The sequence below is a fragment of the Streptosporangium sp. NPDC001681 genome (genome assembly GCF_040298085.1).
GTDB lineage: Bacteria > Actinomycetota > Actinomycetes > Streptosporangiales > Streptosporangiaceae > Streptosporangium.
Genome location: NZ_JBEOZN010000010.1, coordinates 56732 through 114402 on the forward strand (window position 1 = coordinate 56732; position 57671 = coordinate 114402).

54 protein-coding genes, 1 pseudogene and 1 riboswitch (2 of these 56 running past the window's edge) are annotated in these 57671 nt (G+C 70.5%); of the genes and pseudogenes, 37 read left to right on the forward strand and 18 right to left on the reverse strand.

The features are described from left to right. Together thiS and thiO are read right to left on the reverse strand one after the other, a co-directional pair. Window positions 1-145: the 5' portion of a sulfur carrier protein ThiS gene (thiS, locus tag ABT130_RS06775; RefSeq protein ID WP_350924401.1), read on the reverse strand. The gene continues 56 nt to the left of window position 1, outside the view; the window shows 145 of its 201 coding nt (coding positions 1-145); its start codon is at window positions 143-145; its stop codon lies beyond the left edge, outside the window. Then, complete coding sequence (gene thiO / locus ABT130_RS06780) at window positions 142-1278, reverse strand: glycine oxidase ThiO (RefSeq protein WP_350953491.1); 1137 nt, start codon at window positions 1276-1278, stop codon at window positions 142-144. Before thiO ends, thiS begins: the two co-directional genes overlap by 4 nt. A gap of 314 nt (window positions 1279-1592) precedes the next feature. On the opposite strand from thiO, the gene ABT130_RS06785 reads away from it, so the two are divergent. The 3 genes from ABT130_RS06785 to thiE are packed head-to-tail and all read left to right on the forward strand — an operon-like array spanning window position 1593 to window position 3815. Next, window positions 1593-2771, forward strand: a complete 1179-nt coding sequence (locus ABT130_RS06785; protein ID WP_350953493.1) for an NAD(P)/FAD-dependent oxidoreductase — start codon at window positions 1593-1595, stop codon at window positions 2769-2771. A gap of 50 nt (window positions 2772-2821) precedes the next feature. Continuing rightward, window positions 2822-3196 carry an Rv2175c family DNA-binding protein gene (locus ABT130_RS06790; protein WP_326638209.1) on the forward strand — a complete coding sequence of 125 codons (375 nt, stop codon included), beginning with the start codon at window positions 2822-2824 and terminating at the stop codon, window positions 3194-3196. Then, entirely contained in the window at window positions 3174-3815 is a 642-nt protein-coding gene (gene thiE, locus ABT130_RS06795) for a thiamine phosphate synthase (RefSeq protein ID WP_350924408.1), read from the forward strand. Before ABT130_RS06790 ends, thiE begins: the two co-directional genes overlap by 23 nt. 116 nt (window positions 3816-3931) lie before the next feature. Here thiE and ABT130_RS06800 read toward each other — a convergent pair whose 3' ends face one another. Next, window positions 3932-4999 carry a polyprenyl synthetase family protein gene (locus ABT130_RS06800; protein ID WP_350924410.1) on the reverse strand — a complete coding sequence of 356 codons (1068 nt, stop codon included), beginning with the start codon at window positions 4997-4999 and terminating at the stop codon, window positions 3932-3934. 409 nt (window positions 5000-5408) lie between these two features. Here ABT130_RS06800 and metF point away from each other — a divergent pair, with 409 nt between their 5' ends. After that, window positions 5409-6341, forward strand: a complete 933-nt coding sequence (gene metF / locus ABT130_RS06805; RefSeq protein ID WP_350924412.1) for a methylenetetrahydrofolate reductase [NAD(P)H] — start codon at window positions 5409-5411, stop codon at window positions 6339-6341. Window positions 6342-6365: 24 nt separating this feature from the next. On the opposite strand, the gene ABT130_RS06810 is transcribed toward metF, so the two are convergent. Beyond that, window positions 6366-6914 (reverse strand): GNAT family N-acetyltransferase, encoded by a 549-nt coding sequence (locus ABT130_RS06810; protein WP_350924414.1) that lies wholly within the window; start codon window positions 6912-6914, stop codon window positions 6366-6368. A gap of 83 nt (window positions 6915-6997) precedes the next feature. Beyond that, complete coding sequence (locus tag ABT130_RS06815; RefSeq protein WP_451935058.1) at window positions 6998-7474, reverse strand: YbaK/EbsC family protein; 477 nt, start codon at window positions 7472-7474, stop codon at window positions 6998-7000. Window positions 7475-7593: 119 nt separating this feature from the next. Here ABT130_RS06815 and ABT130_RS06820 point away from each other — a divergent pair, with 119 nt between their 5' ends. Next, the gene (locus tag ABT130_RS06820) at window positions 7594-8397 is read left to right on the forward strand and encodes a L,D-transpeptidase family protein (protein ID WP_350924416.1); all 804 of its coding nucleotides are present in this window, start codon (window positions 7594-7596) and stop codon (window positions 8395-8397) included. Between the two features lie 360 nt (window positions 8398-8757). Beyond that, window positions 8758-9204 carry an SAV_6107 family HEPN domain-containing protein gene (locus ABT130_RS06825; RefSeq protein ID WP_350924418.1) on the forward strand — a complete coding sequence of 149 codons (447 nt, stop codon included), beginning with the start codon at window positions 8758-8760 and terminating at the stop codon, window positions 9202-9204. A gap of 127 nt (window positions 9205-9331) precedes the next feature. Here ABT130_RS06825 and ABT130_RS06830 read toward each other — a convergent pair whose 3' ends face one another. From ABT130_RS06830 to ABT130_RS06840, 3 genes are all read right to left on the reverse strand, one after another. Continuing rightward, window positions 9332-10465, reverse strand: coding sequence for a PP2C family protein-serine/threonine phosphatase (locus ABT130_RS06830; protein ID WP_350953495.1), 1134 nt, complete (start codon window positions 10463-10465; stop codon window positions 9332-9334). 216 nt (window positions 10466-10681) lie between these two features. Further along, the gene (bldD, locus tag ABT130_RS06835) at window positions 10682-11176 is read right to left on the reverse strand and encodes a transcriptional regulator BldD (protein ID WP_030910010.1); all 495 of its coding nucleotides are present in this window, start codon (window positions 11174-11176) and stop codon (window positions 10682-10684) included. 465 nt (window positions 11177-11641) lie between these two features. Further along, on the reverse strand, window positions 11642-12886 hold the full coding sequence (locus tag ABT130_RS06840; RefSeq protein ID WP_350953497.1) for an arginine deiminase: 1245 nt from the start codon (window positions 12884-12886) through the stop codon (window positions 11642-11644). A gap of 303 nt (window positions 12887-13189) precedes the next feature. On the opposite strand from ABT130_RS06840, the gene pyrR reads away from it, so the two are divergent. From pyrR to ABT130_RS06920, 16 genes and pseudogenes are all read left to right on the forward strand, one after another. Further along, window positions 13190-13759, forward strand: coding sequence for a bifunctional pyr operon transcriptional regulator/uracil phosphoribosyltransferase PyrR (gene pyrR, locus ABT130_RS06845; RefSeq protein WP_350924424.1), 570 nt, complete (start codon window positions 13190-13192; stop codon window positions 13757-13759). Next, window positions 13756-14685, forward strand: a complete 930-nt coding sequence (locus ABT130_RS06850) for an aspartate carbamoyltransferase catalytic subunit (RefSeq protein ID WP_343979617.1) — start codon at window positions 13756-13758, stop codon at window positions 14683-14685. The genes pyrR and ABT130_RS06850 overlap by 4 nt, the downstream gene beginning before the upstream one ends. Next, window positions 14685-16013 carry a dihydroorotase gene (locus ABT130_RS06855; protein ID WP_350953499.1) on the forward strand — a complete coding sequence of 443 codons (1329 nt, stop codon included), beginning with the start codon at window positions 14685-14687 and terminating at the stop codon, window positions 16011-16013. Before ABT130_RS06850 ends, ABT130_RS06855 begins: the two co-directional genes overlap by 1 nt. 151 nt (window positions 16014-16164) lie before the next feature. Continuing rightward, window positions 16165-17268, forward strand: a pseudogene (carA, locus tag ABT130_RS06860) (glutamine-hydrolyzing carbamoyl-phosphate synthase small subunit); the annotation flags it as partial. 226 nt (window positions 17269-17494) lie between these two features. Beyond that, complete coding sequence (gene carB, locus ABT130_RS06865) at window positions 17495-20791, forward strand: carbamoyl-phosphate synthase large subunit (RefSeq protein ID WP_350924428.1); 3297 nt, start codon at window positions 17495-17497, stop codon at window positions 20789-20791. Window positions 20792-20841: 50 nt separating this feature from the next. After that, window positions 20842-21693: a dihydroorotate dehydrogenase electron transfer subunit gene (locus tag ABT130_RS06870; RefSeq protein ID WP_350924430.1), complete on the forward strand. Its 852-nt coding sequence runs from the start codon at window positions 20842-20844 to the stop codon at window positions 21691-21693. Continuing rightward, window positions 21683-22657, forward strand: a complete 975-nt coding sequence (locus ABT130_RS06875) for a dihydroorotate dehydrogenase (RefSeq protein ID WP_030909991.1) — start codon at window positions 21683-21685, stop codon at window positions 22655-22657. The genes ABT130_RS06870 and ABT130_RS06875 overlap by 11 nt, the downstream gene beginning before the upstream one ends. Next, window positions 22654-23367 (forward strand): orotidine-5'-phosphate decarboxylase, encoded by a 714-nt coding sequence (gene pyrF / locus ABT130_RS06880; RefSeq protein ID WP_350953501.1) that lies wholly within the window; start codon window positions 22654-22656, stop codon window positions 23365-23367. The genes ABT130_RS06875 and pyrF overlap by 4 nt, the downstream gene beginning before the upstream one ends. A 197-nt stretch (window positions 23368-23564) precedes the next feature. Continuing rightward, window positions 23565-23888 (forward strand): integration host factor, actinobacterial type, encoded by a 324-nt coding sequence (gene mihF / locus ABT130_RS06885; protein WP_030909986.1) that lies wholly within the window; start codon window positions 23565-23567, stop codon window positions 23886-23888. Window positions 23889-24081: 193 nt separating this feature from the next. Further along, on the forward strand, window positions 24082-24654 hold the full coding sequence (gene gmk, locus ABT130_RS06890) for a guanylate kinase (RefSeq protein WP_051752025.1): 573 nt from the start codon (window positions 24082-24084) through the stop codon (window positions 24652-24654). A gap of 12 nt (window positions 24655-24666) precedes the next feature. Then, window positions 24667-24930, forward strand: a complete 264-nt coding sequence (gene rpoZ, locus ABT130_RS06895; RefSeq protein ID WP_030909981.1) for a DNA-directed RNA polymerase subunit omega — start codon at window positions 24667-24669, stop codon at window positions 24928-24930. Window positions 24931-24939: 9 nt separating this feature from the next. Next, the gene (gene coaBC, locus ABT130_RS06900; RefSeq protein ID WP_350953503.1) at window positions 24940-26163 is read left to right on the forward strand and encodes a bifunctional phosphopantothenoylcysteine decarboxylase/phosphopantothenate--cysteine ligase CoaBC; all 1224 of its coding nucleotides are present in this window, start codon (window positions 24940-24942) and stop codon (window positions 26161-26163) included. A 78-nt stretch (window positions 26164-26241) separates the two neighbouring features. Further along, window positions 26242-26610, forward strand: coding sequence for a hypothetical protein (locus ABT130_RS06905; RefSeq protein WP_350924438.1), 369 nt, complete (start codon window positions 26242-26244; stop codon window positions 26608-26610). 376 nt (window positions 26611-26986) lie between these two features. Then, window positions 26987-28174 carry a methionine adenosyltransferase gene (gene metK, locus ABT130_RS06910; protein ID WP_350924440.1) on the forward strand — a complete coding sequence of 396 codons (1188 nt, stop codon included), beginning with the start codon at window positions 26987-26989 and terminating at the stop codon, window positions 28172-28174. 106 nt (window positions 28175-28280) lie between these two features. Then, the gene (locus ABT130_RS06915) at window positions 28281-28571 is read left to right on the forward strand and encodes a FitA-like ribbon-helix-helix domain-containing protein (protein ID WP_350953505.1); all 291 of its coding nucleotides are present in this window, start codon (window positions 28281-28283) and stop codon (window positions 28569-28571) included. 5 nt (window positions 28572-28576) lie between these two features. Further along, window positions 28577-29023, forward strand: a complete 447-nt coding sequence (locus ABT130_RS06920; RefSeq protein ID WP_350953507.1) for a type II toxin-antitoxin system VapC family toxin — start codon at window positions 28577-28579, stop codon at window positions 29021-29023. Window positions 29024-29043: 20 nt separating this feature from the next. On the opposite strand, the gene ABT130_RS06925 is transcribed toward ABT130_RS06920, so the two are convergent. Next, window positions 29044-29331, reverse strand: coding sequence for an ATP-binding protein (locus ABT130_RS06925; RefSeq protein ID WP_350953509.1), 288 nt, complete (start codon window positions 29329-29331; stop codon window positions 29044-29046). Window positions 29332-29668: 337 nt separating this feature from the next. Here ABT130_RS06925 and ABT130_RS06930 point away from each other — a divergent pair, with 337 nt between their 5' ends. Beyond that, the gene (locus ABT130_RS06930) at window positions 29669-30031 is read left to right on the forward strand and encodes a hypothetical protein (RefSeq protein WP_350953511.1); all 363 of its coding nucleotides are present in this window, start codon (window positions 29669-29671) and stop codon (window positions 30029-30031) included. A gap of 26 nt (window positions 30032-30057) precedes the next feature. Here the strand turns inward: ABT130_RS06930 and ABT130_RS06935 are convergent, their stop codons facing one another. Then, window positions 30058-31407, reverse strand: coding sequence for a M14 family zinc carboxypeptidase (locus ABT130_RS06935; protein ID WP_350953513.1), 1350 nt, complete (start codon window positions 31405-31407; stop codon window positions 30058-30060). Between the two features lie 133 nt (window positions 31408-31540). Between ABT130_RS06935 and ABT130_RS06940 the strand changes: the two genes are divergently transcribed. From ABT130_RS06940 to asnB, 8 genes are all read left to right on the forward strand, one after another. Continuing rightward, on the forward strand, window positions 31541-32995 hold the full coding sequence (locus ABT130_RS06940; protein ID WP_350953515.1) for an amidohydrolase: 1455 nt from the start codon (window positions 31541-31543) through the stop codon (window positions 32993-32995). A 224-nt stretch (window positions 32996-33219) separates the two neighbouring features. Beyond that, window positions 33220-35553, forward strand: coding sequence for a primosomal protein N' (locus ABT130_RS06945; protein WP_502992094.1), 2334 nt, complete (start codon window positions 33220-33222; stop codon window positions 35551-35553). 49 nt (window positions 35554-35602) lie between these two features. Then, complete coding sequence (locus ABT130_RS06950; protein ID WP_350953517.1) at window positions 35603-37279, forward strand: hypothetical protein; 1677 nt, start codon at window positions 35603-35605, stop codon at window positions 37277-37279. A 40-nt stretch (window positions 37280-37319) separates the two neighbouring features. Next, window positions 37320-38696: a hypothetical protein gene (locus ABT130_RS06955; protein ID WP_350953519.1), complete on the forward strand. Its 1377-nt coding sequence runs from the start codon at window positions 37320-37322 to the stop codon at window positions 38694-38696. A 77-nt stretch (window positions 38697-38773) separates the two neighbouring features. After that, complete coding sequence (gene def, locus ABT130_RS06960; protein ID WP_350924454.1) at window positions 38774-39322, forward strand: peptide deformylase; 549 nt, start codon at window positions 38774-38776, stop codon at window positions 39320-39322. A gap of 5 nt (window positions 39323-39327) precedes the next feature. Beyond that, window positions 39328-40257, forward strand: coding sequence for a methionyl-tRNA formyltransferase (fmt, locus tag ABT130_RS06965; protein WP_350924456.1), 930 nt, complete (start codon window positions 39328-39330; stop codon window positions 40255-40257). Between the two features lie 5 nt (window positions 40258-40262). Next, window positions 40263-41780, forward strand: coding sequence for an RsmB/NOP family class I SAM-dependent RNA methyltransferase (locus ABT130_RS06970; protein WP_350953520.1), 1518 nt, complete (start codon window positions 40263-40265; stop codon window positions 41778-41780). A gap of 98 nt (window positions 41781-41878) precedes the next feature. Further along, window positions 41879-43732, forward strand: coding sequence for an asparagine synthase (glutamine-hydrolyzing) (gene asnB / locus ABT130_RS06975; RefSeq protein WP_350953522.1), 1854 nt, complete (start codon window positions 41879-41881; stop codon window positions 43730-43732). Window positions 43733-43749: 17 nt separating this feature from the next. Here asnB and ABT130_RS06980 read toward each other — a convergent pair whose 3' ends face one another. Further along, a complete protein-coding gene (locus tag ABT130_RS06980; RefSeq protein WP_350953524.1) occupies window positions 43750-43932 on the reverse strand; it encodes a hypothetical protein in 183 nt (60 codons plus the stop codon). Between the two features lie 326 nt (window positions 43933-44258). Here ABT130_RS06980 and rpe point away from each other — a divergent pair, with 326 nt between their 5' ends. Then, a complete protein-coding gene (gene rpe, locus ABT130_RS06985; RefSeq protein WP_350924464.1) occupies window positions 44259-44915 on the forward strand; it encodes a ribulose-phosphate 3-epimerase in 657 nt (218 codons plus the stop codon). Window positions 44916-45056: 141 nt separating this feature from the next. Here the strand turns inward: rpe and ABT130_RS06990 are convergent, their stop codons facing one another. The 5 genes from ABT130_RS06990 to ABT130_RS07010 all read right to left on the reverse strand — a co-directional run bounded on the left by ABT130_RS06990 (window position 45057) and on the right by ABT130_RS07010 (window position 51030). Then, on the reverse strand, window positions 45057-46103 hold the full coding sequence (locus tag ABT130_RS06990; RefSeq protein ID WP_451934990.1) for an ABC transporter ATP-binding protein: 1047 nt from the start codon (window positions 46101-46103) through the stop codon (window positions 45057-45059). After that, window positions 46100-47101: an ABC transporter ATP-binding protein gene (locus tag ABT130_RS06995; RefSeq protein ID WP_350924466.1), complete on the reverse strand. Its 1002-nt coding sequence runs from the start codon at window positions 47099-47101 to the stop codon at window positions 46100-46102. Before ABT130_RS06995 ends, ABT130_RS06990 begins: the two co-directional genes overlap by 4 nt. Before the next feature lie 14 nt (window positions 47102-47115). Beyond that, window positions 47116-48096 carry an ABC transporter permease gene (locus tag ABT130_RS07000; RefSeq protein ID WP_350953526.1) on the reverse strand — a complete coding sequence of 327 codons (981 nt, stop codon included), beginning with the start codon at window positions 48094-48096 and terminating at the stop codon, window positions 47116-47118. A gap of 127 nt (window positions 48097-48223) precedes the next feature. Continuing rightward, window positions 48224-50011 (reverse strand): ABC transporter substrate-binding protein, encoded by a 1788-nt coding sequence (locus ABT130_RS07005; protein ID WP_350953528.1) that lies wholly within the window; start codon window positions 50009-50011, stop codon window positions 48224-48226. Window positions 50012-50028: 17 nt separating this feature from the next. After that, window positions 50029-51030, reverse strand: a complete 1002-nt coding sequence (locus ABT130_RS07010) for an ABC transporter permease (RefSeq protein WP_350953530.1) — start codon at window positions 51028-51030, stop codon at window positions 50029-50031. Window positions 51031-51357: 327 nt separating this feature from the next. Between ABT130_RS07010 and ABT130_RS07015 the strand changes: the two genes are divergently transcribed. The 5 genes from ABT130_RS07015 to ABT130_RS07035 all read left to right on the forward strand — a co-directional run bounded on the left by ABT130_RS07015 (window position 51358) and on the right by ABT130_RS07035 (window position 55845). Then, window positions 51358-52173 (forward strand): oxygenase MpaB family protein, encoded by an 816-nt coding sequence (locus ABT130_RS07015; RefSeq protein WP_350924475.1) that lies wholly within the window; start codon window positions 51358-51360, stop codon window positions 52171-52173. Window positions 52174-52294: 121 nt separating this feature from the next. Continuing rightward, window positions 52295-52425: riboswitch (FMN riboswitch) on the forward strand. A gap of 329 nt (window positions 52426-52754) precedes the next feature. Next, window positions 52755-53390 carry a riboflavin synthase gene (locus tag ABT130_RS07020; RefSeq protein WP_350953532.1) on the forward strand — a complete coding sequence of 212 codons (636 nt, stop codon included), beginning with the start codon at window positions 52755-52757 and terminating at the stop codon, window positions 53388-53390. Between the two features lie 106 nt (window positions 53391-53496). Further along, window positions 53497-54711 carry a bifunctional 3,4-dihydroxy-2-butanone-4-phosphate synthase/GTP cyclohydrolase II gene (locus ABT130_RS07025; RefSeq protein ID WP_350924479.1) on the forward strand — a complete coding sequence of 405 codons (1215 nt, stop codon included), beginning with the start codon at window positions 53497-53499 and terminating at the stop codon, window positions 54709-54711. Between the two features lie 73 nt (window positions 54712-54784). Beyond that, the gene (ribH, locus tag ABT130_RS07030; RefSeq protein ID WP_350924481.1) at window positions 54785-55255 is read left to right on the forward strand and encodes a 6,7-dimethyl-8-ribityllumazine synthase; all 471 of its coding nucleotides are present in this window, start codon (window positions 54785-54787) and stop codon (window positions 55253-55255) included. A 131-nt stretch (window positions 55256-55386) separates the two neighbouring features. Then, window positions 55387-55845, forward strand: a complete 459-nt coding sequence (locus ABT130_RS07035) for a PH domain-containing protein (RefSeq protein WP_350953534.1) — start codon at window positions 55387-55389, stop codon at window positions 55843-55845. Between the two features lie 103 nt (window positions 55846-55948). On the opposite strand, the gene ABT130_RS07040 is transcribed toward ABT130_RS07035, so the two are convergent. Together ABT130_RS07040 and ABT130_RS07045 are read right to left on the reverse strand one after the other, a co-directional pair. Beyond that, window positions 55949-56617 carry a potassium channel family protein gene (locus ABT130_RS07040; protein ID WP_350953536.1) on the reverse strand — a complete coding sequence of 223 codons (669 nt, stop codon included), beginning with the start codon at window positions 56615-56617 and terminating at the stop codon, window positions 55949-55951. After that, window positions 56610-57671: the 3' portion of a TrkH family potassium uptake protein gene (locus ABT130_RS07045; protein WP_350953538.1), read on the reverse strand. It continues 279 nt past the right edge of the window; the window shows 1062 of its 1341 coding nt (coding positions 280-1341); the start codon falls outside the window, past its right edge; it ends in the stop codon at window positions 56610-56612. The genes ABT130_RS07040 and ABT130_RS07045 overlap by 8 nt, the downstream gene beginning before the upstream one ends.

The following is a 57671-nucleotide window of genomic DNA, read 5'->3' on the forward strand; positions in this document are numbered from 1 at the left end:
TGGCCTCCCAGGCGCCGCGCGAGACGACCTCGTCGTTCACCGCGACGGCCACCCCGCTCCGCATGCCGGTCAGCCGCTGCACGGCCTGCGCGACGGTCGCCCCGGCGGGCAACTCGTGCGCGGCGCCGTTGATGGTCACGTTCATGACAGCTCCTGAGGTGGGTGCTCCTGGAAGCGGAGGGGTGAGCAGATCAGGGAGAGCTCCGGGTCGGTGTCGCCCGAGCAGAGGTCGGCGGTGAGCGGGGCGAGCAGCACCCCGCCCCGGTGGTGCCCGGTGGCCATGTGCAGACCGGGCACGGTCGTGGGACCGATCAGCGGCAGGTTGTCCGGGGTGCCCGGGCGCAGACCCGCGGTGACCTCGGCCACCTCCAGCTCGGTCACGCCGGGGACGAGCTCCCGCGCGTCGCGCAGCAACTCCCACAGCCCACCGGCGGTGACACGGGTGTCGAAGCCCATCTCCTCCTGCGTGGCGCCGAGGACGACCTCGCCGTCGCCGCGTGGCACCAGGTAGACGTTCGAGCCGTGCACGACCCCGCGCACGCATCGCCGCAGGATCGGCACGGGGGAGCGCAGCCGCATGATCTGGCCCTTGACCGGCCGCACCGGGGGCAGCGCCTCGGGCGGCATCCCCGGCAGGGAGCCCGACCAGGCGCCGGCGGCGAGGATCACCTGCTCGGCCCCGACACTCTCGCCGGTCGCCAGCCGTACCCCGGTGACCGCTCCGGCGGCCGTGAGCAGCCCGGCCACGCGGGCGCGCACCAGGGTGCCGCCCGCCCGCTCCAGGGCGGTGAGGAGCGCGGCGGTGACCTTCCTGGGGTCCACCCAGGCGTCGCCGCCCGCCAGCAGGCCGCCGCGGACCGCGGGGGCCAGCATGGGTTCCAGACGACGGCACTCGCGGCCGGTGAGCCGCTCGGCGGGCAACCCCAGCTTGGCGACGAAGGAGGCGAGATCGTCCAGCGCGGCCAGATCGTCCGAGCCGAAGGCGACGTCGAGGGTGCCGTCGGTGCGGTGGTCGAGGTCGTGCCCGCTCGCGTCCGCCAGTTCGGCGGCGAAGGCGGGCCAGCGTTCCAGGGAGGCCAGGCCCAGTCGCAGCAGCGGCTCCTCGGTGTAGGTGACCTCGCTGACCGGGGCCAGCATGCCCGCCGCCGCGTGCGAGGCGCCGGAGGCGGGCGCGGGGTCGGCCACCGCCACCCTCAGGCCCCGGCCGGCGGCACGCCAGGCCACCGACAGTCCGATCACCCCCCCGCCGATGACGAGGAGGTGGAAATGGTCCGCCATACGTACTCCGCTCCCTTCGCCGGCATGACCCGGATCAGGTTCGTGGCGGTCGAGGGCCCGCTCGCGGTCGCCGCCGGACCTCGCTCACCGGTGCCGTGCGGATCCGTTCCTCGCACACCACCTGGCTCGCGCCGGGTCCTTCGTCGCTCCGCGGCCCTCCTCTCAGCCCGGTGCGTTCCGGGCTCCCGCGCGTCTTCCCCCCAACCCTAAGGGGTCCGGCAACACGCTTAGAGCGTCAGATGTGAGGTAAATACCGTTTTCGTTATCAACGACCGTTGGTAGGAGTACGGTGCTGACGCTTATGGTCGGGAAGTGTGAATCATGTCGTGGTGGTAGGCGCCGGTCTGGCCGGCGTACGCAGCGTCGAGGCGTTACGGGCCCGCGGGTTCGGCGGCAGGATCACGCTGATCGGGGAGGAGCGGCACAGACCGTACGACCGTCCGCCCCTGTCCAAGGGGGTGCTGCTCGGCGAGACCGACTCCACCGTCGTCGACTCCGACCTCGACGCGCTTGAGGTCGACTTCCGCGCGGGCGTCTCCGCCAAGGGGCTCCACCCCGGCGTGGTCGAGACCACCGAGGGCGAGCTGGCCTACGAGGGCCTGGTCATCGCCACCGGCGCGCGCCCGATCCGGCTGCGCGGGGACGGCTCACAGCACGTGGTGCGCACCATCGACGACGCGCTCCGGCTGCGTTCCCTGCTCGGCAGGGGGACGAGGGTCGCCGTGATCGGCGCGGGCTGGATCGGCGCCGAGGTGGCCACCGCCGCCCGCAAGGCGGGCTGCGCCGTGACCGTGATCGAGGCCGCCGACGTCCCGCTGTCCGCCGCGCTCGGCCAGGTCGGCGCGTACACCGCCGCCTGGTACGCGGAGGCCGGCGTCGACCTGCGCCTGGGCACCATGGTCGCCTCGGTCGACCAGGGGGGGCTCACCCTGGCCGACGGCTCCGCGGTCGAGGCCGACGTGGTCGTCACGGGCGTCGGCGTGCGGCCCGCGACCGAGTGGCTGGTCGGCTCCGGCATCCGGCTCGACAACGGCGTGGTCACCGACGAGCACCTGCGCACCTCGCTGCCCGGAGTGGTCGCCGTGGGCGACTGCGCGGCCTGGTGGTCGCGCCGCTACGGCGTGCGCCTCCGCGTCGAGCACTGGGACACCGCCCTGGGCGCCCCGGACGTGGCCGCGGCCACGCTCGTCGGCGACGTCGCCGTCTACGATCCGGTCCCCTACTTCTGGTCCGAGCAGTTCGGCCACATGGTCCAGTACGCCGGGTACCACGACGGCGCCCGCCTGATCCGGCGCGGCGACCCGGAGGCCGAGGGAAACACCAGGTGGGCGGTGTGCTGGGTGACCGAGGACGACCGGCTCGCCGCGGTCCTCTCGGTCAACCGCCCCCGCGACCTCGTCCAGGGGCGCCGCCTCATCGAGGGCGGACGGCGCCTCGACGTCAATCGCCTCGCCGACCCTGCGATAGCGTTGCGCGACTGTACGGTGGCGTAACCTCGCCGCCAGGTGTTTGGCGAAGGGCTCGATGTGGTAGTGGTGGATTCGTGACGCTTTCTGTTGCGCAGATCGACCGGGAGACCGACCAGTTGGTGGGCGAGTGGCTCACCCTGACCGAGGTTGCCAGAAGGCTCAACCTGAGCGCCGGTCGCGCCAAGCAACTTCTCAAGGACCGCAAGCTCATCGGAGTGCGCAGGGGCGGTGGCGAGCCACAGGTCCCCGCGGCCTTCCTCGCCGGCGCGGACGTCGTCAAGGGGCTGCCGGGCACTCTCACGGTGCTCCTCGACGCCGGATACGACGACGTCGAGTCACTCCGCTGGCTTTTCACCCCCGACGACACGCTGCCGGGCTCGCCGGTCGACGCGATCGTGGCGGGCCGCCACACGGAAGTGAAGAGACGTGCCCAAGCCCTCGGTTTCTGACGCCCGTCTGTATCTGTGCACCGACGGACGGCGTGACCGGGGAGATCTCGCGGACTTCCTCGACGCCGCCCTGGCGGGCGGGGTCGACATCGTGCAGCTACGCGAGAAGGGTCTTGAGGCGCGCGAGGAGCTCGACCTCCTCGCCGTCTTCCGTGCGGCCTGCGACCGGCATGGCAAGCTCCTGGCCGTGAACGACAGGGCCGACATCGCCTACGCGATCCGACCCGACGTGCTCCACCTCGGCCAGGGCGATCTGCCGGTGCCGATCGTGCGCGACATGCTCGGCGACGACATCCTCATCGGGCGTTCCACTCACGCCCCCGAGGAGGCGTCCGCCGCGGCGGTCGAGCCCGGCGTCGACTACTTCTGCTGTGGCCCGATCTGGCCGACGCCCACCAAGCCCGGCCGGCACGCTCCGGGCCCCGGCCTGCTCAGGCATGCCGCGGCCCTGGAGACCGAACGGCCCTGGTTCGGCATCGGCGGCATCGACCTCACCAACCTGGACGAGGTCGTCTCCCATGGGGTGCGCCGGGTCGTGGTGGTGCGGGCGATCACCGAGGCCGACGATCCCAAGGCGGCGGCGGAGGAGTTCAAGCGGAGGCTGGCGGCCTCCGTCTGAAGTCCTTCCGCCCGGCGGGAGCGTGTCTTCGGCTGGGCGGACGGGACGCCGAGCACGGCGCCGGCCCGTGCACCGGACCGGTGCGCGCCGGCCCGTGCACGGGCCAGGTGCACGGGTCAGGTGCGTCGGGAGGTGGCGGCCACCGCGAGGTCGGCCAGGGCCGCCCGGGCGTCGGGGCGGATCGGGGCGCCCTCCAGCGAACCGAGGGCGTTCTCCAGGTACTCCTTGATCAGGTCCTCACACGCCACGAGAGCCCCCGTCTCCTCGATGATCCGGCGCAGCCGGTCCACCCCGGCCTCGTCCAGATCCGGGTCGCCGAGCGTGGCGCGTACCACCTGTGCCTGGGAGGCCGAGGCGGCGGCGAGCGTGCGGGCGATGAGCATCGTCCGCTTGCCCTCGCGAAGATCGTCGCCGGCCGGTTTACCGGTCTCGTCCGGGTCGCCGAACACGCCGAGGATGTCGTCGCGAAGCTGGAAGGCGATGCCCACGGACCGCCCGTACTCCTCGCAGAGCCGGTCGATCCAGGGCTCCCTGCCCTGGGCGGCCAGCACCAGCCCGAGCCGGAGCGGCTGTTCCACGGAGTACTTGCCGCTCTTGAAGAGGGCGACCCGCAGCGCGCTGTCGAAGGTGCCCTCGCCGTGCGCCTGCTCCAGCAGGTCGAGATACTGGCCGCACATCAGTTCGGTGCGCATGTCGTCGTGCACCTTCTGCGCCGCCGCCAGCGAGGCGGCCGGCAGACCGCTGTTGCGCCACATCTCACCGGACCAGATGAGCATCAGGTTGCCCAGCAGAATGGCCGCACCCTCGCCGAACTGCTCGGCGGAGCCGTGCCAGCCCGCCTTTCTGTGCAGTTCCTCGAACCTGCGGTGTGCCGAGGGCATGCCCCGGCGCAGGTCGCTGGCGTCCATCACGTCATCGTGCACCAGGGCGCTTGCCTGGAGCAGCTCAAGGGAGGCGGCCGCGGAGAAGAGCGCGGGGTCGTCGCCTCCGCCCGCACCATGCCAGCCCCAGTAGCAGAAGGCGGGGCGCAGCCGCTTGCCGCCCGCGAGGAAGTCCTCGGCAGCGGAGACAAGAGGGGCCAGCTCTGGAGCACTGACCTGCGGACGCTGCTGTTCGACGAACCGCCGGAGAGCATGGTCCACCTCGGACCGGATCATGTCCAGCGCGGTTGCAGAAGTGATCATCGAATACCTCCGGTATGGAGCCCCCGGGCTTCAGCTCTGGGGAGGAAACGCGGTGCGGTGCCGCACGCCCTGGCACCGTGTCCGGCGGTGATGACACCCCGACCACCGTACGCATGGTCGACACGGGCCTTCCCGCCGGGGCGGCGGAGCGGCGGAACGGTTGCGGGGCCGGTGTGAGACACGACACCTCCGGGTTTCTCGCGACTGGTCATGAGTCAGGAAACCCAATCTATGAAAGTTGGGATCCCCCGGCTTCGGCGGCAGGAGGAGGTCAAGTAATGAGATTAACGGTCCAAGGGGATATTTCGATCTAGAAGAACGGTTGTTTCGCGTGGAGATCGTCCTGTAGGCGGCCGTGATCTGATCGGGCATCCGGGCGGCCGGGCGGCCGGGCCAGTATCCTTGCCCCATGGCTCTGGGTCGCCCGTCCGTTCTTCCAGATCGTGTCGCCACCGTCCGCGAACTCCTCGCCGCCGGTGCCCACTCGTTCTCCTTCGAGTTCTCCCCTCCGAAGACCGACGAGGGAGAGCGCCACCTCTGGCGTGCCGTCCGCGAGCTGGAGGCGCTGCACCCCACCTTCGTCTCCGTCACCTACGGTGCCGGAGGCAGCACCCGCGACCGCACCGTCGACATCGTCGAGCGGATCGCCCACGAGACCACGCTGACCCCGGTCGCCCACTTCACGGCCGTCAACCACTCCATCCGCGAGCTGCGCCACCTGGTCGGCCGGTTCGCCGGGGCGGGCGTCCGCAACATCCTCGCCGTGCGGGGCGACCCGCCGGGCGACGTGACGGGCGAGTGGGTACGCCACCCCGAGGGCGTCCTGTACGCCGAGGAACTGGTCAGGCTCATCCGCCAGTCCGGCGACTTCTGCGTGGGCGTGGCCGCCTTCCCCTACAAGCACCCCAGGTCGCGCTCGATCGAGTCCGACACCGAGTACTTCGTACGCAAGTGCCGGGCGGGCGCCGACTACGCGATCACCCAGATGTTCTTCCGCGCGGACGACTACCTACGGCTCCGTGACCGGGTGGCGGCCAGTGGCTGTGACACGCCGATCATCCCCGGCATCATGCCCGTCACGCAGATGAGCACCATCGCCAGGTCGGAACAGCTCTCCGGCGCGCCGTTCCCGCCCGAGGTGGCCGAGAGGTTCGCGGCCGTCGCCGACGATCCGGCCGCCGTGCGCAGCCTGGGCATCGAGCTGGCCGCCGAGCTCTGCCAGACCCTGCTCGACGAGGGCGCGCCCGGCATCCACTTCATCACCTTCAACCGCTCCAGCGCGACCCGCGAGGTCTTCCAGGCGCTCGACCACACGCCGAGGGCCCCTTCGCTGGGGGGCTGAGCGAGAGGGTCTCCCGCCGGCGGCTCAGCCGTCCAGCGGGAGGACCGCCCCGAGGATCGCGTAGCGCTCGTGCCCGCCGGGGAAGACGAACTGCGTGAGCAGGTCCACGAAGCCGATGCTCCGGTAGAGGTGCCGGGCCGCGGTGGGCCGGTCGCGGGTGGACAGCACGGCGGTGCGCTCCAGGCGGCCCGCGCAGATGCCCATGATCATCGACCGTCCGATGCCCTTGCCCTGGTAGTCGGGGTGGACGTGGATCTCGGCGAGCTCCAGCGCGTCGCCCAGCCAGCCGCGGGCGCTGCCCTCGCCGTGCTTCTCGGCGAGGGCCCGCCGGACCACGTCGTGCCACCACTGGCCGGAAACCCCGTGGAAACCGTAGGCGATCCCCACCGGGGTGCCGTCGGAGAGTTCGGCGAACAGGCAGGTGAAGGCCGGGTTGGTGGCGTGGTTTCCCATGATCGCCTTGCGGCCGGCGATCTGGTCGGCGGGCGGGTTCATCGCCTTGGTGTAGACGTCAAGGACCGCGTCCAACCGGAGCGTGAACTCGTCGGGGCCGATCCGTCGCAGTCCGATCACGCGTCGCACCCTAGCAGGGAGGACATGACGCGGGTCAGCGCCGGTGGCGGGAGCGCCGTGCCGTGCTCACCGCCGGATCGCGGTCATTCGACCTCGACGGGGGCCCCGCCGGTGATGCGGACGAGCTCGTCGAAGGAGGTCGGGAAGACGGTGTGCGGGTGGCCGGCGGCGGCCCAGACGACGTCGTACTTGTCCAGCCAGGTGTCGACCAGCGTCCGGACCGGGGCGGGGTGGCCGATCGGGGCGACGCCGCCGATGACCTGGCCGGTGGCCGCCCGCACGAAGGCGGGATCGGCGCGCTTCACCTTCGCCACCCCGGCCGTCCTGGCGATCAGATCGGTGTCGACCCGGTGGGCACCGCTGGTCAGAACCAGGAGCGGCTCGCCGTCGGCGTCGAATATCAGGCTGTTGGCGATGGCGCCGACCTCGCAGCCGAGCTGCGCGGCGGCGCTGGCGGCGGTCGGGGTGGCCTCGGCGAAGGTGACGATCTCGCCGGGGACGGCGTGCTCACGGAGCACGGCGGCGACTTTCTCAACGTTCGGATGCAACTTTTCTGGCACCTGGCCACTCTAAACGGGTTGACCGTTGATTTCCGCTTCATAACCGGTCACTTGCACGGGGAACCCGTGCGCTATGGTCCCTTGACCTGATCCATAGTGATATGAGGAGTTGATGGAAAGTGGGGGTTGGACAGCGGCTGGGAGCGGCCGCGCTGATGACGGCGGGGGCCGTGCTCCTCTCTTCCGCGGGCGTCACCCTTTCCGCGGGCGTCGCCGAGGCCCGGGCCGCGGTCTCGGCCGCGCCGGCCGTCGCGACGAGGACCGAGGCGTCCCGGTTCGTCGCACCGGGCAAGACGCTCAGGCTCGGCGCGAAGGGCGCCACGGTGAAGGTGCTCCAGGAGAGGCTGGCCGAGCTCGGCTACGCCCCGGGCAGGATCGACGGCCGCTACGGCGGTGCGACCCTGACCGCGATCTGGGCCTTCCAGAAGGTCAACGGCATCTCGCCGACCAGCACCGTGGCGCGCAGGACCTGGCAGGCCCTGGAGAGTCCGCTGGCGCCGAAGGTGCTCGTCCCCGGGGGTAAGCCGACCCGGGTGGAGGTGAACCTCACCACCCAGGTGATGGTCCTCTACGTCAACGGCGCGGTGCGGCTGATCAGCCACACCTCCTCAGGCAGTGGGATCGCCTACTGCGAGACGGCCACCTGGGAGGGCAAGACCCAGCGGTTCTGCGGCGACGCCCGCACGCCGACGGGCGACTACAAGACCACCTGGCGCAGGGACGGCTGGCACAAGTCCTACCTGGGCCAGCTCTACAACCCGATCTTCTTCAACGGCGGCATCGCCTTCCACGGCGCGCTGTCGGTGCCGCTGGCACCCGCCTCCCACGGCTGTGTCCGGCTGCCGATGCACGTGGCGGAGGTCCTTCCCGGTCTGCTCGGCACCGGGGTGCCGGTGCATGTCCGAGGCAGGTTCGCCCGGTAGCGCGGCGGAGCGGGCGAGCCTGCGGGCGGATCGGCGCTCGGCGAGCGGAGGCCCCGGGAGACGGAGATCTCCCGGGGCCTCCGTCATATCAGAAGATCGAACTTTTGTTCGCCGTTTTACTTGACAGTATTAGTGGTCGAATTTATGTTCGATGTAATGACGCGGGGCTCGCAGCCCGTGTCCAGGGTGGCCGGCCGGATCCACGTCGTCGGAGGAGACGATCGGGCCCAGGTCGGGGCGGGCGGGGAGAGGGGAAGCTCCTCGTCCGGCCGCCCGGTGGATTTGTCGGTGGGGTCTGCGAATGTTGACACCGCCGGTGAAAACGCCGGGAGCCGCTTGCGACCAAGGAGGCTGACGCACATGACCCCTCGGCTCGGCGATTCCGGTGGGCCCCGACTGTCCCCCACGGTGCGGGCGCACCTCACAGACGCACGCGACTGTCTCGAAGAGGCCGCCGCCGCCCGGACCTCCGCCGCTCGTTACGTCGCGGCCCACCTCGCGGCGCTCAGGGCGGCCGCCGCCGTCCTGGCCGCGCGCCCCCGTCCCATGCAGGGCCGCAGGCGCAGGCTGCGCAGTGCCTGGGAGCTGCTCCCCGAGGCCGAGCCCCGGCTGGCCGAGTGGGCGCCCTACTTCGAGACGAGCGCGGCCAAGCGGGCCGCCGCCGAGGCGGGGCTGACCCGCACGGTGTCGCCGCGAGACGCCGAGGAGCTCATCTCCGAGGCGGAGCGCTTCGTCATCGAGGTCGAGAACCTGCTCGGGGTGCCGGCGCAACCCGTGCTCCCGGGCCACGTCCCGCTGGCGGGTTAGGTCCCCTCCGGCGGATCTCGCCGTGGCGAGGTCGGTCAGACGGTTGGTTCAGAGGGTGTCGCGAGGCCGGAGGAGGGCGTCGCGGCGTGCCTTGATGACCGGCCGTGGCGGGCAGGACCGAGGCGGTCTACGCCGCGGAGGAGTTCTCCTGGACGGCGCGGTGGCGCAGCAGGAGCATGGCGGCGTCGTCGCCCAGCGGTCTGCCCACGTGGTGGAGCAGGTCCGCGCGCAGAGCGTCCAGCGACCCCTGAGGGTCGTCCTCACCGTCCAGCAGGTGCGCCCGCTCCGGCAGCGGGTAGAACTCGCCGAACCCGTTGCGCGCCTCGATGACCCCGTCGGTGTAGAAGAGGACCTGGTCTCCCGGCTCGAAAGGGATGTGGTGCGGCTGCGGCTTGCTGGCCTGTAGTGCGCTCATGCCCAGCGGCAGGGCCTCGTCCGGCGGGTCGGCGAACCAGATCGTGCCCTCGGCGTCCAGCACCATGGGCGGGGGGTGGCCACAGTTGATGACGGCGATGGTGGAACCGCCGCGGATCTCGGCCAGTACGGCGGTCACGAACTGCTCGCCGGACAACTCGCGGGTCAGTGCCTTCTCCAGCCGTGCCACGACGCCCTGGAGCTTCTTCTCGTCGTGGGCCGCCTCGCGGAAGGCGCCGAGCACCACGGCCGCGGTCTCCACGGCCTCCAGGCCCTTGCCCTGCACGTCTCCCACGATGATCCGCACCCCGTGCGGGGTGGTGACGACCTCGTACAGGTCACCGCCGATCCTGGCCTCGGCCGTGGCGGAGGTGTACGAGACGGCCACGCCTATGCCGGGACCGGCGCGGCGGGGCACAGGGCGCAGCAGCACCCGTTGGGCGGCCTCGGCCACCGAGCGCACGTCGGCGAGCTGGCGCTCGTGGCGCAGCCGCCCGGCGCTGGCCAGCACGCTGGCCACGGTGACGCCGAGGATGGCGAACATGGTGATGTTGGTACGCGGCGTCCAGAGGATGTCGTTGTAGAGGCCGAGCGCGACGCACAGCACCAGGGCGACGACGCCGATCACGGTGGTGCGGGCCAGGCCGCAGGCCACACTGGCGAAGGCCGGGCCGAGGGCGAGCAGCGGGAGGAGGCCGGACGTGGGGCCCGAGCCGAAGTCGATCACGGCCACCACGGCCATGACGACGAACGGCAGCAGCTTCAGGGTGTCCTGGGTCCTGGTGGTGCCGATCGATGCCAGCAACCGCAGGAAGGTGCGCGTCCTGGTCGATCCCAGCGACACCATGACCGAGTGGAGACGGCTTTTTGAGCGCGGTCGAGAGTGATCGAGCCGATCATCTCCCGAAGTCATGTCCACCGTGTCTCGCCGATCGAATGTTTGCCTTTTCCTACCACAGTGGCCGTGGGCCGGGGCGGAATGCAGCTAACGTTCTGCTGAGAGCAAGATTTTTAGAGCGGGGTGGGCACGCCGGTTCCGGCGCACCCACGACCGGTCAGACGGTCAGAAGGACTCGACGGCGCGGCGTGCCTCGGGGTCCAGGACGCCCCAGCCGATGAGCTCCTCGGTGAGCTCGCTGGGGGACTTGTCGTAGATCACGGCAAGGGAGCGGAGGTCCTCCTGGCGGATGGACAGCACCTTGCCGTTGTAGTCGCCACGCTGGCTCTGGATGGTGGCCGCGTAGCGGGCAAGCGCGCCGGCCTTCTCCTTGGGGAGCTGGGCAAGGCGCTCAAGGTCGATCACAAGTTTCGGGGTCGGGCCCAGAGGACTGGGAGCAGCCCCTCCGGGCAGCAACTCCGAGACCGGCACCCCGTAGAAATCAGCCAGCTCGGCAAGCTTCTGCACGGTGACGGCACGGTCGCCACGCTCATAGGAGCCCACGACGACCGCCTTCCAGCGCCCGCGGGACTTCTCTTCGACTCCGTGCAGGGACAGGCCCTGCTGGGTGCGAATGGCGCGGAGTCGTGCACCCAGCGATTTGGCGTACTCAGACGGCATGGTGTGGCCCCCCGGCTCTGTATGTACTGCTCTCAACTTGATTGTGCTACCTCGCAACTTATGCCCCGGTCACCGGGTTGGCGCCCGGGGTAGGCGTCTTCGGTGACCGGTGCGTCAGGGTTCACCCGATAACGCCACGAGGTGTGGTTACGGACAGTGACGGTAAAGCTGTGGGCGCCTAAGGTCAAGCTGATTGGAAAAAAGATGTCGAATCCGGTCCGATGTGGTCCGCCTCAAACGCGGTAGTTGTCCTACCGCGCATCGCGAAACCTCTAGTTTTTACGGGTTTTTCGCCGGATGCTGGCTTCTTCTGGGGGATTCGGGGCAACATCATCTTCGGGTGCGGCGACCAGAGTATGATCTTCGACAAGGTGGCCGGGAGGAATACCCGGTGCGACGGTCCCGTCCGGCCGGAGGTGTGGATCGGCGTTTCGTGGCGGCGACCCGCCCGGCTCCCGGGAGGGCTCAGCTGCCGTCGCGTTCCAGCGGGCAGCTCATGCAGCGCGGGCCGCCCCGGCCCCTGCCGAGCTCGCTGCCCCGGATCGTGATGACCTCGATCCCGTTGCGGCGCAGGTGGTTGTTGGTGGTGGTGTTGCGCTCGTAGGCCACGACCACGCCGGGTCGCAGGGCCAGCACGTTGCAGCCGTCGTCCCACTGCTCCCGTTCGGAGGCGTACACGTCCTGTGTCGCGCTGAGGACCTTGATGTCGTCCAGGCCGATCGCCCGCGCGATGGCTCTGTGCATGTCCTCGGGGGGATGGTCGGTAATCTTGAGTTCCTTCTCGTTGTCGCCGGGCTCGACGGTGTAGGAGGGCAGCATGCCCAGCCCCGCGAACTTGGTGAACACCCCGACGTCCACGTTGGTCATGACCGTGTCCAGATGCATGAAGGCCCGCGCCTTCGGCATGTCCAGCGCGACGATCCTCGTCGCGGCGCCCTTCGCGAACAGGCTCCGCGCGAGCATCTCGACAGCCTGCGGCTGGGTGCGCTCGCTGATCCCCACCAGCACCGCGCCCTGGCCGATGACGAGCACGTCGCCGCCCTCGATGGTGGCCGGAGCCGCGGGGATGCCGGGCATCCAGACGTGGTAGCCGCCCTCCTCGGGCCGGTCGTAGCCGGAGGCGAAGGCGGGGTGGTAGCGGTAGATCGCCTCCATGTTGACCGTCTCGCGGCGGCGGGCCTTCTTTCTCATCGCGTTGATCGAGACGCCGCCGTAGATCCAGCAGGAGGTGTCGCGGGTGAACAGGTGGTTGGGCAGCGGGGGCAGGACGAAGTCGTCCGGCCTGAGCGTGTGGAAGGCGAGGCTTTTGGGGTCGGTGCCCATGTCCACCAGTTCGCGCTTGGTGATGCCGCCGGTGAGATAGCGCTGAAGCATCGTGGAGTCCATCGAGTCCAGCGCGTTGCGGATGGCGTCGACGGCCATCGGGCCGAAGTAGCGCTCGTCGGCGATGCCGTCCAGGATGTGCTTGCGCGCCTGGGGGATCTCGACGGTCTCATGGAGCAGGTCGGAGAGCATGTGGACGGTGACCCCCTGGTCGACCAGGAGTCTCTGCCACTCCTCGTGCTCCTCCACGGCGCGCTGCACCCACAGCACGTCGTCGAAGAGGAAGTCGTCCTTGTTCGACGGCGTGAGCCGTTTCAGGGCGAGTTCGGGCCGATGCAGCAGGACCTGGTGGAGCTGGCCGACCTCGGAGTCGACGTGAAAGGCCATTTCTCTTCCTTCGCGGCTGGTGACGAGAGAGTCGGGAGGGCGGCGCCCCGGACCCCGTGGGCGCGCTCGCCATACCTCGCGTTGGTACGGACCTAAAGCGCATACCCGCCAGAACCATGGGAAGTCAGCGAAGATCACGATATTTATTCACTTTTAGGAAGATCGCTGGGGCGGCTGTCCGGCGTCCGCCGAGGTGGGGCCGGTCAGGGTCCGGTCAGGGCGAGCCGTCGAGCGGCTGGTAACGTAAGAGCGCTGACTTCCTTTAAGACCCGTCCCGTGAGGCGGGAAAGGTGGTGTTACTCCTTGACCGATGCCATTTCGCATGCGCTGAGCGGTGCGCGCGCCGTTCTCGAGCAGCCCGATATCAACCGGGCCCTGGTCCGCATCTCCCACGAGATCCTTGAACGGACCAAGGGCGGCGAGAACGTCGTCCTGCTGGGCATCCCCACGCGCGGTGTCCACCTGGCCCGCCGCCTGGCCGCCCACATCAAGCAGTTCGAGGGCCGTTCCGTGCCCGTCGGCTCCCTCGACGTCACGATGTACCGAGACGACCTGCGCCTGCGTCCCGCCCGCGCGCTGGGCCGCACCGAACTGCCCGCCGACGGCATCGACGGCAGGACCGTCGTCCTCGTCGACGACGTCCTCTACTCCGGCCGCACGGTCCGTGCCGCGCTCGACGCGCTCAACGACCTGGGCCGCCCGCAGGCCGTGCAACTCGCCACCCTGGTCGACCGCGGCCACCGCGAGCTGCCCATCCGCCCCGACTACGTGGGCAAGAACCTGCCGACCTCCAAGTCCGAGAGCGTCAAGGTCTACCTGGAGGAGAACGACGGCCGCGACGCGGTCCTGCTGCTGAAGGAGGACGGCCGGTGAAGCGGCACCTGATCTCGGCGGCCGATCTGACCCGTGACGACGCCCTGCTCATCCTGGACACCGCGGACGAGCTGGCGAAGATCTCGGAACGTTCCATCAAGAAGCTCCCCACCCTGCGGGGCCGCACCGTGGTGAACCTCTTCTTCGAGGACTCCACCCGGACCAGGATCTCCTTCGAGGCCGCGGCCAAGCGCCTGTCGGCGGACGTCATCAACTTCTCCGCCAAGGGCTCCAGCGTCTCCAAGGGCGAGTCGCTCAAGGACACCGCGCTCACCCTGGAGGCGATGGGCGCCGACGCCGTCGTCATCCGGCACGGCGCCTCGGGCGCCCCGTACCGGCTGGCCGGCTGGGTGCGCGGCAGCGTCGTCAACGCCGGTGACGGCACCCACGAGCACCCCACCCAGGCCCTGCTCGACGCCTTCACCATGCGCCGCCGCCTGGGCTCGCTGGACGGCAGGAAGGTCACCATCGTCGGTGACGTGCTGCACAGCAGGGTGGCCCGCTCCAACGTGCTGCTGCTGGCCACCCTCGGCGCCGAGGTGACCCTGGTCGCCCCGCCGACCCTGTTCCCGGTCAACGTCGACTCCTGGCCGTGCGAGGTCTCCTACGACCTCGACGCGATGCTGCCCAAGTCCGACGTGGTGATGATGCTGCGCGTGCAGCGCGAGCGGATGAACGCGGCGTTCTTCCCCACCGAGCGGGAGTACAGCCGCCGCTACGGGCTCGACCGCGAGCGCGTCGCCAGGATGCCCGACCACGCCATCGTGATGCACCCCGGCCCGATGAACCGGGGGATGGAGATCGCGGCCGAGGTGGCCGACTCGCCGCGCTCGACGATCGTCGAGCAGGTCGCCAACGGGGTGACCGCACGTATGGCCGTTCTGTACCTGCTGCTTGGCGGCGCCGACCTCGGGGGAGAGATCTGATGAACGACCGCATCGGGGCCACGCGTGACGGCATCGTCATCAGGGGCGCCAGGATCCTCGGCGGAGAGCCCGTCGACATCCTGATCCGCGACGGTCTCCTGGTGGAGATCGGCCAGGGGCTGAGCGGCGGCGGGACCGTCGAGACCGTCGAGGCTGAGGGATTGATCGCCCTGCCCGGCCTGGTGGACCTGCACACCCACCTGCGCGAGCCGGGACGTGAGGACGCGGAGACCGTCACCACGGGCACCCGCGCCGCCGCCCTCGGCGGCTACACCGCCGTGCACGCCATGGCCAACACCGATCCGGTCGCCGACACCGCAGGCGTCGTCGAGCAGGTCTGGCGCCTGGGCCAGGAGGCGGGCTACTGCGACGTGCAGCCCGTCGGAGCCGTCACGGTCGGCCTGGGCGGCGAGCACCTGGCCGAACTCGGCGCGATGGCCGACTCGGCGGCCCGGGTCCGGGTCTTCTCCGACGACGGCAAGTGCGTCTCCGACGCGGTGCTCATGCGCCGCGCGCTGGAGTACGTCAAGGCCTTTGACGGCGTCGTGGCCCAGCACGCCCAGGAGCCGCGGCTGACCGAGGGCGCGCAGATGAACGAGGGCTCGGTCTCCGGCAGGCTGGGCCTGACCGGATGGCCCGCGGTCGCCGAGGAGGCGATCATCTCCCGCGACTGCCTGCTGGCCGCGCACGTCGGCTCGCGCCTGCACATCTGCCACGTCTCCACCGCGGGCTCGGTGGAGCTCATCCGCTGGGCCAAGTCCAAAGGCTGGGACGTCACCGCCGAGGTGACCCCGCACCACCTGCTGCTGACCGACGACCTCGTCGAGGACTCCCCGGTCGGCTCCTACAACCCGATCTACAAGGTGAACCCGCCGCTGCGCACCCGCGCCGACGTCGAGGCGCTGCGCGCGGCTCTGGCCGACGGCACGATCGACTGCGTGGCCACCGACCACGCCCCGCACCCGGTCGAGGACAAGGAGACCGAGTGGGCCGCCGCCGCCATGGGCATGATCGGCTTGGAGACGGCGCTCGCGGTGGTCCAGGAGGCGATGGTGGAGACGGGGCTGCTCGACTGGGCCGGTGTCGCCGAGCGCATGTCCTGCGCCCCGGCCAGGATCGGCAGGCTTCGAGGGCACGGGCAGCCGATCGAGGTCGGCGCGCCGGCCAACCTCACCCTCTACGACCCGGCGGTGCGCGCCGCGGTCGACCCGGCGGGCTACGCTTCCAAGAGCCGCAACACCCCCTACCAGGGCCTTACCCTGCCCGGCCGGGTCGTGGCGACCTTCCTGCGCGGCAGGCCGACGGTCCTGGACGGGAAGCTCACGTGAGGACTCCCCGCTTTCGCGCGCCGGGCGTCGGATACCTTCGCCTTCCCGCACCGGGACGTGGGGGCGTCCCGCTCGGTGCGGCGGCGGCGAATCGATGTGCCAGATATTTCATACTTTGCGGAGCTGGAGCCGAGATGATCGGGGTGTGTGAGTGACCGCAGTGCTAGTGCTGGAAGATGGACGTGTCTTCCACGGGACCCCCTACGGCGCCGAGGGCGAGACCTTCGGCGAGATGGTCTTCAACACGGGGATGACCGGTTACCAGGAGACGCTGACCGATCCGTCGTACCACCGCCAGATCGTCGCGATGACCGCGCCGCACATCGGGAACACCGGGGTCAACGACGAGGATCCGGAGTCCTCGCGGGTGTGGGTGGCCGGTTACGTGGTCCGCGAGCCGGCCCGGGTGGCCTCCAACTGGCGCTCCAACCGTTCCCTGGACGACTACCTCAGGGAGCAGGGCGTCGTCGGCATCGCCATTCCCGGCACCCGCGCCCTGACCCGTCACCTGCGGGAGCGGGGAGCGATGCGGGCCGGGGTCTTCTCCGGCAAGGCTCTGGCGCCGGTCGAGGAGCTGCTGGAGCGGGTGCTGGGCAGCCCCCCGATGGAGGGCGCCGACCTGGCGGGAGAGGTCTCCACCGCCAAGCCGTACGTGGTGCCCGCGATCGGCGCGCGGCGGTTCACCGTGGCCGCGGTCGACCTCGGGATCAAGGCGATGACGCCGCACCGGATGGCCGAGCGCGGCTGCGAGGTGCACGTGCTGCCGGCCTCGGCCACCACGGAGGAGATCCTCGCGCTCGGTCCGGACGGGGTGTTCTTCTCCAACGGCCCCGGCGACCCCGCCACCGCCGACGGGCCGGTCAAGGCGCTTCGCGGGGTCCTCGACGCGGGTGTCCCGTTCTTCGGCATCTGCTTCGGAAACCAGCTCTTCGGGCGTGCCCTGGGGCTGGGCACCTACAAGCTGCGTTACGGCCATCGAGGTGTCAACCAGCCGGTACAGCACCGGGGAACCGGCAAGGTGGAGATCTCCGCGCACAACCACGGTTTCGCGGTGCGGGCACCGCTGGAGGGCGTGTTCGACACGCCGTACGGCCTTGCGGAGGTCAGCCACGTCAACCTCAACGACGACTGCGTCGAGGGGCTGCGGCTGCTGGAGCGCCCGGCCTTCAGCGTCCAGTACCACCCGGAGGCCGCGGCCGGCCCGCACGACTCCGCAAGCCTGTTCGACGACTTCTGCGCGTTGATGGCGGGAGAGCGGGGAACGGTCAACGGGGCGATCACAAGTACGGAGCGGTCCGGGGAACGAGCGGGCGGAGTGGCGGACGAGGGACGAGTCCTCCGCGGAGCCGGCGAGGAGCCGGACGCGACCAAGAGCACGGAGCGGTCCGGGGAACGAGCGGGCGGAGTGGCGGACGAGGGACGAGTCCTCCGCGGAGCCGGCGAGGAGCCGGACGCGACCATGGGTACGGAGGGAAGCAAGGGTGCCTAAGCGCACGGACATCCAGTCGATCATGGTGATCGGCTCAGGACCGATCGTGATCGGCCAGGCATGCGAGTTCGACTACTCGGGTACCCAGGCCTGCCGCGTGCTGCGCGCCGAGGGCTTCCGCGTGATCCTCGTCAACAGCAACCCGGCGACCATCATGACCGACCCCGAGTTCGCCGACGCCACCTACGTCGAGCCCATCACCCCCGAGATCGTCGAGAAGATCATCGCCAAGGAGCGCCCCGACGCGCTGCTGCCCACCCTGGGCGGGCAGACCGCGCTGAACACCGCGATCTCCCTGTACGAGGCCGGTGTCCTGGAGCGCTACGAGGTCGAGCTGATCGGCGCCGACGTCGACGCCATCCAGGCGGGCGAGAACCGCGAGCTGTTCAAGGGCATCGTGGCCAAGGTCGCCGAGGAGCACGGCCTCAACGCCGAGTCGGCCCGCTCGTCCGTCTGCCACACCATGGACGAGTGCCTGGCCGCCGCCAGGGAACTGGGCTACCCGCTGGTGGTGCGGCCCTCCTTCACCATGGGCGGGGTCGGCTCCGGTTTCGCGCACGACGAGGAGGGGCTGCGCCGCATCGCCGGGGCGGGCCTCGACGCCTCGCCGACCACCGAGGTGCTCCTTGAGGAGTCCATCCTCGGCTGGAAGGAGTACGAGCTGGAGGTCATGCGCGACCGGGCGGACAACGTGGTGATCGTCTGCTCGATCGAGAACATCGATCCGATGGGCGTGCACACCGGTGACAGCGTCACCGTGGCCCCCGCGCTGACCCTGACCGACCGCGAGTACCAGAACATGCGCGACGTGGCCATCGCGGTCATCCGCGAGGTCGGCGTCGACACCGGCGGCTGCAACATCCAGTTCGCCGTCGAGCCGCGCACCGGCCGCATGGTCGTCATCGAGATGAACCCGCGCGTCTCGCGCTCCTCGGCGCTCGCTTCCAAGGCCACCGGCTTCCCGATCGCGAAGATCGCCGCGAAGCTCGCCATCGGCTACACGCTGGACGAGATCCCCAACGACATCACGAGGGAGACCCCGGCGTCGTTCGAGCCCTCGCTGGACTACATCGTGGTCAAGGTGCCCCGGTTCGCGTTCGAGAAGTTCTCCGGGGCCGACGCGACCCTGACCACTCACATGAAGTCGGTCGGCGAGGCCATGGCGATCGGCCGGTCCTTCCCCGAGGCCCTGCAGAAGGCACTGCGCTCGCTGGAGAAGAAGGGCGCCTCCTTCACCTGGGCGGGCGATCCGGGTGACAGGGACGAGCTCCTGGCCGCCTGCCGTATCCCGCACGACGGGCGCCTGTTCACCATGCAGCAGGCCATCCGCGCCGGGGCAGGCGCCGAGGAGCTGTTCGAGGCCACCCGGGTCGATCCGTGGTTCGTCGACCAGCTGATCGCGATCGACGAGATGGCCGCCGAGCTGCGCGAGGTGCCGCAGCTGACCGCCGAGGTGCTGACCAGGGTCAAGCGGTACGGCTTCAGCGACGCGCAGATCGCCGAGCTGCGCGGCATGACCGAGTCGCGGGTGCGCGACCTGCGCCACGCGCTCGGCGTCCGCCCGGTCTACAACACCGTCGACACCTGCGCCGCCGAGTTCGCCGCCCAGACCCCCTACCTGTACTCCACCTACGACGAGGAGAGCGAGGTCCCCTACGGGGAGCGCCCCAAGGTCCTCATCCTCGGTTCGGGGCCCAACAGGATCGGCCAGGGCATCGAGTTCGACTACGCGTGTGTGCACGCCTCCTTCGAGCTGTCGGCGGCCGGCTACGAGACCGTCATGGTCAACTGCAACCCCGAGACGGTCTCCACCGACTACGACACCTCCGACCGCCTCTACTTCGAGCCGCTCACCCTGGAGGACGTTCTGGAGGTCGTCCACGCCGAGCAGCAGACCGGCCCCGTCGCGGGCGTCATCGTCCAGCTCGGCGGCCAGACCCCGCTCGGCCTGGCCCAGGCGCTCAAGGACGCCGGTGTCCCGATCGTCGGCACCTCGCCCGAGTCGATCCACCTCGCCGAGGAGCGCGGCGCGTTCGGCCGGGTCCTCGCCGAGGCGGGACTGCCCGCCCCCAAGCACGGCGTGGCGGTGACCTCCGACGAGGCGCTGGCCATCGCCGCGGAGATCGGCTACCCGGTGCTGGTGCGCCCCTCCTACGTGCTGGGCGGCGCGGGCATGGCCATCGTCTACGACGACGAGACGCTGATCGCCTACATGGCCAAGGCGGGCGCGGCCAGCGACCACCCGGTGCTGGTGGACAAGTTCCTCGACGAGGCCGTGGAGATCGACGTCGACGCGCTCTTCGACGGCGAGGAGCTCTACCTCGGCGGAGTGATGGAGCACATCGAGGAGGCCGGCATCCACTCCGGCGACTCGGCGTGCTCGCTGCCGCCGATGACGCTGGGAAGCTACGACATCAAGCGCATCCGCACCGCCACCGAGGCCATCGCCAGAGGTGTGGGCGTGCGCGGCCTGCTCAACGTGCAGTACGCCATGTCGGCCAACATCCTGTACGTGCTGGAGGCCAACCCCCGCGCCAGCCGTACCATCCCGTTCGTCTCCAAGGCCACGGCGGTGCCGCTGGCCAAGGCGGCGGCCCGGGTGATGATGGGCGCCACGGTGGCCGAACTGCGCGCCGAGGGCCTGCTGCCGGAGAGCGGTGACGGCGGCACCATGCCGCTGGACGCGCCCATCGCGGTCAAGGAGGCCGTGCTGCCCTTCAACCGGTTCCGCGGCGTGGACATCGTGCTCAGCCCCGAGATGCGCTCCACCGGCGAGGTCATGGGCATCGACGAGTTCTTCGGCACCGCCTACGCCAAGTCGCAGGCCGCCGCGTACGGCTCGCTGCCCACCAAGGGACGGGCGTTCGTCTCGGTCGCCAACCGTGACAAACGCGCCATGATCTTCCCGGTCAAGGCCCTCGCCGACCTCGGCTTCGAGATCCTCGCCACCGAGGGCACTGCCGAAGTCCTGCGCCGCAACGGTGTCCGTGCCAAGATCGTGCGCAAGCACAGCGAGGGAGCCGGTCCCGCGGGTGAGCAGACCATCGTCCGGCGCATCCTGGACGGGGAGGTGGATCTCATCGTCAACACCCCCTTCGGCAGCCCCGGCCAGTCGGGACCCCGCCTGGACGGCTACGAGATCCGCACCGCCGCCGTGCTGCGCGCCATCCCCTGCATCACCACGGTTCAGGGCCTGGCCGCGGCGGTACAGGGCATCCAGGCGATCGTCCGCGGTGACATCGGCGTACGGTCCCTTCAGGAGCACGCGAAGCGGTTGCGGAGCGGTTGAGGAGTGAGGCCGGCGCCCCAGCGGAGGTGAGGAAGACGCCTGTTACTCCGGTGCAGGTGACAGGCACGGTGCTGACGACGCGCCGCGTCGACGCCTACCATGCGCTCACCGTGGTGGCGCCCGGCATCGCCGAGCGTTTCCGGCCCGGCCACTTCGTCGGGGTGGCCGTGGGCGGGGCGCAGACGTCGATGCTGACGCGCCGTGCCTTCTTCGTCCACGACGTCAAGCCCGACTACGGCGGTACCGTCGAGTTCGTCTTCTCGGTGAGCGGGCCGGGCACGGCCTGGCTGGCCGACCGGCGCGCCCGCGACACCCTCGACCTGGTGGGCCCGCTCGGCCGCCCGTTCCCGCTGCCCAGAGACCCGGTGACCTGCGTCCTGGTCGGCGCCGAGCACGGCTCGGCGACGCTGTTCACCGTGGCCGACGCCCTCCAGCGGCGTGGTTGCCGCGTCGACTTCGTGCTCGGCGCGGCCTCGGCCGACCGGGTGTTCGGCGCCCTGCGGGCCAGGAGGATGGGGGAGACGACCACGCTGACCACCGAGGACGGCTCCCTGGGCATGCGCGGCCGGGTGACCGACGTGCTGCCCGGCGTGATCGCCGACGTACGGGCCGACGCGGTCTACGCCTGCGGTCCGATGCCGATGCTGCACGGCGTCACCACGGTGGCCGTCGAGTTCGACATCCCCGTCCAGGTGGCGGTCGAGGAGCGGATGGCGTGCGGGATCGGCGTGTGCATGACGTGTGTGCTGCCGGTCATCGGGGACGACGGGGTGACCCGGATGGTGCGCTCGTGCGTCGAGGGACCGGTCTTCAGGGGTGAGCGCGTCCGCTTCGACGACGTCGGGACGATCCCGTTCGACGCGCTGGGAGCGCCCGGTGGAGGAATACGGAATGCCGGTTGACATGCGGACGTACCTGGGGCACGTGGAACTGGTCAACCCCGTCACCACGGCCGCCGGGTGCGCGGCGTCCGGCTCCGAACTCGCCCAGTTCTTCGACCTCGCCCGGATCGGCGCGCTGACCACCCGGTCGATCACGATGGCTCCCAGGGCGGGCCGTCCGACCCCCAGGATGGCCGAGACGCCCTCGGGCATGCTCAACGCCGTCGGGCTCCAGGGGCCGGGCGTGGACGCCTTCCTGGAGCGTGAGCTGCCCTGGCTGGCCCAGCGGGGCGTGCGGACCGTGGTGTCCATCGGCGGCGGCACCGTGGCCGAGTACACCGCGCTGGCCCGCAGGCTCACCGACGCGCCCGGCGTCACCGCCGTGGAGGTCAACCTGTCGTGCCCCAACATCGAGGACCGGGGCAGGGTCTTCGCCCGCGACGGCGCGGCCTCCGCCGAGGTGATCGCCTCGGTGCGCTCGGTGATGCGCTACGACGTGCCGGTGGTGGCCAAGCTCTCCCCGGACGTCATGGACATCGTGAGCGTGGCCCGCGCGTGCGTGGACGGCGGCGCCGACGCCCTGTCGATGATCAACAATCCGCTCGGCATGAGCATCGACACCGAGGCCATGCGGCCCGTGCTCGCGGCGGTCACCGGCGGCCTGTCGGGCCCCGCGGTCAGGCCACTGGCCGTACGCTGCGTATGGCAGGTCCACGCGGCCCTGCCCAGCGTGCCCATCATCGGCATGGGCGGCGTGCTGACCGGCAGGGACGCCTTCGAGTTCATCCTCGCCGGAGCCTGCGTCGTCGCCGTGGGGACCGCACTGTTCCACGACCCCTACGCCTGCCTGCGCATCCTCCGCGAGCTTGAGGAGATCCTGGCGGCCCGGGGGTTCCACCGGCTGGCCGACGCGGTCGGGCTGGCACACCGCCCGCCGGGGGCGTCCACCCGGCACCGGATAGACCTTGAGGAGAGTTCCCTGTGACGCCCGCACCCATCGCCGTCGCCCTGGACGCGCCAGACCTCGAGACCGCGGCTCACTGGGCCAGCCTGGTCACTCCACACGTCACCACGGTCAAGGTCGGGCTGGAACTCTACCTCCGCTACGGCCCCGACGTGATCGCCTCGGTCCGGGGGGCGAGCGGGGTGCGGGTCTTTCTCGACCTTAAACTCCACGACATCCCCAACACCGTCGCGGGCGCCGCCAGGGCCGTGGCCAGGCTCAAGCCCGCCATCCTGACGGTCCATGCCACCGGCGGCCCGGCGATGATCCGGGCGGCGGTGGAGGCCATGCCCAACACCCAGATCGCGGCGGTGACGTTGCTCACGTCGCTCTCGGAGGCCGATCTGGAGCAGATGGGCGTCAGGGGCCCGTCCGAGGACGCCGTGCGCCGCCTGTCGGCCATGGCCGTCGCCGCGGGCGCCCAGGCCCTCGTCTGCTCGCCGCGCGAGGTGGCCGCGGTGCGTGCCGAGGTCGGGCCCGACATCACGCTCATCACCCCCGGCGTCCGCCCCGCCGGCGCCGAGAGTCAGGACCAGGCAAGAGTAGCGACCCCCGAGCAGGCTTTCGCCGACGGGGCGGACCTTCTCGTGATCGGCCGCCCGATCACCGGCTCAGCCGACCCCGGCGCGACGGCCGCGGGCATCGCCGCGGCCCTCCGGCGCACCTCCACGGCCGCCGGACACGGCGCATGACACGGCGCATGACACAACCCCGGAAAACTCGGCGTTGAGCGTAGTTTTGTCCACACAGAGCGATGTCGCGAGCACGGAAAGTCACGAAGTAGATTTTCTAGGGGGATAAAGTGGTCTTGACGTTGCTTGAAGCGTCATGACCAGCTAGTTTCCCTTCCCGTCCGAGTACATCGACAGGAAATTCGAGGTGACCCGGCGTGGCTCTTCCTCCCCTAACCCCTGAGCAGCGCGCCGCAGCCCTAGAGAAGGCTGCCAAGGCCCGCCGAGAGCGTGCCGAGGTGAAGAACCGCCTGAAGCACGGTGCGGTCTCTCTGGCTGAGGTGCTCAAAGACGGGCAGGCCGACGACGTCATCGGCAAGATGAAGGTTTCGGCCCTTCTTGAGTCGCTCCCCGGCGTGGGTAAGGTTCGCGCCAAGCAGCTCATGGAGCGGCTTGGCATCGCCGAGTCCCGCCGCGTGCGGGGCCTGGGTACGAACCAGCGAGCTTCGCTCGAGCGTGAGTTCGGCGGGGCCGAGAGCTAATCTCGGTTCAAACGACCACGTTCACCCCATATGGGGACAGCATCACGGGGGGTTTGGAGTGACCGGAACGTCGCGGTCCGGCAAGAGCCGGGCTCCGGAGGCAACCGCCGAGGGCGGAGCCGGTCGCTCCACATCCTCGGCCGGAGGTCCGAAGGGGGCGCGAGCCCTCGCCGGACTCCCGGCCGGTAGGCGTCTGACGGTCCTGTCCGGGCCGTCCGGCGTCGGCAAGTCCACGGTCGTCGCCGAGCTTCGGCGGGCACACCCGGAGGTGTGGCTGTCGGTCTCGGTGACCACCAGGAAACCCCGTCCCGGGGAGACCCACGGGGTCGAGTACTTCTTCGCCGACGACGAGGAGTTCGACCGCCTCGCCGCCTCCGGCGAGCTGCTCGAGTGGGCCGAGTTCGCCGGGAACCGGTACGGAACGCCGCGCGGCCCGGTGCTCGAGAAACTCGCCGCCGGGGTGCCCACGCTGCTGGAGATCGACCTCCAGGGCGCCAGGCAGGTCCGGGCGACCATGCCCGAGGCCCTGCTGGTCTTCCTGGCCCCCCCGACCTGGGAGGAGCTGGAGAAGCGCCTGCGCGGCCGGGGCACCGAGCCCGAGGACGTCATCGCCCGCCGCCTGGCGGCCGGCCGGATCGAGATGGCGGCCGAGCGGGAGTTCGACCTGACGCTCGTCAACACGTCAGTCCAGGATGTATGTCATCGGCTGATAGCCTTGTTGGCTGATGCTCCCGAGGGTTCACGCCTCGGACGTTCACCTAGCTAGGGGAAATCACACGTGGCAACCAGCGCCGCCTACTCCGAAGGCATCACCAACCCGTCAATCGACGCCCTGCTCGACATCGTCGACAGCAAGTACAGTCTCGTGATCTTCGGCTCCAAGCGGGCGCGTCAGATCAACGCCTACTACTCCCAGCTCGGCGAGGGCCTGCTCGAGTACGTCGGCCCGCTCGTCGAGACCCACGCGCAGGAGAAGCCGCTCTCCATCGCGCTGCGCGAGGTCAGTGAGGGCCTGCTCACCTCCGAGCCGATCGAGGGCTGACCCACCTCGATGCCGACCTCCGTGGTTCCCCGCAAGCCGAGGGTCGTCCTCGGTGTGAGCGCGGGCATCGCCGCCTACAAGGCGTGCGAGCTGCTGCGCCTGTTCACCGAGTCCGGCCACGAGGTGCGCGTGGTCCCGACCAGGGAGGCGCTCCGCTTCGTCGGTGAGCCGACCTGGGCCGCGCTGTCCGGCAACCCGGTCACGACCGACGTCTGGGAGTCGGTGCACGAGGTGCCGCACGTCCGCATCGGGCAGGGCGCCGACCTGGTGGTCGTCGCGCCGGCCACCGCCGACGTGCTCGCCAAGGCCGCCCACGGGCTGGCCGGCGACCTGCTGACCAACACCCTGCTCACCGCGCGCTGCCCGGTGGTGTTCGCCCCCGCGATGCACACCGAGATGTGGGAGCACCCCGCGACCCGCGCGAACGTGGCCACGCTCCGCGAGCGCGGCTCGATCGTCGTCGATCCCGCGGTGGGCCGCCTGACCGGGGCCGACACCGGCCCCGGCCGCCTGCCGGACCCGAAGGAGATCTTCGAGGTCTGCCGCGGCGTCCTCTCCGGGCGCCCCGCGGACCTGGCGGGCCGTCGCCTGGTGATCTCCGCGGGCGGCACCCGCGAGGCCATCGACCCGGTCCGTTTCATCGGCAACCGTTCCTCGGGGCTGCAGGGTTACGCCCTGGCCCGCACGGCCGTCGCCCGAGGGGCGGAGGTCACCCTGGTGGCCGCCAACGTCGCCCTGCCCGACCCCGCGGGGGTCAAGGTGGTCCGGGTCACCTCGGCCCTGGAGTTGCGCGACGCCGTGCTGGAGGCGGTGGAGGGCGCCGACGCCGTGGTCATGGCCGCCGCCGTCGCCGACTTCCGGCCCTCGGCGCGGAGCGAGTCGAAGATCAAGAAGACCGCCGACGAGCCTGACGCCATTCATCTGGTGAAAAATCCAGACATTCTTGCGGAGCTGGGGGAACGGCGCCGTGCGGGGCTCAAGCCGTACCCTCAGGTGATCGCGGGATTCGCGGCCGAGACCGACGACGTCCTCGCCAACGGGCGGGCCAAGCTCACCCGCAAGGGCTGTGATCTGCTCGTCGTCAACCAGGTCGGCGACGATCTCGCCTTCGGCACCCCCGACAACGCGGCGGTGGTCCTCCTCGCGGACGGGGAGCAGGTCGACATCCCGCGCGGTCCCAAGGAGGCCCTTGCCGACGTGCTCTGGGACCTCGTCGCCGCACGCCTGGCCTGACCACTTGCCGTAGCCCGACTCCCGGCGGATACTGCCTCCCAGAGCCCTGCCACATCGCAGCCGGGAGGGGTTTGGATCATGCCTGTCGCCGCCGCGGTCAGGGCACGATGCCGAGCGCTGCTTCCTCCGGGGGAGGAGATCCACTACGTTCTGCCGGCTCTGTCGGTGGGCACCCCGGGCATGGCGACCTTCCTCATCGTGATCACCGACCGCGCCATCTACCTGCTCTCCACCAAGTTCTTCGACCGCGACGCGCCGACCTCGGTGTACGCCACCCACACCCGGCGCACCCGGCTCGGCCCGCTGGAGTTCTCCGCGGGCGCGGCCATCGAGCTCGGTGGCATGGTGTTCGAGATCGAGGAGGAGTACGCCGCGGTGATCTCCGCCGCCGACGCCGAGGTCTTCGCCCCGGAGACGTTGCCGCCCGACCCGCTGCCCGATCTGTGAACCGGACTGTGAGCCCCTGGGGATCCGGGTGGGGCGGGGCTGCGCATCCCGCCCGCGAGATGTGGGTGAGCCCGGGAGCCGGGGCCTCGAGTCCCGGGCAGGTGAGGTGAGCCGGGGATTTCGTGGGCTCCGGATCCCTGTCTGGCCGGCTTCCGGAACGTGTCCCGCCTCACGTCATGGCAGGTGGGTTTCCCCGCGATGGATTCCGGTGAACCCGCAGCCCTTCCAGTAAATGATCTGAACATTTAGGGGACACGATCTGAGACGGTTTCGCGGCCCCGCATCAGGTGGGGCTAGAATTCGCCGGAGCGCTACTGGTGTCCTGCCGATGCCAGAGCCCCAGACGCCAGCAGCCGCTGCATGAGGAGCCACTGACTTGTCCCGTCGCCTGTTCACCTCCGAGTCGGTCACAGAGGGCCACCCGGACAAGATCGCCGACCAGATCAGTGACGCGATTCTCGACGCCATGCTCAAGGGTGACCCCAAGAGCCGCGTCGCGGTCGAGACGCTGATCACCACCGGTCAGGTCCACGTCGCCGGAGAGGTGACGACGGAGACCTACGTCGACATTCCCGGTCTCATCCGGGAGAAGATCCTCGAGATCGGTTACGACGCCTCGCACAAGGGCTTCGACGGCGCCTCCTGTGGCGTGTCGGTGTCCATCGGCGCGCAGTCGCCCGACATCGCCCAGGGCGTCGACGACGCCTACGAGAACCGCGAGGGCGAGGCGGGCGACGAGCTCGACCGCCAGGGCGCCGGTGACCAGGGCCTGATGTTCGGCTACGCCTGCCGCGAGACCCCCGAGCTGATGCCGCTGCCGATCCAGCTGGCGCACCGCCTGGCCGAGCGCCTGTCGCAGGTCCGCAAGGACGGCACGGTGCCCTACCTGCGCCCCGACGGCAAGACCCAGGTCACCGTCGAGTACGACGGCGACAAGCCGGTCCGGCTCGACACCGTGGTCGTCTCCACCCAGCACGCGGCCGAGATCGACCTCAAGGAGATGCTCGCGCCCGACATCAAGGAGCACGTGGTCGACCCGGTCCTGGCCGGCCTGGAGATCGAGACCGAGGGCTACCGCCTCCTGGTCAACCCGACCGGCCGCTTCGAGATCGGCGGCCCGATGGGCGACGCCGGCCTGACCGGTCGCAAGATCATCGTTGACACCTACGGCGGCATGTCCCGCCACGGTGGCGGCGCCTTCTCCGGCAAGGACCCGTCCAAGGTCGACCGCTCGGCCGCCTACGCCATGCGCTGGGTCGCGAAGAACATCGTGGCCGCCGGTCTGGCCGACCGCGCCGAGGTCCAGGTCGCCTACGCCATCGGCAAGGCGCACCCGGTCGGCGTGTTCGTCGAGACCTTCGGCACCGAGAAGGTCGAGATCAGCAAGATCCAGGAAGCCGTGGTCAAGGTCTTCGACCTGCGCCCGGCCGCGATCATCCGCGACCTCGACCTGCTCCGCCCGATCTACTCGGGTACCTCCGCCTACGGTCACTTCGGTCGCGAGGGCTTCTCCTGGGAGTCCACCGACCGCGCCGACTCCCTGCGCGCCGCCGCCGGTCTCTGACCCGCACGCTTCAAGACGGCCCCTGTGAATTCTCATTCACGGGGGCCGTCGCGTGCCTGGCGGAAAGTGATATCACTTCTAGGGCTTCGATTGATATCGTTGGAGTATGAAGCAACTACTTCTTCGAATCGATGACGATCTGCATCGGCGGATAACCAGGAGGGCTCGCCGTACCGGCCGCTCCATCAACGCCACCGCTGGGGAGATCCTCGCCCACGGCGTGTCCGACGAGGTGCTGGATGCCCGGGCGGAGCTTCGCGCACGCGCTCGTCGGCTCGGCGTGCTCGCGGAGCGTCCCCCTGCTCCTCCGGTGACCGAAGCCGACCGTGTGCGCGCGCTTGACGCCACCAGGGGCATCGGCCCAGTCCTTGACGACCTTTGGGCCGAGGGTCGCTGACCATCGTGCTCACCTACGTCGACTCCTCGGTCCTGGCCTGCGCTTACCTCCACGACGAACCGGGTCACGGCCGAGCCAGGGAACTCCTCGAAAACCCCGAGCATCTGCTTGTCACCAGCACCTTGACGGTGGTGGAGGTGACCGGCGTGCTGGTGCGCGCCTCTCGTGCCAGGCGGCTGCTGGAACTGGACACCAGGCTTACCGTACTGGCGGCAGATCTTGGAGAGGACGGCCCCGTCACGTTGCTGACCGCTCCTCGCAACACCGTGGAGCAACGGGCCACGGAGATCGTCTACACCCATGCCCTTCGCGCGCTCGACGCGATTCACCTCGCTGTCGCGGAGTTGGCAGCCGTCCCGCTACTGGAAGATCCGGGAGACAAACTTGGCTTCGCCAGTCGTGACAACGCCCAGAGCGAGGCAGCCGCAGCGCTCGGTTTCACTCCCGTCTAGTGCTCATGACAGCCCGTTTGTCATGAGCGCTCGGGGGATGTGGGGAACTTTTCGACGGTGAACCGGGCCCAGACGGCGTGGCCGTGGGGCTGGCTGCCTCGGCGGCCGACCTGGGACGCCAGGGCGGTGACCAGGGGGAGTCCCCGGCCGCCCTCGCCGAGGAGGGCGGGGTGGGCGATGGCGGGGACGGAGCCCTGGCCGGAGTCGTAGACCGTCACCCGGGTGACCTCGGGTCTGCGGACGACCTCGACGACGAACGTGCCGTACGGCCGCCCGCCGGCGGTGTGGCGGTGATGCCTGAGAGTCATGGGATCTAAGCGATGTCGGCCGGCATGGATGGGGGGATTCGTGGCACACCTTGCTTTCGCCCGTGTCGGGTCAGCCGTGGTCGTCGCCTTGGGATGCTGTCTCTGGGCGCGTGCTCTTCTGAATCTCCGGGGCTGATGGCGGCCCAGGCCGGGGCGACACTGCAGGCGGACATCGACTGGTTGATGAATTTGCTTGCCGTGAAAGATGTCAGAGCAATGGACAAGGGCGGGAAGGACATCCCCCGTGATGAGGAGAAGGTGAGGAGAACATATGCCGCCGCCGGCGCCAAAAGGTCCGATGTAGATGATTCGATAAAAATACTCAATATGCTGGCCGGTGGCCTGGGTGGCGGGGGTACAAGATTTCATCCGTCGATCGGGAAGCGCCGAGAGACGAGCTGGTGAAGAAGGATTCGCGCGTCAAAACAGTAACCACATCCTGTTCCAGCCGGCCTTCGATCTCGCGGATCCGCAGCGCCGCGGGCCGGTCGGTGCCGCCGAGGAAAGCGCGTTCGGAATTCTCGCGGTCTCCTCACCGATCACTTTCCGTGCCTGCTCCGGCGACGCGATGAATTGCTCCATCAACTCCGGATCAATTCCTTGGTGTTCATCCGGAGACGACCCGTTTTCCGACGCCGCAGGCGGCGTCGGCCTCGTATCGAAAGCCTCCTACCGAAGGCAATCCCTGGTTTTACCTTAGGCATCCGGATCGATCGGCTGGGAGCCTCAGGCGTGGGCGGCTCCGGCGAGGATGCCGCCGTACTGGATGGCGACCAGGTGGCGGATCGGAATCGTCTCGTCGGGGGTGCCCGCCTCGGCCTCGGCGCACCATTTGGCGTAGGTGTCCGACAGCGTGCGGGCCCGCGCCCGGATGGTCGGGGTGCCGTTGCCGACGGCGAGTTCGCCCTCCAGCGCGCGCAGCAGCATGCCCCCGAACCTGAGCCGGACGCTGTGCGCGGTGTCGCGGCAGGACTGCCGCTCGGCGACGGTGGCCGGCCGGTCGCTCTCCGGCGCCCGCGCGTGGTGCTCGGCGGTGGTGGCCATCCCCTCGATGAACGGAACGAAGAACCTGCTGGCCCGGACGAACGGGGAGCGGGTCGCCAGGTCGCCGGAGACGGCGCCGAGCGTCTCGTCGAGGACGGCGAACGTCTCGCGCAGGTCCGCCGCGTGGGTCCGGATCAGATCGGCGTATCCGACCCCGGCGGGGGAGCGGTCGTCGGCGGTGAGATCCCTCCAGTAGGGCAGTTCGGCGGTCAGGCAGAGCGTGCCGTACCGGGCGGCGTAGGAGTCGCTGGACCCGCCGGTGAGCTGCGCCACCGGATCCTCGCCGAGCGCCTCGATGTAATCGTAGGTGTCCTCCATCCGCGGGGCGAGGAAGACCGACTCCTCCAGGGTCCGTACCGAGGGGTGCTCGGGCTCGCCCGCGTGCAGCGGCACGCCGTACCGGCCCGGCAGGGACTTGAGCAGGGCCTGCAGTTCGGGCACCGGGCGGTTGAGGTAGAAGAACGCCCCGCCCATCTCGCTGTTGTGCAGGGTGGTCATGAACGCCGGGCGGGTGTCGTCGATCAGTCGCATCAGCGCCAGTGTCTCGGGCATCACCCGGTCGAAGTAGGCGCGCTTGTAGGCGAAGGGGAAGGTCCACTCGACCTGCTCGTCACCGGCAGGACGGTAGAAGTGCCTGCCGTAGTGCGCTTTGGTGAACGGCCCGGCGAACCACCCCTCGTTGAGCCTGGTCCCGTCCGGGTCGAGGCAGCCCACGATGTGCCAGGTGTGACCGGTGGCCTCGCGCAGCGCGGCGCTCTCGCACAGCCGGGTGGCGAGATGGATCACGGTGAGCCCGCCGATGGGCTCGTTGGGGTGCGGCATGGCGCCGACCAGCGCGTGACGCGGCCCGTCACCGACGCTGAGGCAGAGGATCGGCTCACCCAGGGCGGAGCTGCCCACCCGCCTCAGCGAGGCGACGCCAGGATGGTCGGCGGCCAGCCGGGTGAGGGCGGCCGTGATCTCGTCCACGGTGGCGAACCGGTCATGGTCGGGAACGGAGTCGAGTTCGTCGTTCAGCAGGGGGTCTGTCACCCCCGACAGTCTGCCGAGCGCGCCCCGGTCCCGGGAGTCCGGAATGAGTGATCGGTCGGGTTTGTCGGGCGGGGGACCCGTTGCCCCGGCAGCCGAGGGGAGGGGGCGTCGGCCGTCCGCCTAGAGTCTCCTCATGTCCTCTTCTGCTCGCCTGCTGCTGCGTAACGCGCGGATCGGTCTCGGTGGGCCGCTGCGCCATGTCCTGATCGTTGACGGCCGGGTCGCGGAGGTGGCCCCGGAGCCTCCTGCCTGCGACGAGTCGGTGGACGTCGGGGGCGCCACCCTGCTGCCGGGGCTGTGGGACGCGCACGTGCACTCCGTGCAGTGGGCACAGGCCCGGCGCAGGATCGATCTGACCTCGGCGCGGTCGGCGCGGGAGGCGGTCGACCTCGTCGCCCCGCAGGCGGGTACGTCCGGGTTCACGGTCGGCTACGGCTTCCGCGACGGCCTGTGGCCGGACACGCCGGACAAGTCGCTGCTGGAGGCGGCGGCGCCGGGCTGCCCGATCGTGCTGGTGAGCAATGATCTGCACACCGCCTGGTTCAGCCCGGCCGCGCTGGCGGTGATCGGCAGGGGCGGGCATCCGACGGGGGTGCTGCGCGAGCGCGACTGCTACGACGCGATGGCCCAGATGCCTCCGCCCCCCGAGGACGAGCTGGACCGCTGGGTGGCCGAGGCCGCCACCGCCGCCGCGGCCAGGGGCGTCGTCGGCGTGCTGGACTTCGAGTTCGCCGACAACGTCACCGACTGGACCCGGCGGATCTCGCGGGGGGCGGTCGACGTCCGGGTCAGCTGCTCGATCCCGGTGAACCGGCTCGAAGAGGCGATCGATCGCGGGTTGCGCACCGGGGAGCCGGTCGCGGGCTCGGGGGGCCTGCTGGAGGTCGGGCCGGTGAAGACGTTCGTGGACGGTTCGCTGAACACCAGGACCGCCTACTGCACGGACCCGTATCCCGGTGGCGACGCGCGCGGGCTGCTGGAGACACCGCCGGAGGAGTTGTACGGGGTCATGGAGCTGGCCGCCAGGCATGGGATCGCCCCGGCGGTGCACGCCATCGGCGACCTGGCGGTAGGCATCGCGCTGGACGCCTTCGAGCGGGTCGGCTGCCCGGGGAGGATCGAGCACGCGCAACTGGTCCGCCCGGAGGACTTCGGGAGGTTCGCGAGGCCCGGTCTGGTGGCGGGTGTGCAGCCCGCCCACGCGCCCGACGACCGGGAGGTGGCCGATCTGCACTGGCGAGGGCGGACCGGGCGGGCCTTCGCCTACGCCGACCTGCTGGCCGCGGGGGCGACCCTGGAGCTGGGCTCCGACGCTCCGGTGGCGCCGCTCGACCCGTGGGACGGGATCGCCTCCGCCGTGGCCAGGACCGACGACGAGCGGCCGCCGTGGCACCCGGAACAGGCGATCTCGCTGCCGGTGGCGCTGGCGGCGGCCGGCCGGGGCCGCGCCGAGGTGCGCCCGGGCGACCCCGCGGACTTGATGATCACCGAGTACGATCCGGCGGGGCTGGACGGGGACGGTCTCCGTCATATGCCGATCCTCGGCACCCTGCTCGGTGGCCGCTGGACCCACCGCCGTGCCATCTGACCCGGCGGAACGGGGTGCGGTGGCGGTCCGCCCGGCCGGGTCCACCACCGTGCCACCCGTTCTGCCCGATTCGCCCGCCTGGACTCGCCGGCCGATCCAGCCGGTCGGGTTCGGTGGTGGTCCGTCCGGTATGCCGTTCCATGTCCGGTGCTTCTCGCACCCGGTGCCATACCGCCGACGGGCCGACCGTCTGGACGGGGGCCGGCTTCTGGTAGGACAGGCGGGTGACCCACGCCAACCCCTCGCCGGACGATGACGCCCTCCTGCCGCTCGACGCCGTACGCGAGCGGCCCGTGCCCGGCAGGGCCGCCAGGGCACGGGCGGGGGCCGTCCGAGCGGCGGGGGTGGCTCGGGCGCGAGGGGTGGCCGAGCAGGTCAGAGGGGTGCCGGAGCCGGCCGCGGAGCTGCCGGTCGCGCGGGTGGTCGTCGACACCCCGCTGCCGCACCTCGACCGGTTGTTCGACTACCTCGTCCCCGCCCCCCTGGACACCGCCGCGGTGCCGGGGTGCCGGGTCCGGATCAGGTTCGCGGGCAAGCTCGTCGACGGGTTTCTGCTGGAACGGGTGGAGACCACCGAGCACCAGGGCAAGCTGACCCGCCTGGAGCGGGTCGTCTCCGCCGAGCCCGTGCTCACCCCGGAGATCGCCGCGCTGGCCCGGGTGGTGGCCGACCACTACGCCGGGACCATGGCCGACGTGCTGCGCCTGGCCGTCCCGCCCCGCCACGCCAGGGTCGAGGCCGAGGCCGTTCCCGCGGCGGGTACGGCCCCGCCGGTGGAGATGATCGGCGTCGCGGATGAGACCCGGGGGGAGCCGGAAGCGGGTGTGCCCCAGGGAGGGGCCGAAGCGGGTGAGACCCGGGGGGAGCCGGAATCCGAGCCGGGCCGGGGAGTGGAGAGCGGACCGGGGCAGCGGACGGATCCGGAGCCGGAAGCGAGGAGCGGACCGGCTCAGGCGCCGGGATGGGGAGTGGAGAGCGGGCCGGACGCGGGGCCGGGGCCGTGGGCGGACTACCGGGAGGGGAAGGCGTTCCTGGCGGCGCTGGCGAAGGGGGGCTCCCCCCGAGCCGTGTGGACCGCCCTGCCGGGCACCGACCAGGACGGGCCCGGGTGGCCGCGGGCGGTCGCGGTTGCCGTACGGGAGACCCTGCACGGTGGCAGGGGGGCCCTCGTGGTGCTTCCCGACGGGAAGGACGTGGCCCTGGCCGACGCGGCGCTGAGCGCCGTCCTGGGGCCCGGTGCGCATGTGGCGCTGACGGCGGACCTCGGGCCCGCGGAGCGCTACCGGCGGTGGCTGCGCCTGTCCAGGGGCCAGGTCCGGGTCGCCGTCGGCACCAGGGGGGCGGCGTTCGCCCCGGTCGCCGACCTCGGGCTGGCGGTGATCTGGGACGACGGTGACGACCTGCACTCCGAGCGGCTCGCCCCCTACCCGCACGCCAGGGAGGTCCTCGCGCTGCGTGCCCACCGGGCCCGCGCGGGCCTGCTCATCGGCGGGTACGCCCGCACGGCGGAGGCCACCCAGCTCATCGCCACGGGCTGGGCGGGGCCCATCGTCGCGGCCCGCCAGGCGGTCAGGGCCAGGGCGCCGAGGGTCCGTCCGGCGGGGGAGGACTCGGAGCTGGCCAGGGACGAGGCGGCCAGGGCCGCCCGGCTGCCCAGCCTCGCCTGGCGGATCCTGCGCACGGGGTTGGAGAGCGGCCCGGTGCTGGTGCAGGTCCCCCGGCGGGGCTACCTGCCCGCGCTGGCCTGCCAGGGCTGCCGGGCGCCGGCCCGCTGCGGGCACTGCGGCGGACCCTTCGCGCTACGTGGTGGCCACGTGGCCCCGTACTGCCGCTGGTGCGGCCGGATCGCCGGCGAGTGGCGCTGTCCCTCCTGCGGCGGGGCGCGGGTGCGGGCCCAGGTGGTCGGTGCCCGCCGCACCGCCGAGGAACTGGGGCGGGCCTTCCCCTCCGTACGGGTCAAGACGTCGGGCAGGGACGGGGTGCTGGCCACGGTCGGCGCGGCCCGGGCACTGGTGGTGGCCACCCCGGGAGCCGAGCCGGTGCCCGAGGGCGGATACGCGGCGGCGGTGCTGCTGGACGGCTGGGCGCTGCTCGGCAGACCGGACCTGCGCGCCGCCGAGGAGACGCTGCGCCGGTGGATGAACGCGGCGGCGCTGCTGCGGCCCGCCGCCGAGCTGGTCGTGCTGGCCGATTCCTCGTTGCCCGCCGTGCAGGCGTTGCTGCGCTGGGATCCGGTGACACATGCCGAGAGAGAACTGGCCGACAGGACAGAACTCGGTTTCCCCCCGGCGGTGAAAATGGCGACGCTCACCGGATCTCCGGCGGGGGTCAGGGAAATGCTCGGTGAGATGGCGCTGCCCCCCGAGGCACAGGTGCTCGGCCCGGTCCCGGTGGCCTCGCCCAGGGGGGATCAAGTGCGGGAACGTGCCATGGTGCGGATCGCGCGAGGCTCCGGCTCCACGCTGGCCGCGGCCCTGAAAGGAGCCGTGGGAGTGCGCTCCGCACGCAAGGCCGCGGAGGTGGTCAAGGTATGCATTGACCCCCTAGATGTGATTTGAGTTGTTTCCCCGATTCGCGGTGCTGGCAGTAAGCCGTTAATTTTCCCCTGTGTCGATCGAATGGGTGAATCGGGCCGTAGACGACCTGCGCGCGTGGGGGCGTGCGCGCGGCCTGGACGTTGACGTGGACGAGGTGCGGCTGCTCTGCGACTACGCGAGTGACTATCTGGACGTGAACGAGCTGGGTGATTTCACTCCTGTCGCCTTCGAGGAGCTGCTGCTCAACATCTATCCACGCAAGGTCATCGCCCCGCCGGAGAGTGCCCCCGAGACCGTCGCCGCCGCCCGCACCCTGGTCGACTTCCTGCTCTCGACCGAGGAGATCGGCGGCAAGATGGCCGTCCGGATGAGGAGCGTCCTCGACCGGATCGAGCCCGAGATGCCCATCGCCCTCGCCGACACCTCCAGGTTCGGCATGGCCAAGAGCCTCTTCAGCGCGATGGGCGCCGACTCGCTGGAGCGGGCCGCCGGGAGCACTGAGAGCGCTGGGAACGCGATCCTCTCCGTCTCGGCGGTGCAGGAGGAGCCCGCCGTCGAACACTGCGACTGCCCCGGCTGCTCGCCGCTTCCCCCGGTGCGCCTGGCGCCCCGCGAGACGCTCGCCCAGAGCGCCCTGCGGGTGCCGCTGCTGACCGACGCGCGCAGGCTGGTTCAGTGGATGCTCGCGGGAGGGCGCACCCCCACCGTCAAGGGCAGGCTCAGGGTCCGTGACGCCACCGAGGCGATCGCCCAGCTCTCGGTGACCGACCCCGGTCTGCTCTGGGAACTCGCGGTCCACACCGGCCTGGTCACCGTCGAGGGCACCGCCATCTTCGACGGCGAGGACTTCGACCCGCTCGACATCTGGGCCGCGACCGTCGAGTTCGTCGTCGAGAAGGAGACCGGCGGTGCCGTGACGGGTGAGGTCTCCCTGGACGAGGAGCTCTACGGCCTGTGCGACATGCTCTACCGGCTCCAGGCACCCGTGCCGATCCCGCTGGTCAGGGAGTACCTGGACGAGATCGGCCTGGTGGAGGAGGGGGAGATCGACGTCCCCGAGGTCGCGCGGCGGCTCGCCTACTGCGGGATGGCCGAGCCGGGCGACGAACTCCTGGAGCTCACCCCGCTGGCCCTGTGGGGGCTGCACAGGCTCTACACCGACCTGGGCATCGAGGCGCCCCAGGCGGCCGACCTGGCCCTCGCCGACGCACCCGAGCTCATCGAGGGGCTGCTGTCGGGGATGCCCGCCGAGATGGCCGAGGCCGACATCGAGGGCTGGCTGCGGCACAGGAGCCCGGCGCAGGCGGTCACCGAGCTGCTCGGCTCCGTCTCGGGGGCGCCCTCGGTCGCCAGGGGCATCGCGGTGACGATCGTCGACCGCCTCGGCGCCGACGCGGAGGAGGCGGTACGGGCCTTCCTGGAGGAGCCGGAGCTGCGCCCGCACGCCATCCACTGGCTGACCGCGCGCGGTCTGGCGGCCCCCGCGCTCACCTCGGAGGAGGTGCTCTGGATGAGCGTGGACATGCTCGTCCTGGCCATGCCCTCCGCCGAGGAGGATCCGGAGACGTTCGCCGAGAACATGTCCGCCTCCGGGCCGCCGCAGAGCGTGATCGAGGAGATGTGGCGGGTCGACCACCCCGAGGTCGTCGAGGTTCTTGAGCTGCTCGGACGCTCCCTGAGGGACCACAACGCGGCCAAGGCGGCCCGCAAGGCGGCTTTCAAGGCACGTTCCCGCGCCATCGGCTGAGCCGTGTATGCGTGAGGCGCGAGTGCAGTAAGTTTCACGGGTGGCAAAGAGCGGGAACAGTGGGAACGTCTTCGACATCGGCGAGCTGCGCAGGCTTGTGGACGAGCTGGGAGCGGCACCCCGCGAGCTGCGAACAGCCGTTCTGGAGGAGTCGGTCACGGCTGCGGGCCGTGACTGCCCCCCGCGCGGCGACGCGCTGAGCTTCCCGCCGGTCGACCTCGCCCCGGACGCCGAGCTGGCCGCGTCCGTGCCGCTGGTGCCGCTGGTGCTCGACGCCCAGCGGCTGACCGCCTGGACCGGCACCCGCGCGGTGACCCCCGAGGGACTGCTGCTCGACCCGTTCGCGCCGTGCGCGGAGCTCGGCCTGCCGGGCCCGGCGCGGCTGCACCTGCTCTGGGTGGTCGCGGTCAACACCGGCATGCTGCGCATCTCCCGCGGCCGGGTGGACCCCGGCCCGCTGAAGCTCTCCGCCGACCTGCCGCACCGGGCCGTGCTGGGGTTCTGGGACGGCGTGGTCATGGACGTCCTCGACCGTGCGGACGACGACCTGACCGGGTCTCCCGTGATCGACGATCACCTGGCCGAGATGCTCGCCACGCTGTACGCCGTGCGCGAAGGACTGTCCACCGCGACCCTGGTCAAGGGCATCCTGCAGTCGCACCGGGTGGCCTGCGGGGCCGGTCCCGCCGAGATGAGGACGCTGACCGGCACGCTGCCCGCCCAGCTGGAGTCGGCCCTGTCGCTCCTGGGCTACTGCGGGCTGGTCGAGACCTCGCGGGCGGGCAGGCCCCGGCTGACCCCGCTCGGCATGTGGGCCGTCCGCCAGGACCTCATCAGGGAGGGCCACGACGCGCCGACGGGCGCCGAGGTCGCCGTCTTCACCGACCTCGGCGCGCCCGAGCTGGTCGAGGCGATCGTGAAGGGTTCCGCCGCGCCCAGCGCCGTCACCGTGTGGCTGGAGTCCCGCCACCCCGAGGCCGCCGCGCGCGAGCTGGTCAAGGTCGCGGCCTCGGGCACGGCAGGCCGGCGCGGTGTCGCGGGCGCGATCCTGGAGGAGCTCGGCCCCGAGGCCGAGGCCCCGCTCAGGGAGGCGCTCTCCGAGCCCGCCATGTGGCGCTACGCCGCCTCCTGGCTGCACATCCGCGATCTGCCCGCGCCCGCGCTCACCCCCGCGGACAACACCTGGCTCGCGGTCGACTCGCTCGCCTCGCTGCTGGAGCGGGGCGAGGCCTCCGAGGCGATCTGCGAGTTCGACGCGCTCGAACCCGGAGAGGACCTGGTACGCGTGGTCGAGGAGATGGCCCTGGTGGAGCACCCCGACACGTTCGCCGTCCTCGACCTGCTCGGCTCCAGGCACGGCACCGCCGCGGTGGCCAAGTCGGCCCGCAAGGCCGCCATGAAGGCCCGCTCCCGCTGAGGTGCGCGGGAAGGCCCGGGGGAGGCGGCCGGCGCCCTTAGACTGGGGCGATCCCCTGAAGCGTGAGGAGACCCCTGTTGGCCATTCAGCCGATCCGCCTTTTCGGCGACCCGGTGTTGCGCACTCCGGCCGATCCGGTCAAGGACTTCGACAAGGAGCTGCGCAAGCTCGTCAAGGACCTCACCGACACGATGATGGACGCACCGGGGGCCGGGCTGGCGGCACCCCAGATCGGGGTCGGGCTCCGGGTCTTCACCTACTACGTGGACGATCAGCTCGGGCACCTGATCAACCCCAACCTCGACCTGTCGGACGAGGCGGACGAGGAGGGCGAGGAGGGCTGCCTGTCCTTCCCCGGCCTCTCGTTCCCCACGCCCAGGGCGCTGCGGGCCGTGGCGACCGGTTTCAACATGCACGGCGAGCCGGTGACGCTTGAGGGCACCGATCTGATGGCCCGTTGCTTCCAGCACGAGACCGACCACCTCGACGGCGTGCTGTTCATCGACCGGATGGACGCCAAACAGCGCAAACTCGCGATGAAGGCGATCCGCGAGGCCGACTGGAACGGTCTGGCGGCCCCCGCGTTCAAGTTCTCCCCGCACGCCACCCACGGGAAGGCTCTGTAGGAACCTTGCGCCTGGTCTTCGCCGGAACCCCGGACACAGCCCTGCCCGCGCTGCGGGCTCTGATCGACTCGCCCCGCCATGACGTCGTCGCCGTCGTCACCCGGCCGGACGCCCAGTCGGGCAGGGGCCGCAGGGTCCATCCGAGCCCTGTGGCCGAGCTCGCCGAGGAGGCGGGCATCGAGGTGCTCAGGCCGCAGAAGGCGGGCGACCCGGCCTTCCTCGACCGGCTCACCGAGCTCGCCCCCGACTGCTGCCCGGTGGTCGCCTACGGTGCGCTCCTGCCCCAGGCCGCCCTGGACATTCCCCGGCACGGCTGGGTCAACCTCCACTTCTCGCTGCTGCCGGCCTGGCGCGGCGCGGCGCCGGTGCAGCACGCCGTGCTGCACGGTGACGCGATCACCGGCGCGGCCACCTTCCGGATCGTCAGGGAGCTGGACGCGGGCCCGGTCTACGGCGTGGTCACCGAGGAGATCCGCCCCGCGGACACCAGCGGGGAGCTGCTCGCCCGGCTCGCCGAGTCCGGCGCCGGGCTGCTGACGGCCACCCTCGACGGGATCGAGGACGGCAAGCTGGAGGCGGTGCCGCAGCCCGCGGAGGGGATCAGCCTCGCCCCGAAGATCAGCGTCGACGACGCCAGGGTCGACTGGTCCGCACCCGCGATGCGCGTCGACCGGCTGGTCCGTGCCTGCACCCCCGCCCCGGGCGCGTGGACCGAGTTCCGCGGCCAGCGGGTCAAGCTCGGCCCCCTGCGACCGGTTCCCGACGCCTCGGGCCTGGCCCCCGGCCAGATCGCGGCGTCCAAGAACACCGTCCTGGTCGGCACCGCCACCTACCCGGTCGAGCTGGGCGAGGTGCAGCCGCAGGGCAAGCGCCTGATGAGGGCGGGGGAGTGGGCCCGCGGTGTGCGGCCCACGGACGAGGATCGGCTGGCCTAGAGATCATGAGCAGTGCTGGTGGTGACGGCCGTAACGCCGCACGAGGCGGGCGCGGCCGGGGGGCGACCCCGCGCGGCCATGGAGCGGGCGGGAACCGAGGCAGGGGCAAGGGCACGGCCGGGGCCGGGCGTCCGCCCAAGCCGGTCCGCGACGAGGCGCGCAACACCGCGTACGACCTGATGCGTGCCGTCGACGAGCGGGACGCCTACGCCAACCTGCTGATGCCCGCGCTGCTGCGCGAGCGCCGCCTGTCGGGGCGCGACGCGGGACTGGCCACCGAACTGGCCTACGGCACCCTGCGCGGTCTCGGCACCTACGACGAGATCATCGCGGCCTGCAGCGACCGGGCGCCGGAGGACGTCGACCCGCCGCTGCTCGACGCCGTACGGCTGGGCGTGCACCAGTTGCTCAAGACGCGGGTGCCCCCGCACGCCGCCGTCGGCACCACGGTCGATCTGGTGCGGCTGCGCGTGGGCATCGGCGCCTCGAAGTACGCCAACGCCGTGCTGCGCAAGGTCTCCACCCGGTCGCTGGAGCAGTGGGTCCCGATCGTGGCGCCCGACCCCGCCGACGACCCCGTCGGCCATCTGGCGGTGGCCCACAGCCACCCGAGGTGGATCGTCGAGGCGCTGCGCGACGCCGTGGGCGGCGACTTCGACGAGACGGCCGCCCTGCTCGCCGCCGACAACGAGCGTCCCCGGGTGACCCTGGTCGCCCGTCCGGGCCGCTCGTCGGTCGCGGAGCTCCTCGACGCGGGCGCCGAGCCCGCCGGATACTCCCCGTACGCGGCCTACCTGCCCGAGGGCGACCCCGGGGCGATCCTCGCCGTGGCCGAGTCGCGGGCCGCCGTCCAGGACGAGGCCAGCCAGCTCGTCGCGCTGGCCCTGACCCGGGTCCCGGTGGAGGGCGCCGACTCGCGCTGGCTCGACCTGTGCGCGGGCCCCGGCGGCAAGGCCGGCCTGCTCGACGCCATCGCGACCCACGGTGACGAGGCGGGCCTCGCGGCGGGCGCCGGGTCGGCGGCCTTCCCCGGTGGGGCGCGCCTGCTCGCCGCCGAGCTGCAGTACCACCGGGCGCGGCTGGTGTGGCAGACGACCCGGCAGGCCGCGGTGATCACCGCGAACGGCACCGTGCCCGCCTGGCGGCCCGGAGTCTTCGACCGGGTCATGCTGGATGCCCCCTGCACCGGCCTGGGCGCGCTGCGCCGCCGCCCCGAGGCCCGCTGGCGCCGTGATCCCCGGAGCCTTCCCGAGCTGGGCAGGCTCCAGCGTGACCTGCTCGCCTCGGCGATCGAGGCGGTCCGTCCCGGCGGCGTCGTCGGGTACGTGACCTGCTCGCCGCACCTGGCCGAGACCGACGTCGTAGTCGGCGACGCCCTGCGCCGCCGCGACGACGTCGAGGCGCTGGACGCCCGTGCCTACCTCCCCGAGGTCGAGGGGTTGGGCGAGGGGCCGTACGCGCGGTTCTGGCCGCACCGGCACGGCACCGACGCCATGTTCCTGGCCCTGCTGCGCCGCCGCTGATCGGCCCCGGAGCCGTCATCGCAGGTCAGGGCATATATGGATGCCGCACGCCGTTCGACTGGGCATAACTGCTTCCAAGAGGACGCGGGGGTGGCGAAATGTGTGGAATCTGTGGATGGGTGGACTTCGAGGGCGATGTCCGGCAGTCACCGGACATCGCGAAGGCCATGATCGACACCATGGCCTGCCGCGGGCCCGACGACGCGGGGATCTGGCTCGCCCCGCACGTCGCGATAGGCCATCGGCGGCTGGCCGTCATCGACATCGAGGGCGGCCGCCAGCCGATGGTCGTCGCGGAGGAGGGGCTGCCGCTTGCGGTCCTCACCTACAGCGGCGAGATCTACAACTTCGTCGAGTTACGCGCCGAACTGGCCGCCCACGGCCATCGCTTCCAGACCCGGAGCGACACCGAGGTCGTGCTGCGGGCCTACCTCGAATGGGGGGAGGATCTCGCCGACCGGCTGAACGGCATGTTCGCCTTCGCGATCTGGGACACCCGCCGCGAGGAGCTGCTGCTCGTCCGCGACCGGATGGGTGTCAAGCCGCTGTACTACTACCCCACCGCGCACGGCGTGCTGTTCGGCTCCGAGCCCAAGGCGATCCTCGCCAACCCGCTCGCCGGGACGCCCACCGTCGACGCCGACGGGCTGCGCGAGCTGATCGCCTTCGTCAAGACCCCCGAGCACGCCGTCTACCAGGGCATGTACGAGGTTCGCCCCGGCCAGGCGATCCGGGTGACCCGCGAGTTCCTGTGCCGGCGCCGCTACTGGCAGCTGCACTCCCACGAGCACGTCGACGACCTCGCCACCACGGTCGCGGGCGTACGCGACCTGCTGGACGACATCGTCGGCCGCCAGCTCGTCGCCGACGTGCCGCTCTGCGCCCTGCTCTCCGGCGGTCTCGACTCCAGCGCCGTCACGGCACTCGCCGCGCTGGGGCTTCGGGAGCGGGGGGAGGGGAGGGTCCGGTCGTTCTCCGTCGACTTCGCCGGATACACCGAGAACTTCCAGCCCGACGAGATGCGCGACACCCCCGACACGCCGTACGCGCACGAGGTCGTGCGGCACGTCGACGCCGACCACACCGACATCGTCCTGGACTCCGCCGACCTCATGGACCCGGCGGTGCGCGGCGCGGTCCTGCGGGCGCGGGATCTGCCGATCGGCGTCGGTGACATGGACACCTCCCTCTACCTGCTGTTCCGCGCCATCCGGGAGCACTCCACCGTGGCGCTGTCCGGGGAGTCGGCCGACGAGGTCTTCGGCGGCTACCGGTGGTTCCACGATCCGGAGGCGGTCGCCGCCGACACCTTCCCCTGGCTGGTCTCCCCGGGGATGGCGCGGTTCGGCGGGCTGGGGGCGCTCCTCGACGAGGACCTGATGCGCAAGCTGGACATCCCCGCCTACCGCGCGGACAGCTACCGGCACGCGCTGGACGAGGTGCCCCGGCTACCGGGTGAGGAGGGGCTGGAACGGCGGATGCGGGAGATCTCCTACCTGAACCTCACCCGGTTCGTGCAGATCCTGCTGGACCGCAAGGACCGGATGAGCATGGCCGTCGGGCTGGAGGTCCGGGTGCCGTTCTGCGACCACCGGCTGGTGGAGTACGTCTTCAACGCCCCCTGGTCGATGAAGACCTTCGACGGACGGGAGAAGAGCCTGCTCCGCGCCGCCACGGCGGACATCCTGCCGCCCTCGGTCGTCCACCGCCACAAGAGCCCCTACCCCTCGACGCAGGACCCCTCCTACACCGAGGCCGTCCGCGCGGAGGCGGCCCGGCTGCTCGGCCGCGGGGACATCGCGGCCGAGCCGCTGATCGACAGGGAGAAGGTACGGGCGGTGATCGACCGGCCGGAGACGGACGGCGGCCCGGCGGGAGGCCGGGCGGCGCTGGAGGGGTTGCTGCAGTTCAACGCCTGGCTGGAGAGGTACCACGTCCGGGTCAACCTCTGATCCGAGATCCCGTCCCCTCAGCGCCGCCGGGGCACGTAGCAGAGCTTCACCCCGTCCTGGCCCGCTGAGGAGCTCCAGGCCAGGTTGGTCGAGATCACGCCGTAGAGGTCCATCACGCTCGCGGCGGGTACGGCGAGGAGGGCGACGATGGCGATCAGCGGGAGGAGAATCGAACGCAGGGAGCGGGGGCGAAAGGACATCGCTATCCGATTCCGATAAAGACTGAGAAGTCGGTCGGAGCGGAAGCCCCCGGACCTCGCGCACCGTCTCGTTCAGTAATCCAGATGATTCCGGAAGGAAATTACTCCGGCAATCCCTCGTGTGCCAGGAGAGTTATGAGTTCGCGTCTTTTGACATTCCCTGCCGTCTCCGAGTTCGGTGCGGGAGGCTCGGTAGTGCGAGCGGTATATCCGATATGTCATGTTTTATGTGGTGCGCGCCGTGTGTCGGATGATATGTGACGCGGGTCACGTGGTGGACGGCGGGTGACGGAGGGCAGGGCGCCGCCTCATAGAATCGGCCAATTATGGCCGTACAGATCTCGCCCAGCATCCTGTCCGCTGACTTCGCCCGCCTCGCCGAGGCGGCCGAGGCGGTCCCCAACGCCGACTGGCTGCACGTGGATGTCATGGACAACCACTTCGTCCCCAACCTGACCCTCGGGCTGCCGGTGGTCGAGTCCCTGCTCAAGGCGACCTCGATGCCGCTCGACTGCCACCTCATGATCGAGGACCCGGACCGCTGGGCCCCGTCCTACGCCGAGGCCGGAGCCCAGAGCGTGACCATCCACGTGGAGGCGGCCAAGGCCCCGGTGCGTACGCTGCGCCAGATCCGCAGCGCCGGCGCCCGCGCCGGCCTGGCGCTGAACCCCGCCACCCCCGTCGAGCCGTACGAGGACCTGCTCGACGAGCTCGACATGCTGCTGCTGATGACCGTCGATCCCGGTTTCGGCGGGCAGAAGTTCCTCGACATGGTGCTGCCCAAGATCCGCCGGGCCCGCGAGCTGATCGACCGCTGCGGCGGGCAGGTCTGGCTCCAGGTGGACGGCGGCGTCTCCGACACGACGATCGAGCGCTGCGCGGAGGCGGGCGCCGACGTCTTCGTGGCGGGCAACGCCGTCTACGGCGCCGAGGACCCGGCCCGCGCGGTCGACGGTCTGCGCGCCCTGGCCACTCGCGGCTGACCGGTCCCGTCCAGGAGGCGTCCGGGAGGACCGGACCGCCAGGCGGACAGCCGAACGGCGGAGGGCGGACCCGGGATGGGTCCGCCCTCCGCCGTTCTCTCACCGGGGATCACCGGTCGCGAGGACCGGCGACGGCCGGTGTCAGGTCTGCAGCGCCGGGTCCAGCACCACGTCCTGGCCGTGCACGGTCGGCTCCTCGGGGAAGTGGCAGGCGGTCAGGTGACCTTCCCTGTTGCCCTCCAGCCTGAGCAGCGGAGGCTCCTCGGTGGCGCACTTGTCCTGGGCCTTCCAGCAGCGGGTGCGGAAGCGGCAGCCGGACGGCGGGTTGATGGGGGAGGGCACGTCCCCCGCCAGGCGGATGCGCTCGCGCGGCTCGTCGTCCTCCTGCACCTCGGGCACCGCCGACAGCAGCGCGTGGGTGTAGGGGTGGCGGGGGCGCTCGTACAGGGAGGCGCGGTCGGCGACCTCGACGATCTTGCCGAGGTACATGACCGCGACCCGCTGGGAGAAGTGCCTGACGATCGCCAGGTCGTGCGCGATGAACAGGAACGCGATCCCCATGTCCCGCTGGAGCTGCTGGAGCAGGTTGACCACCTGCGCCTGGATGGAGACGTCGAGGGCCGAGACCGGCTCGTCCGCGATGATCAGCTTGGGGTTGAGGGAGAGCGCGCGGGCCACCCCGATCCGCTGCCGCTGGCCGCCGGAGAACTCGTGCGGGAAGCGGTTGTAGTGCTCGGGGTTGAGCCCGACGATCTCCAGGAGCTCCTGGATCCGCTTGGTCCTGCCGCCCGGCGGGTTGATCCCGTTGATCTCCATCGGGCCGCCGATGATGGTGCCCACGGTGTGCCGGGGGTTGAGCGACGAGTACGGGTCCTGGAAGATCATCTGGATCTCGGCCCGGATCGGCTTCAGCTCCTTGCGACTGGCGTGGCCGATCTCGCGTCCGGCGTAGCGGATGCCGCCCGCGGTCGGTTCGAGCAGCCGGGCCGCCAGCCGCCCGGCGGTGGACTTGCCGCAGCCGGACTCGCCGACCAGGCCGAGCGTCTCACCGGCGTGCACGGTCAGGTCGATGCCGTCCACCGCGTGGACCCGGCCGACCTGCCGTTTGAAGATGAGGCCGCCCATCACCGGGAAGTGCTTCTTCAGACCGGACAGCTCCAGCAGCGGCTCGGAGGTCGTCTCGCTCACTTGTGGATCTCCCGCTTCTGGGCCAGGGTCAGGTAGCACGCGTCGCCGTGGCCGCGGTGCGGGGACAGCTCGGGCCGCTCCGAGCGGCACAGCTCGGGCCCCGCCACCTCCATGAAGTCGCACCGCGGGTGGAAGGGGCAGCCGGACGGGACGTTGATCAGGCTCGGCGGGGTGCCGCGGACCGGCCGGAGCTGCACGTCCACCGGTGCGCTCAGCTTGGGCATGGAGGCCAGCAGGCCCCAGGTGTAGGGGTGGCGGGGTTCGCGGAGGACCTCCTTGACGGTCCCGCGCTCCACCGCGCGCCCGGCGTACATCACCAGCACCTCGTGCGCGGTGTTGGCGACCACGCCGAGATCGTGGGTGATCAGGATGATCGAGGTGCCCATCTGGTCCTGGAGCTCCTTGAGCAGGTCCAGGATCTGGGCCTGCACCGTCACGTCCAGTGCGGTGGTGGGCTCGTCGGCGATCAGCAGGTCGGGGTCGCAGACCAGCGCCATCGCGATCATCGCGCGCTGCCGCATGCCGCCGGAGAACTGGTGGGGATAGTCGTCCACCCTGGTCTTCGGCTGTGGGATGCCGACCCGGGTCAGCATCTCGATCGCACGGGCCCTGGCCTCGGCGCGGCTCGCGCCGGTGTGCTTGCGGTAGACCTCGGAGATCTGCTTGCCGATGGTGTGGTACGGGGAGAGCGAGGTCAGCGGGTCCTGGAAGATCATCGCGACCTTGTTGCCGCGCAGTTTCTCCATGGTGGACCGGGAGGCGCCGATCAGCTCCTCGCCGTCCAGCCGGATCTCCCCGTTGATCGTGGTGGTCTCCGGGTTGTGCAGGCCGAGCACCGTCAGGTTGGTCACCGACTTGCCGGACCCGGACTCGCCGACGATGCCCAGCGTGGTGCCCTTCTCCACGTCGAAGGAGAGCCCGTCCACCGCGTGGACGACGCCGTCCTCGGTGTGGAAGTCGACGGTCAGGTCACGGACCGAGAGGAAGGGAGTTGACACTTTCTTCAGAACTCCTAGCTCAGCCGGACACGAGGGTCGATGAAGGCGTACAGGATGTCGACGACGATGTTGAAGAAGACGATCGCCCCGGCCGCCACGAGCACCGTGCCCATCAGCATGGGCAGGTCGGAGGTGTCGACGGCCTTGATGGAGAGTCGCCCGAGTCCCTGCAGCCCGAAGGTGGTCTCGGTGATGATCGCACCGCCGATCAGCGTGCCGAGGTCCACGCCGAAGATCGTGATGATGGGTGTCAGGGTGCCGCGCAGGGCGAATCTCATCACCACGCTCCGCCCGGACATGCCCTTGGCCCGCGCGGTGCGGACGTAGTCCTCACTGAGCTGTTCCACCATCGTCGAGCGCGTCATACGGGTGTAGTTGGCGGTGAAGATGATCGCCAGCACCACCCAGGGCAGCGCCAGCCCGCTCGCCCAGGCGATGGGGTTCTCGGTGAACGGCAGGTACTGGGGCCGTTCGAGGATCTGGTTCTTGTAGACGAGGAAGTAGAGCGCGAGCGTGCCGATGAAGTAGATCTGCACGGAGGCGCCGATCAGGGACGACACGCTGGCGATCTTGTCCAGCGGCTTGCCCTGGCGCAGGGCCGCGACGATGCCGGTCGCCATGCCGAAGACGAGGAAGACGACCGCCGCGCCGATGGTGAGGGAGACGGTGACCGGCAGCCGGTCCAGGATCGTCTCGAACACCGGCTCGCGGTTGACGAACGAGTAGCCGAGGCAGGGGGCCGGGCAGTGGCCCAGGCTCTCGTAGTCGCGGCCGACGAAGATGCCGGCCAGCCAGGCCACGAACTGGGCGAACAGGGGCTGGTCCAGTCCCAGGTTGTGCCGCGCCTGCTCCAGGAGGTCGGGCGGGCAGACCTTGCCGCAGGCGAGCCTCGCCGGGTCGGCGGGCACGGCGAAGAAGAGGAAGAACGTGACCGCGGCGATGATCAGAAGCGTGACCGCGGCGCCGAGCGTGCGGCGAGTGATGAATGGAAGCATTGCCTGTTTCCCGAGGTGGCTGGGACCGCTGCTGGGGCCTGACGGCCCCTTGGCCGTGACCTCGCGGGGAACGGTGTCGTCCTCCGCGAGGCCACGGCCGCCGGTGTCTCCTAAGGCTTCGTGGGCGTTACTGCTTCACGAAGATTCTGTTCGGCTGGACGGTCCACGACTGCGGGTCGATCTCCGCGCCGCCGATCTTGGAGCCGTGCAGGGTGTTGGCGATCCGGTTCTCGGCGACGACCAGCGGGGTGATCGTCTCCTGGATCTCCTTGTCCAGCGCCATCCACGCGGCGTTCTGCGCGTCGATGTCGGTCATCGCGGTGATCTCGTCCATCTTCTTGGTGAGCGCCTCGTCCTTCAGGTGCGAGTAGTTCGGCGCACCGTCGGCGATCGGGCCGAAGATGACGGGCAAGACCGTCGAGCCGGACGGCCAGTCGGCGCCCCAGCCGCCCCAGTACAGGTCGAACTCGTTCTTCGTCAGGCCGATGGAGTCGTAGTAGGTCTTGCGGTCCAGCGGCTTGGCCACGACCTTGATGCCGGCCTTCTCCAGGGCGCTCTTGATCACGACGGTGACCTGCTCCTGGACCGGCGTCTGGTTGTAGGCGTAGACGATGGTCGGCGTCGGGTTGCTCGACTCGGCCAGCAGCTGCTTGGCCTTCTCGATGTCACCCTCGGGCTTGGTCGTCTTGTCGAACAGGTCGTAGGGCTGGTAGCCGACCGTGGTGTTCTCGTTGAGGATGGTGGTCGGCAGCGCCGCGGCGGCCGGACCGCCCATGGTCTGCTGGATCTGCTTGGAGGGCCACGCGTAGTTGATGGCCTGGCGGATCTTCTGGTCCTTCATCCGGTCAAGGTTGAAGTAGTAGTAGTTCCCGTACGGCGAGGGGCTCTTCATCAGGCGGGGCGCCAGCGCCGGGTCGCCGAGCACCTGCTGCAGCCGCTCCGGGGGAACGGTCGCGTAGAAGGTGAAGGCGGTCTGGTCCGGGCCCGCGTCCGCCATCAGCCGGTCGGTGATCTGCAGGGGCTCCTGGCCGAACTCCAGACGCCACTTGTCGGGGTAGGCGCCGCGGATCGGGTCGGTGGCCGCGTCCCAGTGCGGGTTGCGCTCAAGGTCGATGGACTTGTCGACCACGTGGTTCTTGATGATGTACGGGCCGCTGGAGACAGGGGCCTTGTCGTACTTCTCCTTGGTGTCCTTGGCCTTGGGCACGATGCCGTAGCCGCCCATGGCGAAGGCGTAGTTGGCGTCGGCGTGCGGCGTCTTGAACTTGTAGACGATCGTCTTGTCGTCCGGCGTCTCGATGCTGTCCAGGCGCTTGCCGTCATAGGGGCCCTGGTAGGCCTTCTTGTGGTCGACCTCGGTCAGCCACTGCTGGATGTAGGTCGGGCCCTGGGTGATGAAGGACGCGAACGTCCGCTCCATGCTCCACTTCACGTCCTCGGACGTGATGGGCGTGCCGTCCTCCCACTTCACCCCGTCCTTGAGGGTGAAGGTCCAGGTCTTGCCGCCGTCGGAGGGGGTGCCGGTGTCGGTGGCCAGGTCGCCGACCAGCTTGTACTCGCTCTTGTCGGTGCGCTTGTAGCCGGTCAGGGTACGCGCGATCAGGAGGGAGAAGTTCGTCTCGGTGTTGACGTAGAGCTGGCCCGGGTCGAGGTGGGAGAAGTCGTCCCGGTCGATCATCGTGACGGTGCCGCCCTTGACGACGCCCTCCGGCTCGATGGCGGGGCCCTTGGAGTCCTCCGCGGTGCCGACCGTGATGGTCGGCGCCTTGTAGGAGGCCTCCGCGGCGGGGGCAGAGGCGCCGGCGGAGCCGCTGGGAGCGGCGGGGGCGCCCTGGTTGCCCTCGGCGCACGCGCTGGTAAGTGCGAGCGCGCCTATGGCGAGTACGGCCATCGCTGACCGCGTACGGACTTTCATCTCTCTCCTATTCAGGTCTAACGCTTGAGCTTGGGGTCGAAGGCGTCGCGGACCGAGTCGCCGAGAAGGTTGAAGGCGATCACGAAGATCAGCAGAGCCGCGCCGGGGAAGATCAGGTAGGTGATGTCGTTCTGGTAGACCTCGGTGCCCCGCAGGAACATCCGGCCCCAGTCGGGGATGGGCTCGATCATGCCGACGCCCAGGAAGGACAGGGCCGCCTCGGCGGTCACCATCGCGGGCAGCAGCAGTGTCGACTGGATCAGGATCGGCGTCCACAGGTTGGGCAGCAGCTCCTTGAAGATGATCCGGGCGGGGGAGGCGCCGGTCACCTTGGCGGCCTCGACGAACTCCCGCTCGCGCATGGAGAGCACCTGGCCGCGCAGCAGCCGGGCGATGCCGGCCCAGCCGAAGGCCGTCAGCAGGGTGATGAGCGTCACCGCCCGCAGCCAGACCGGGGTCTCCTCGTCGGGGCTGACGAAGAGGTTCTCCACCACCGGCATGAACGCGATGATGAACAGGGTCGAGGGGAACGACAGGACGATGTCGATCAGGCGGCCGATGAAGTAGTCGGTTCTGCCGCCGGTGTATCCGGCGACGATGCCCATGACGATGCCGATCATCGTGATGAGGACCGTCGCGGTCATGGCGATCAGCAGCGAGGTCCTGATCCCGTAGACGAGCTGCATGAACACGTCCCGGCCCAGGCCCGGCTCGATGCCGAACCAGAAGTCCGAGCTCATGCCGCCGTTGGGCAGCACCGGGTAGCCGAAGTCGTTCAGCAGTCCCGGGGTGTCCTGGCCGTAGAGGGTGGAGTGGTCCTTGCCGTAGAGCCAGGAGATGACCGGCGCGAGGATCGCGACGAGGAAGAAGAAGATCACCACGCCGGCCGAGGCGATGCCGGTGGGGTCGCGGCGGAAGCGCAGCCACATCAACTGGCCGGGGGAACGGCCTACCGTCTCCGGTGTCTTCACCGCGGGGGGTTCCCCGGTGGTGGACGCGGCTGGTGCAGGGATGGTCATCGTGCGGGCGCTCCCAACGAGCATGGCTGAGCCTGATCCTTGGAACCATCGCAAAACAGTCAAGGTCAAATCAATGGTCTGCTCCTTACTCATTTTATTGTTGTGTAATTTCCACCTGTTCGTAGCTTCAATTCCGTTGACGCGGCGGGGGGGTGGGGTGAAAGAATCGAGGCACTTAAAAGCTGCTTTTCACGGATCTGTGACACTTTGATGACCTGGCCGTGACACCCTCGTCTGGATCCCGTTCCGCTTGTGTCACAGACCCGGGACATGTGTGCCCAGACCCCCTCCGGTAGCGTAATTAACCACTTACGAGGGAGGCGGCGCATGGATCACGGGTTGTTCGGACCGGATTCGGTGACCTGGAAGGTGATGGGCGAGCCGATCCTGCTCGTCGGAGGCTTCAGGGCGCTGCTCATGCAGGGCCTGCACCCCCGGGCGATGCGCGGGGTCGCGCAGAACTCGGCGCTCATGGACCCCGCGGAGGCCTGGTCCCGCTTCGCGCGCACCACCGAGTTCGTCCGGGTGCGCACCTACGGTACGACCGAGGAGGTCGCCCGCGCGGGGGCCAGGGTCAGGAAGATCCACGCGAGACTCACCGCCCTCGATCCCGACACCGGCGAGCGGTTCCGTCTCGACGACCCCGCCGCGCTGCTCTGGGTCCATGTCGGCGAGGTCGACTCCTACCTGTCGGTCGCCCGGCGGGCCGGAGTGGGGCTGAGCGGTGAGGAGGCCGACAGGTTCGTCGCGGAGTGGCGCCGTGCGGCCGAGGTCGTCGGCCTGCGCCCCGAGGACGTGCCCGGCTCGGTCGGCGAGCTGGACGACTACATCCGGGCCTGCCGTCCGGGTCTCTACTTCGCGCCCGAGGTGCCCCATCCGCTCAGGCAGTCGCTCAACGCGCCGCTCCCGGCGCGCCTGACCCCGCTCAAGCCGGTGTTCCCCATGGTCACCCTGCTCGCCTTCGCGACCCTGCCGCGCTGGGCCCGCAGGCTCTACGGGCTGCCCGCGACCCCGCTGGGGGACCTGTGGGCGACGGCCTCCCTACGGGCGCTGCACACCGGCATCGGTCTGGTGCCCGCTCCGGTGCGCTACTCCCCGGACGCGCGACGGGCTCGGAAGGTGATCGCCGAGCACGCCGCGTGATTTGACCAAGCGCTCGCTTGGTCCATATGCTGGAGGGGTGTGCGGTGCGGTTTGCCGGACATGGCACACTGGTGTACGGGAAGCGGGCCGCCTGCGGCGCGCTTTCCGAAGCAAGGCAGAGCAGCGTGCTCCGGGGTCGGTGAAATTCCGAGCCGGCGGTTACAGTCCGCGACCCGGTCGAATCCATCGACCGGTTGACCTGGTGAAACTCCAGGACCGACGGTTAGAGTCCGGATGGGAGGAAGCGCGCGAGCGGAGAGTGCCCTTTGGGGTCCTCCGCTGACCGGGTGTACGCACCCATCGAATTCCCCGGGGCCCGCCGTGGCAGACAGCTACTGGCGAGTAGGAGACCTCGGGTGACTGATCGGACGCGGACGCGCCCAGTGGCCGGGCCCGCCCCCCACGGGCATGGCGCCGCCGGCCCCCACCATTCCCTGACCGGGCACACCGGCTTATCCCGCTCTCCGAGCGCATGCCCCGCCGGCCCCCACGCGGCTTCCCGCCCTTCGGCGACGTTCCGCCTCCGGCCCCGCGACACCTCGGCCGCCCGCCTTCGCGCGATCCCCTGCAAGGAGATGTGAATGTTCACCGGAATCGTCGAAGAACTGGGTGAGATCGCCGGGATCGAGCAGCTGAGCGACGCGGCCAGGCTGTCCATCCGGGGCAGGACGGTCACCTCGGACGCCGGGCACGGCGACTCGATCGCCGTCAACGGCGTCTGCCTGACCGTGGTGGACGTGGCCGGTGAGGTGTTCACCGCCGACGTGATGAAGGAGACCCTCGACCGCAGCTCCCTCGGCGCGCTGAGGCCCGGCTCCCCGGTCAACCTGGAGCGCGCGGTCCGCGCCGACCAGCGACTGGGCGGCCACATCGTGCAGGGTCACGTGGACGGGACGGGCGTCCTGCTGTCGCGGGAGCCCGGCGAGCACTGGGAGGTCGTCCGCATCTCCCTCCCGTCCGACCTCGACCGCTACGTGGTCGAGAAGGGGTCGATCACGGTCGACGGCATCAGCCTGACCGTGGTGAGCGTCGGCTCCGGCGGCTTCGCCGTCAGCCTCATCCCCACCACTCTGCGCCTGACCACCCTCGGTGCCAAGCAGCCCGGAGACCCGGTGAACCTCGAGGTCGACGTGATCGCCAAGCACGTCGAGAAGCTCGTCGGCGCGTACGCCCCCGCGAGCACGGACGGCCAGGCCGGCAGGGGGGACAAGCGGTGAACCGGGCGGAAGCGGGATTCGAGGCCCCCGTGCCGGTCCCGGTCGGATTCGTCAACTGGCTCAAGGAGCACAGGTCGCGGACCGTGCTCGTCCCCGAGGAGGCCGTGTGATCAAGCTGGACCCGATCGAACGCGCGATCGCCGACACCCGCGAGGGCAAGGCGGTCGTGGTCGTCGACGACGAGAACCGGGAGAACGAGGGCGACATCATCTTCGCCGCGTCCAAGGCCACGCCGGAACTGCTGGCCTTCACCATCCGGCACAGCAGCGGCGTGGTCTGCGTGCCGATGCGCGGTGAGGACCTCGACCGGCTCGGCCTGCCGCTGATGGTGCACGACAACAGGGAACGCCTGCGCACCGCGTACACGATCAGCGTGGACGCCAGGGACGGGGTGAGCACCGGGATCTCCGCCGCCGACCGGGCCCGCACGATCCGTCTCCTGGCCGACTCCGCGACCGACCCGTCCGAGCTGGTACGGCCGGGTCACGTCTTCCCGCTCCGTTACCGGGAGGGCGGTGTCCTGGTCAGGCGCGGCCACACCGAGGCGGCCGTGGACCTGGCCAGGCTCGCCGGGCTGAGCGAGTCCGGCGTGCTCGCCGAGGTCGTCAACGACGACGGGACCATGATGCGACTGCCGGAGCTGCGCCGCTTCTGCGACGAGCACGACCTGGCGCTCGTCTCGATCGAGCAGCTGGTGGAGTTCCGGCGCAGGACCGAGCGGATGGTGACCAGGGTCGCCGAGACCCTGCTGCCGAACAGGTTCGGCGTGTGGCGGGCCTACGGCTTCGCGAGCTCGGTGGACGGCGGCGAGCATCTGGCCCTGGTCTTCGGCGACATCGAGGACGGCGAGAACGTCATGGTCAGGGCGCACTCCGAGTGCCTGACCGGCGACGTGCTCGGGTCGCTGCGGTGCGACTGCGGGGTGCAGCTGGAACACGCGATGTCCCGGATCGCCGCCGAGGGCCGAGGCGTGATCGTCTACCTGCGCGGGCACGAGGGACGCGGCATCGGGCTGCTGGCCAAGCTGCGGGCGTACAGCCTTCAGGACGCCGGCAGCGACACGGTCGACGCCAACCTGGAGCTCGGACTGCCGGTGGACGCGCGGGAGTTCTCCAACGCCGGGCAGATCCTCGCGGACCTGGGGGTGAAGTCGATCCGGCTGCTGACCAACAACCCGGCCAAACTGCGCGGCATGGACGGCTACGGCATCAAGGTGATCGGCCGCGAGCCCATGCCGGTGGCGATGAACCCGTACAACGAGAAGTACCTGTCGGTCAAGCGCGACCGCCTTGGTCACGACATCCCCCAGGAGCGCGAATGAGCGAGCGTGGCAGGAGAGCCGGTACGGACGGGGTGTTCGCGAACGCGAACCGCGAGCGGAGTGAGTTGATCAGATGAGCGGGACAGGACGGCCGGTGGTGTCGGCCGTGGACGCGCGGGGGCTGACCGTCGGCATCGTGGCCGCCCGGTGGCACGAGGAGATCACCGATCAGCTCGTGGCGCGGGCCGTACGGGCGGGGGAGGACAGTGGTGCGGCGGTGACCGTGGTCCGGGTGGCCGGCTCGCTGGAGATCCCGGTCGTGGTGCAGGCCCTGGCCAGGCGCTGCGACGCGGTCGTCGCCCTCGGAGCCGTGATCCGCGGGGAGACCGCCCACTTCGACTACGTCTGCGACTCCGTCACCGCGGGCCTGACCCGGATCTCCCTCGACGAGCAGGTCCCGGTCGGCAACGGAGTGCTGACCTGCGAATCCCTCGACCAGGCCGTGGACAGGTCGGGGGTGCCGGGCAGTCACGAGGACAAGGGCTACGAGGCCACCGTCGCGGCGCTGGAGGCGGCGCTGCTGCTGCGCGAACTCCGCTCCTAGAGCACCGCCGACGCACCCCGCCGCGCCGTGTGATCGGTGCGGCGGGGACGTGCGATAGGTTGCCATCGGCACCATGACCAGCCGTCGCAGCCGTTTTGATCGGTGGTTTCCCGAAGGATCGTGATCTGAGAGTGAGCCCGGAGAGCGTCTCCCCGCCCCCGTTGCCCGTCGTCTGGCGGCCCAAGAACGGGCGGATCGTGGCCTACGGCTTCGCGGGCGTGATCACGCTCGGCGCCATCCTGATGGCGATCTTCCTGCCGGCGCCGTTCACGCTGGCCGACAGGATCGGGATGCTCGTGCTGGGCCTCCTGATCGCCGGGGCCCTCCACCTGCTGGGGCGGTGCCGGGTGGAGGCCGACGAGCGGGGGATCACCGTCGTCAACCCGCTGAGGGTGCGCCGTTACGAGTGGGCCGAGGTGCTCGGGGTCACCCTGACCGCCCACGAGCCCTGGGCGAAGATCGACTTCGCCGACGGGATCACGGTCGGCGCCATGGGCCTGCAGGGGTCGGAGAAGAAACGCACGATGCGCCAGGTCCACGAGCTCGCCGCCCTCATCAGGGAGCGCGGCGAGGCGGACGAGGCCCGCTGAACCGCCGGCGGGCCGCCACCGCCTGAACGCGCCGGGTCCGGCGAGCCCCGTGGGGCCACTGTGGGGCCACTGCGGAACCCCGCGAGGCCGGGGTTCTCGGTGCTCAGGTCTCCTCGGCGAACCGCTCGGTCTTGTCGGTGTCGCCGGCCACGAGCAGGATGTCACCGCTCTGCACCACCGTCTCCGAGGTGGCGTAGGTGAACCCGCCGCCGGGCTTCTTGATGCCGACCACGGTGACCCCGTACTCGCTGCGGATGCCCAGCCGGCCCAGGCTCTTGCCGTCCGCCCAGCCGGGCGCCATGGTCTTGATCAGGGCGTAGCCCTCGTCGACCTCCAGATAGTCGAGCATCCGCCCGATGACCAGGTGCGCGACCCGCTCGCCCATGTCGTGTTCCGGCTGCACCACGCGGTGCGCGCCGACCCGCTGCAGGATCCGGCTGTGCTGCAGACTGATCGACTTGGCCCAGATGTCCGCCACCCCCAGGTCGGTCAGGATCGAGGTGGTCAGGATGCTCGCCTCGATGTCGGTGCCGATGCCGACCACGGCCCGGCCGAACTCCGCGATGCCGAGCTGCCGGAGGGCGTCCGGGTCCGTGGAGTCCGCGCACACCACGTGGGTGAGCCTGCCGGAGAAGTGCTGGACGTTCTTGGAGTCGTTGTCCACGCCGAGCACCTCGACGTCGCGGCTCACCAGCTCCGCCGCCAGAGCGCCGCCGAACCGCCCGAGACCGATGACCACGACCGCGTCGCCGCGGTTCTTCTTGTCAACCAACGAGGGGACGCTCCTCTGGATATCGGAACCGACGGGTCTGGACGTGCAGCGCCAGCGCGGCGCCCAGGGTCACCGGGCCGAGCCGCCCGACGAACATCAGGACGGTCAGGATCAGGTGCCCCGCGGTGCCGACGTCGGCGGTGATCCCCGTCGACAGCCCGACCGTGCCGAAGGCGGAGATCACCTCGAACAGTACGCGGTCGAGCTTGAAGGGGGTCGCCGTCATCATCGCGAACGTTCCCACCGCGACCGACGCCACACTCAGCAGCGCGATCGTCAGGGCCTGGCGCTGGAGCTGCTCGGGGACGCGGCGGCGGCTCGCCGAGACGTCGGGCTCGCCGCGCAGCTCGGCGAGGATCACGAAGCCCAGGAGTGCGAACGTCGTCACCTTGATGCCGCCCGCGGTGCCCGCGCTACCCGCGCCGATGAACATCAGCACGTCGCTGACCAGCCAGGAGTTCTCACTCATCTGGGAGGTGTCGACGGAGTTCAGGCCGCCGCTGCGGGTCATCGTGCTGTGGAAGAACCCGGCCATGATCCGTAGTCCCGGGGAGAGACCGCCCATCGTGCCGGGGTTGTTCCATTCGATGACGGTGATGGCCAGCGTCCCGCCGAGCAGCAGCACCGCGGTCATCCACAGTGTGATCTTGGCGTGCAGCGTCCAGCGCGACGGGCGACGCCAGTTCTCCCTCAGGACGGCGTAGACCGGGAAGCCGAGACCTCCGGCGATCACCGCCAGCGCGAGCGGGAGGCAGATCCACGGGTCGGTGACGAACCCCATGACGCTGTCCGACCAGAGGGCGAACCCGGCATTGGTGAATGACGAGATTGCATGAAAAATCCCGTAATAGACGGCGCGGCCGACCGGCTCCCCGTACCCGATCACGAAGCGGGTGGCGAGCGCCGCGGCGGTCAGCACCTCGGCGACCAGCGTGATCTTGGCGACTCCCACGATCAGCCGTCGCACGTCGCCGGCCCCGAGGGTCTTGGTCTCGGCCTGGGTGTTCAGGCGGGCGCGCAGGCCGAGCTTGCCGGAGACGAGCACGGCCAGGAT

Bases quoted from the DNA above. Each gene is read 5' to 3' on its own strand.
- bldD (WP_030910010.1), bottom strand. From the start codon at position 11,176: ATGCCGTCTGAGTACGCCAAATCGCTGGGTGCACGACTCCGCGCCATT.
- metF (WP_350924412.1), top strand. From the start codon at position 5,409: ATGGCTCTGGGTCGCCCGTCCGTTCTTCCAGATCGTGTCGCCACCGTC.
- ABT130_RS07020 (WP_350953532.1), top strand. From the start codon at position 52,755: ATGTTCACCGGAATCGTCGAAGAACTGGGTGAGATCGCCGGGATCGAG.
- ABT130_RS06830 (WP_350953495.1), bottom strand. From the start codon at position 10,465: ATGGTGTCGCTGGGATCGACCAGGACGCGCACCTTCCTGCGGTTGCTG.
- ribH (WP_350924481.1), top strand. From the start codon at position 54,785: ATGAGCGGGACAGGACGGCCGGTGGTGTCGGCCGTGGACGCGCGGGGG.
- ABT130_RS06825 (WP_350924418.1), top strand. From the start codon at position 8,758: ATGACCCCTCGGCTCGGCGATTCCGGTGGGCCCCGACTGTCCCCCACG.
- ABT130_RS07015 (WP_350924475.1), top strand. From the start codon at position 51,358: ATGGATCACGGGTTGTTCGGACCGGATTCGGTGACCTGGAAGGTGATG.
- ABT130_RS06980 (WP_350953524.1), bottom strand. From the start codon at position 43,932: ATGTCCTTTCGCCCCCGCTCCCTGCGTTCGATTCTCCTCCCGCTGATC.
- thiO (WP_350953491.1), bottom strand. From the start codon at position 1,278: ATGGCGGACCATTTCCACCTCCTCGTCATCGGCGGGGGGGTGATCGGA.
- asnB (WP_350953522.1), top strand. From the start codon at position 41,879: ATGTGTGGAATCTGTGGATGGGTGGACTTCGAGGGCGATGTCCGGCAG.
- ABT130_RS06800 (WP_350924410.1), bottom strand. From the start codon at position 4,999: ATGATCACTTCTGCAACCGCGCTGGACATGATCCGGTCCGAGGTGGAC.
- ABT130_RS06875 (WP_030909991.1), top strand. From the start codon at position 21,683: ATGCCGGTTGACATGCGGACGTACCTGGGGCACGTGGAACTGGTCAAC.
- ABT130_RS07000 (WP_350953526.1), bottom strand. From the start codon at position 48,096: ATGCTTCCATTCATCACTCGCCGCACGCTCGGCGCCGCGGTCACGCTT.
- ABT130_RS07010 (WP_350953530.1), bottom strand. From the start codon at position 51,030: ATGACCATCCCTGCACCAGCCGCGTCCACCACCGGGGAACCCCCCGCG.
- ABT130_RS06855 (WP_350953499.1), top strand. From the start codon at position 14,685: ATGAACGACCGCATCGGGGCCACGCGTGACGGCATCGTCATCAGGGGC.
- ABT130_RS06970 (WP_350953520.1), top strand. From the start codon at position 40,263: ATGAGCAGTGCTGGTGGTGACGGCCGTAACGCCGCACGAGGCGGGCGC.
- coaBC (WP_350953503.1), top strand. From the start codon at position 24,940: ATGCCGACCTCCGTGGTTCCCCGCAAGCCGAGGGTCGTCCTCGGTGTG.
- rpe (WP_350924464.1), top strand. From the start codon at position 44,259: ATGGCCGTACAGATCTCGCCCAGCATCCTGTCCGCTGACTTCGCCCGC.
- ABT130_RS06915 (WP_350953505.1), top strand. From the start codon at position 28,281: ATGAAGCAACTACTTCTTCGAATCGATGACGATCTGCATCGGCGGATA.
- ABT130_RS06925 (WP_350953509.1), bottom strand. From the start codon at position 29,331: ATGACTCTCAGGCATCACCGCCACACCGCCGGCGGGCGGCCGTACGGC.
- ABT130_RS06905 (WP_350924438.1), top strand. From the start codon at position 26,242: ATGCCTGTCGCCGCCGCGGTCAGGGCACGATGCCGAGCGCTGCTTCCT.
- ABT130_RS07005 (WP_350953528.1), bottom strand. From the start codon at position 50,011: ATGAAAGTCCGTACGCGGTCAGCGATGGCCGTACTCGCCATAGGCGCG.
- ABT130_RS06840 (WP_350953497.1), bottom strand. From the start codon at position 12,886: ATGGCCTTTCACGTCGACTCCGAGGTCGGCCAGCTCCACCAGGTCCTG.
- ABT130_RS06940 (WP_350953515.1), top strand. From the start codon at position 31,541: ATGTCCTCTTCTGCTCGCCTGCTGCTGCGTAACGCGCGGATCGGTCTC.